This is a genomic window from Acinetobacter sp. Lyrl_1, assembly GCF_051948795.1.
Classification (GTDB): Bacteria; Pseudomonadota; Gammaproteobacteria; order Pseudomonadales; family Moraxellaceae; genus Acinetobacter; species Acinetobacter towneri.
In genome coordinates this window covers 1-45,964 of sequence record NZ_JAYJLK010000018.1, presented here as the reverse complement: position 1 = coordinate 45,964, position 45,964 = coordinate 1, and the positions used below count along the sequence as shown (strand labels likewise).

The following is a 45,964-nucleotide window of genomic DNA, read 5'->3' as shown; positions in this document are numbered from 1 at the left end:
GACTATTGCCAAGTTTCATAACGCAATCTGAGAAAGTTTTAGCCACAGCCTTTCAGGACAAGCATATTTTTTGCTGCTATTGCGTTATGAGTCAGTCATTTAGAATGACTAATTTCCTGCCTCATGCTTTATATCGGCTAAAAAACGTTGCGAGATATATCTCTCATGTCGCAAACATAGAAGAATTATCAACAGCCTCTAGCCTAAGCACTTGAATGTAGAAATTGCAAAAAGCTATTCCTTCGTCAAACAAGTTTAGGCACAATAGCGGCATTGTTTCACTCAAATGACTTGAATATTAAATACAGGAAATATCCATGAAAAAACTACTTGCTGTATTGGCACCTATCGCTTTGGTTTTATCTGCATGTACCACCACTACAGGTACTACTACAGGAACGACAACTGCACCGACAGCAACTCAACAATTGGGTATGGCGGCGATTAAAATTGCAATTAATGCCAAGTGTGTGACTGAATTAAACAACATTCCTGCATGGCACACTGCGACACGTGTTATGACACCAACGCAAAAGCAAAATGTTCAAGCGGAAATTTGTGGTTGTGTCAGTGAAAAAGCACCACAAAACGTAACTGCAGTAGATTTAGCCACCGCAGCAATTGACCCTGCTGCACGTGCAACCATTGTGAGCAATGCGGTATCTCGAACCATTAATGCATGTGTGGCAGAAGCAGTAAGATAAGTTTACTGATTCTGTAAAAGTAAAGATCATGCGTGGTGACTCGCATCGTGAGATAGGCTGAAGATTTCAGCCTATTTTTCTGGAAAAAGATGATGAAAATTGCAGGTGTAGATGAAGCAGGGCGTGGGCCTTTAGTGGGTTCTGTTGTCGCTGCGGCAGTTATTTTAGATCCGAATAACCCGATTGAAGGTTTAAATGATTCTAAAAAACTGACAGAAAAAAAGCGTGAAAAGTTATTTGTTGAAATTCAGGAAAAGGCTTTGGCTTGGGCAATTGCAGAAGCATCTGCAGCCGAAATTGATGAACTGAATATTTTGCAAGCGTCGTTATTGGCGATGCGTCGTGCGGTGGAAGCCTTATCTATTCAACCTGAGCATGTCTTGGTCGATGGCAATAAAATTCCACAAGGTTTAGCAATGTCTTGTGACGCAGTTGTTGGGGGAGATGCATTGCATGCAGAAATTTCAGCAGCTAGTATTTTAGCTAAAGTGGCGCGTGACCGTGAAATGGTATTGCTTGATCAAGCATTTCCACAATTTGGTTTTGCTCAACACAAAGGTTATCCAACCAAAGCACATTTTGAAGCCATTGCACAGCATGGTGTAATTGCGGCACATCGACGTAGTTTTGCACCTGTGCGTAAGGCTTTAGAGTTAATGGAAAACTCACAGTAATTTTCATGCAAAACTTGTGCTGAGTTGCCTGTAAAATAGTCTTTACATGCTTCGAATCAGCGAGCAACTCTGAAATGATGCGAGTTTTTAAAAAGCATTCAGCAGAAAAATTTAAAGCGGCAAATGAGCCGCTTTATATTCAATTACCTTAATCGTTTAACGATTAAAGTCATTTTGCGAGTAGTTATCTTCTTCAAATGAAGGTTGATAATCTTGATCTAAATGTTGCAAATGCTCATGCATGGCACGCTCGTGTTGAATACGTTGATAGATTTCTTCACGATGAACCGATACTTCTTTCGGGGCATTTACACCAATACGAACTTGGTTACCTTTGACACCAAGCACAGTCACGCTGACTTGGTCCCCAATCATTAATGTTTCTCCGACACGTCGGGTCAGAATCAGCATGTTTATCTCCTTGCAAAATGCTAAACCTGCATTGATTTTTAAAGCAATTTAAAAGTCACAACCAAATAAAAACCAGTAAATTTTAACGGAACGTATCATTATTTATTTTATAAGATACAGCGCTGCCAAAATTTATGAAAGCATGTTGCTCAATATAACAGAGCCACTATAAAAAAAACTATAGTGGCTCTATTTTTTTGTACTTTTTCGCAAAATTTGTCAGACAATTACATTTTCTGACAGGGGCGTATTAAGCGCGTGCGCTAGACTCACCGCTTTCACGATCTAGACCAAATACAGTGTGTAAAGTACGTACTGCAAGCTCTAAATAGTTTTCTTCAATAATGACTGAAATTTTAATTTCAGAAGTAGAAATCATGAGAATGTTAATGCCTTCATCTGCAAGGGCAGTAAACATTTTGCTTGCAACACCTGCATGTGAACGCATACCTACACCAACGATAGATACTTTCACGATGTCGCCACGTGTAGCCACTTCACGCGCACCAATTTCTTTAGCTGTTGCTTCAAGGATTGATTTTGCTTTGGCAAGTTCGCCACGGTTTACAGTAAAGGTAAAGTCAGTTGTACCATCTTCTTCTACGTTTTGGATGATCATGTCGACTTCAACATTGGCAGCGCCAATAGGTGACAAGATTTTAGATGCAATACCTGGCTCGTCAGGCACACCTAAAATAGTTAATTTTGCTTCGTCACGGTTAAACGCGATACCTGAGATGATAGGTTGTTCCATGTTGTCTTCCAATTCAGTAGTAATGAGTGTGCCGACATTTTGTTTAAAATCTTCGTCGAATGCGCCATCATTGTCATTATCAAAACTTGATAATACACGTAAAGGTACTTGGTATTTACCTGCAAATTCAACCGCACGAATTTGCAATACTTTAGAACCTAAAGAAGCCATTTCTAGCATTTCTTCAAAAGAAATACGATCTACTTTTTTGGCTTTTGGTGCAACGCGTGGGTCTGTGGTGTAAACGCCATCTACGTCAGTGTAAATTTGACATTCATCGGCTTTCAATGCAGCAGCAAGTGCAACGCCAGAAGTATCAGAACCGCCACGACCTAAAGTCGTGGTGTTACCTTCAGCATCAAACCCTTGGAAACCAGCAACCACAATCACACGGCCTGCGTCTAGGTTTTCAGTTAACACGTCAGTATTAATCGCTTCAATACGTGCTTTGGTAAATGCGCTGTCAGTTTGAATACCAACTTGGCGACCAGTTAGTGATTTTGCTGCAACGCCAATAGAATTCAGCGCCATCGCTAACATCGAAATCGTCACCTGTTCGCCTGTAGACACCATTTGGTCTAATTCACGCGGATCAGGGGTTTCGGTAATGGCTTTCGCGAGAGCGAGTAGGCGATTGGTTTCGCCACTCATGGCAGAAACGACAACCACTACTTTGTGGCCATGATCATGCCAGCGCTTCACACGACGAGCAACATTTAAAATGCGCTCGGGAGTACCCATTGAGGTACCGCCATATTTTTGAACGATTAGTGCCATAGTTGTTCCATATAAGCCATGACCCCGAATTTACCTGCTCAGGGTCAGTTACACAAAAAGTGAGATTATTTTGCCGCAAGCCAAGCAGTTAAACCTGCCATCACCGTTGCAAAGTTCTCGTTAAGTGGCGCGCCACCTTGTGCCAAATCAGGTTTACCACCACCTTTACCACCTAGTTCTGTAGCCAAGTGTTTGATGATGTCTCCTGCTTTAATCGTAGCAGTAAAGTCTGGTGCAACAGAAGCGATTAAGCTGACTTTATCGCCTTCTACAGCTGCAAGTACAATCACTGCTTGGTCGAGTTTGGATTTTACACCGTCGTGCAAATTACGCAGTGATTTTGCATCCATATTTTGTACAATGGTAATGAGCGTGGTACGTCCAGCAAGTTCTTGTACTTGACTTAAAAGTTCAGCTGCTTGGAAGTGCGCTAATTTTTGATTGAGCTGTTCAATCTGCTTTTGAAGGCTAGATGCTGTATCGACCAATGTATTCACTTTTTCTAAAGTTTGGTCTTTTTGTGCTTTCAACAAAGCATTGATGCTGTTGATATCGCGTTCAGTTTTTTGAACGGCTTCAACGGCTTTGCTGCCTGTAATTGCTTCAATACGACGTACACCAGCTGCAACACCACCTTCAGAGATGATTTTGAACAGACCAATATCACCTGTACGTTTCACGTGAATACCGCCACAAAGTTCAATGGAGAAGTTTTTATCTTCAATGATTGAACCCATAGAAAGTACGCGAACTTCATCGCCATACTTTTCACCAAATAGCATCATTGCGCCTTTGGCTTTGGCTGCTTCAATATCCAGTAATTCAGTAGAAACTGCGGTATTGGCAATGACTTCTGCATTTACCAAACGCTCAATTTCTTGCAATTGTTCAAATGACACAGGTTGGTCATTGGCAAAGTCAAAACGTAAAATATCAGAAGCAACCAACGAACCTTTTTGCTGTACGTGTGCACCTAAAACTTGACGTAGGGCAGCGTGCAATAAGTGTGTTGCAGAGTGGTTGCGTGCAGTAGCTTCGCGGATGTCTGCTTTTACAATCGCTTCCACCGCTTGCGCAGCTTTTAAACTGCCCATGGTAACAATACCTTGATGAACAAAAGCACCGCCAGATTTTTTGGTGTCTTGAACTTCAAAAATACCTGTTTCGTTTTTGAATAGACCTGTATCACCAATCTGACCACCGCTTTCTGCATAGAACGGGGTTTGATTGAGTACGATTAAAGCTTCATCGCCTTCAACTACTTCATCGACTTGTTCGCCATCTTTATAAATAGCCACAATTTGACCCTGACCAGTCGTTGCGTCATAGCCATCAAATTGAGTTTCACCTTCAACTTTTACAATTGAGTTGTAGTCAACTGCAAATTTACCTGCATCGCGTGCACGTTGACGTTGCGCTGCCATTTCAACTTCAAAGCCTGCTTCGTCAATGGTCAAGTCGCGTTCACGTGCAATATCTGCCGTTAAATCTGTTGGGAAGCCGTAAGTGTCATATAGTTTAAATACCACTTCACCAGGAATGACCGAGCCTTTAAGCTGTGCCAATTCACCCTCAAGCAATTTCAAACCTTGCTCAAGCGTTTTGGCAAATTGTTCTTCTTCTTTTAGAAGTTGCGCTTCAATACGCGCTTGATTTGCTGCAAGTTCAGGATAAGCTTGACCCATTACTTCAATTAAAGGCTGAAGCATTTTGTGGAAGAATGAACCTGTTGCGCCAAGCTTGTTGCCGTGACGTACTGCACGACGAATAATACGACGCAATACATAACCACGACCTTCATTCGATGGATTCACGCCATCGGCAATTAGGAAGCAGCAAGAACGAGCGTGGTCAGCAACTACTTTGAGTGAAGCAGGGTAGTCTACAGGCTTGCCAGTTTGCTGTGCAGTTACTTCAAGAGCAGTCGTGTCTAAACCAATAATCTGTGCTGCATTTTTGAGTAAGTGCTGGAACAGATCAATTTCGTAGTTAGAGTTGACGTGTTGCAATACTGCAGAAATACGCTCCAAGCCCATGCCTGTATCTACAGACGGTGCTGGAAGTGGGTGCAATACGCCATCTGCAGTACGGTTAAACTGCATGAATACGTTGTTCCAGATTTCAATGAAACGGTCGCCATCTTCTTCTAGTGTGCCTGGTAAACCGCCCCAAATATGATCGCCATGATCATAGAAAATTTCAGAACAAGGGCCGCAAGGACCTGTATCACCCATTGCCCAGAAGTTGTCTGAAGCATATTGGCCACCTTTGTTATCGCCAATACGGATAATACGAGAAGCATCTAAACCAATTTCTTTGTTCCAGATGTCAAATGCTTCATCATCGGTGTGGTAAACCGTGGCATATAAACGGTCTTTTGGTAGCGCTAACCATTGTTCGCTGGTTAAAAATTCCCAAGCAAATTTAATTGCATCACGTTTGAAATAATCACCAAACGAGAAGTTACCCAACATTTCAAAGAAAGTATGGTGACGTGCGGTATAACCCACATTGTCTAAATCGTTATGTTTACCGCCTGCACGCACACATTTTTGTGACGATACAGCACGTACATAATCACGTTTTTCCAGCCCAAGAAAACAGTCTTTAAACTGGTTCATACCTGCATTGGTAAATAACAGGGTTGGGTCATTGGCGGGTACTAGAGAACTCGATGCGACACGTGTATGCCCTTGCGATTCAAAGTAACGCAAAAATGCTTCACGAATTTCAGCTGATGTCATAAAACGAGTACTCACAACCAAGTCACTCCATAAATTCCGATTTGGCTAAACGCAAGACAGTCTGACAAAAAATAATTCTTTGCTGTCATGCAGGCTTAAAATTTTAAAAACGCCAAATTATAACGGAAAAAGCCACTATCACCAATCATTTTAGCGTGAATTGATGACAATTCTGAATCAATCTCTGTTGCTGTGCGCAGAATAAATCTTTTGAATAGAGGATGATGGAAAATTGCTGACGAAAGTGGGGCATGATGAGCTGTTGTTGAATGTTTGTGCGTAGGCGAGAGTGTCAAACTAATCAACCACAAGCTGAAATTGTTAGATGGGTATTTTGAGTTTGCCGAATTAATCAGCAAATTAAGTGAAAAATCCCAGAATTGATCTGATTTTTTTCAGTAAGGCCTCAAAATCTATTAACATAGTCTGTGCTTAAATTTTGATTTCATTATGAAAGGATCAGTCATGCAACGAGTGGCAATCAATGGCTTTGGTAGAATCGGGCGCAATGTGCTGCGGGCTTGGTTTGAAAATCCCAAAGACTTTCATTTTGAAATCGTCGCCATAAATGACATTGCCGATGTAGAAACCTTGGTTCATTTATTTAAATATGACAGTACCCATGGTCGTTTTAAAGGACAGGTGGAAATTAGCCTCGAAAATGAACAGATTTTTTTGAATATTTCTGCAGGTTTGGCGCAATTAAAAGTTCAGGTGTTGAATCAGGCTCAACCTGCGCAATTACCGTGGCAAGCCTTAAATGTTGATGTGGTATTGGAATGTACAGGGTTGTTCCGTTCCCGCGAGGCGGCAACGCAGCATATTACTGCGGGCGCCAAACGTGTAATTATTGGTGCTGCACCATTCGATACTGTAGATGCTGCGATTGTTTATGGTGTGAATCATCATGAAGTCAAAAGTACCGACCAAATTATTTCCAGCGTATCTTGTACCACGCAGGCTTTAGTACCATTAGTTAAAATCATTGATGATGCTTTCGGAATTGATACCGCATTAATGACTGAAATTCATGCAGTCACAGCCGATCAAACTGTATTGGATCAAGCACACCGTGATTTACGTCGTGCGCGTGCATCAGGGCAAAATATTATTCCTACAACTTCATCTGCCTTGGGTGCATTAAAACAAGTCATGCCAAAAATGGCAGATCGGATTGATGGTTACTCGATTCGTGTACCGACCATTAATGTTGCAGCTATTGATTTAACTTTTATTTCTCAGTCACCAATTACGGTGCACAAATTGAATCAGGTGTTGTGTGCTTCGGCAGCGCATGATTATGCCGAAATTATGCAAGTGACCGATGAGCCTTTGGTATCGAGCGACTTTAACCATTCACCTTATTCTTTAATTGTCGATTTAAGTCAAACCATGGTCGTGGGTCATCAAGCCAAAGTTTTTGCGTGGTATGACAACGAGTGGGGTTATGCCAACCGTTTACTAGATTTGTGTGAATCTTTTAGTCAGCGGGCGGTGTAAGCGGCTACTTTTTAAGACATATACAAAGTGTGAAAAGCGTGTAATAGTGATGACAGATTTTACACTTCGTATTCACGGTTAATTCACTGATTGATATAACAAAGTTTGCATAGAAAATTTGAATAGAGTAGTGGCATGATGATTATTTTATTGTGGGGATTTATTTTTTTGCTGGCACTTGCTGTCATTTTTCTGATTTGGTTGCAATTTAAAAATCAGGCAGACAGCAGCAGCGACGTGCAACATCAACAGCAAGTCGAGCAAAAAGTATTACATTTAGAAGAGCATCTAAAAAAGACGTTGGAGATCATGCAGGATTTGGCTAAAAAGATGCAGGTTCAGCAAGATGCACTCGATAAAACTGTGCAAAAAACCGCACAGCTTGAAATGCAAAATGCTGAGTTGGTCAGTTTATTGGCAAAGGCGGTCAAATCAAATCAGGACTTTTAAATGACGGCTTTGAAAGATGTGGTGTATTCATATTTTTTACCGCATATTTCAGAAAAAGTCAGGTGCATGAGCAAAAGTATCATGCTAAACTAGGAGAAATCGGGTGTGCTCCCGATTTTTTTATGCGGATTCGTTCCGCGCAAACAAGAATTTAGGTTTACAACATGCCCATTTCAGAGACATGGTTATTACCTGATGGTGTAGCTGATGTATTACCAGAACAAGCGCAAGTGATTGAAAGCTTGCGTCGTAAGTCACTGGATTTCCTCGCATCTCGAGGTTATCAGTTGGTGTACACGCCATTCATAGAATACATTGAATCTCTATCTTCTCTTTCAGAATCGAATCAAGATTTAGACCTTGCCACATTTAAAGTCATCGACCAGCTTTCAGGTCGTTTGCTGGGTGTGCGTGCCGATATGACACCCCAAGTGGCGCGTATTGATGCGCATGTACATCCTGTAGATGGCATTGCACGTTACTGCTATGCAGGTACGGTTTTACATACCAAACCACAAGGTTTTAATACCACACGTGCACCATTGCAATTGGGTGCAGAGTTATTTGGTTCAGACAGCATTGATGCCGATGTAGAAATGGTTGATCTGATGCTCAGCTTGCTAAAAGAAGCAGGTTTGGCAGAAGGTGTGCATTTAGACTTGGGTCATGTCGGCTTGTTCCGTAGCTTGGTTAAACAAGCAGAATTAAGCAAAGCCACTGAACGTCAATTGTCAGATTTATATCAGCGTAAAGCATTGCCTGAATTGGCAGAATTTACCCAAGATTTAAATTTCGGTTCAGATTTTTATGCTTTAGGTCGCTATGCCAGTGATTTAACTGCTTTGCAGGCTCATTTAAGTGCTGATGTGTTGGAAAATACCGAATTTAAGCAAGCGTTTGAAGCCGTGAAAGCAACACAAGCTGAAATTCAGGCACGTTGGCCAAACTTGCATATTGGTATTGATGTGGTTGAGCTGCGTTCTTATCACTATCACACAGGTTTAATGTATGCAGTGTATGCGCCAAATCGTGCTGCACCATTGGCACAAGGCGGTCGTTATGATGGCATTGGTCAGCATTTCGGACGTGCGCGCCCTGCAACAGGTTTCTCTTGTGACTTGTTTGTATTAAGTGCAGGTCGTTTTGAATCATCGTCTGTTGTTGTTGCGCCTAAAGGCTCACAACCTGATTTAATCGCGGCTATCCAAAACACACGTGCGCAAGGCTTTAGTGTAATTCAATTGTTGGGTAATGATGATTTAAACTCGGTTCCATACGCAACGCACCAATTGGTTCTTGCAAATGGTGAGTGGACAGTCGAAAAAATTTAATCGCCAAGGCATGTTTCATGTTACAGGTCTTGGTTTTCAATTTTAACAGCATGATGTAATGAGGCTATTATGGGCAAGAATGTTGTGGTACTTGGTACCCAATGGGGCGACGAAGGTAAAGGTAAGATCGTCGACCTGCTCACAGATCAGGCGGCGGCAGTCGTTCGTTATCAAGGCGGACACAACGCAGGCCATACTCTCGTGGTTGGTGGTAAGAAAACTGTATTACACCTCATTCCATCAGGTATTTTACGTGAAAACGTACTGTGCTTAATTGGTAATGGTGTAGTACTTTCTCCTGAAGCACTCATTAAAGAAATGGGTATTTTGGAGCAAGAAGGCGTGCCAGTGAAAGAGCGTTTACGTATTTCACCAAACTGTCCGCTTATTTTGCCGAACCACATTGCACTTGACCAAGCACGTGAGAAAAAACGTGGTAATGCCAAAATTGGTACAACAGGTCGTGGTATTGGCCCAGCTTATGAAGACAAGGTTGCACGTCGTGCGATTCGTGTTGCTGACTTGGTTCGTGGCGGTGAAGCATTACGCGCTCAATTGGCTGAATTATTGGATTATCACAACTTCCAATTGACACAATACTACGGTGTTGAAGCAGTTCAGTTAGATGAAGTTTTAGCGCTATGTGACCAATGGCGTGAAGTGATTGCACCATTAGTGGTTGATGTAACGACTGAAATTCATAATTACCGTAAAAACGGTGACAACATTATGTTTGAAGGTGCGCAAGGTTCATTGCTTGATGTTGACCACGGTACTTATCCGTATGTGACTTCATCGAATACAACTGCGGGCGGTGTAAGCTCTGGTTCAGGCTTAGGTCCATTACATTTAGACTACGTTTTAGGGATTACCAAAGCTTATACCACACGTGTAGGTGCAGGCCCATTCCCAACTGAGTTGGTGTATGACGCAGCAAATGACGTAGGTGATGCGATTGGTAAACACTTAGGTACTGTGGGTCACGAGTTCGGTGCTTCTACAGGTCGTCAACGTCGTTGTGGTTGGTTTGATGCCGAAATTTTACGTCGTTCAGTCGATGTAAACTCACTGTCTGGTATCTGCTTGACCAAGTTAGACGTATTGGACGGTTTAGAAGAAATCAAAATCTGCGTAGGTTATGAAAATACCGATTCAGGTTGTGTAGGTTCTTCTGATGCGCTTGCATACGAAAACTTAAAGCCAATTTACGAAACAATGCCGGGTTGGTCTGAGTCGACTGTGGGTGCGACCAGTGTAGAACAATTGCCTGAAAATGCAGTGAACTACATCAAACGTCTTGAGCAGTTAATTGAATGCCCAATCGACATTATTTCTACAGGCCCAGACCGCGCAGAAACTATTGTATTACGTCATCCATTTGATGCTTAAGTTGTTGTGCTTTGACATAACACTCAAGTTCAGATGATGTACTCAGCCCTGTCTAAATGATGGGGCTTTTTATTGCTGTTGTTTCAGTTTCAATAGCGACTCATTTTGGGAATCATTGTAGATGATGCTGAGTGAGTTGTTTTTCAAGACTAAAGTTGCAGATGACTGGCGCTGTGCAGAGCAGGGTGGCTTGTTACAATGGCTTTAGAAAATTAAATTTAATTAAGGTTATGCAGGATGCATAAAAATATTACCAGTACGATTTTTTATTCTTTATTGTTTGCGATGGGCGGCGCACCGACCATTGCCATGATGCTGATTTTATCGCAAAAGCATGATCCGAATATTATGTATCAGGCGTTTATTGGTTTGAGCGTTATTTTTGCCTGTATTTTGGTGCCACTGATTCTGATTCAAAATGCTTACCTACTCTACAAACGCAAAAATCCAGAAATGGAAGAAAAAGTAGAAGTGGTGTCTAAAATTTACTTGGGTTTAAATATTTTCTGTTTAGTATTTTGGTTGTGTTATCAATTTCTTTACTAGGGTAGTGATTGATCGCTCAAACATACAATCTGTACACAGCTTAGGCGTTGTTTACATAAATGATATGTTTATGAAGTGATTATAGATTTAAAGCCTTGAATTGATTTCATATAATTGATTGGTATGAAGATAGCTCGCAAGGCGGAGATTATTATAATGAACAAAAAACTGATGTTAAGTTTATGTGCCGCAGGCGCAATCACAGTTTCAGGGTGTACGACTGTTGCAGACATGGCGGGTGCAGATACTGCGACCTTAAATGCAACTGCTACCAAAAGCTATAATGAAATGGTGCAAGACGCACGCAATAAAAATCAGTTAGACACAAGCTCCACCACGTATAAACGTATCAATACTGTGTTTCAGCGTTTGATCCCACATGCCAATCAAATGAACCAAACAGGTCAGCCTTTCCAGTGGCAATTGGCGGTACTTAAGTCTGATCAAGTCAATGCTTTTGTCGCACCTGGTGGTAAAGTGGTGTTCTACACTGGTATTGTGAATAAACTGAATTTAACTGATGCTGAAATTGCCGCAATTATGGGGCATGAAATGGTGCATGCTTTAGAAGAACACGCGAAAAGTAAAATTGGTGCACAGGCTTTAACCAATATTGCCTTGAACGTAGGTTTAAGTGCGGCAGGCAATAACGTTGGTCAATTGGGTGCAGCAGCAGCGCAATTGGGTACCCAAATTGGGATTGGCTTGCCATATTCACGTAATTTGGAAAGTCGTGCCGATCAGGGTGGTTTAATGCTGATGGCGCGTGCAGGTTATAACCCACAAGCTGCAATTACCCTTTGGGAAAAAATGAACAAGCTTGAAGGTGGCGGCGGTGCGTCCTTCTTATCGACTCACCCATCGAACAGTCAGCGTATTGAAGCAATGCGTAAAAACTTGCCAGCAGCACAAGCGCTATATAACCAAAGTCGTCGTTAAGATGACCTCAGCCAGTTCAACTGGTTAAGATAAAACACAAAAAAGATGCGCATGGTTTTATGCGCATCTTTTTTTATGAAGACTTTTTGACTTTAAACAGCATAAAAATGATGAGTTATTGCTGAGTTCATATTTTTAATTTCATTTTAAAGCAGTGCTTAAAATAAAATTAGGGCGCTGGATTGGGTTGTTGACGATGAATGGCTTCAATGCCTTGTAAAATTTCATCTGATAAGGTGATGTCAAAGGCATCAATATTTTCTTTGAGTTGCGCCATATTCGTCGCGCCAATAATGGTACTTGTCACAAAAAATTGCTGCTTGATAAATGCCAGCGCCAGTTGCGTCAAACTCAAGCCGTGTTGTTCTGCAAGTTGGGCGTATTGCTCGGTTGCCCATTCGCTTTGTGGATTACTGTAACGGCTAAAACGTGAATATAGCGTGACACGTGCATTGGCAGGGCGTGCGCCATGACGGAATTTACCAGTTAAATAACCAAAAGCCAAAGGTGAGTAGGCGAGTAGTCCAACACCTTCATAATGGGCGATTTCAGACATGCCAATTTCATAAGTACGATTCAGCAGGTTATATGGATTTTGTACGCTGACAAATTTACTTAATCCTAATTGTTCTGCCAAGTGTAAAAACTTCATGGTGCCCCAAGGGGTTTCATTCGACAGACCTATATAGCGAATCCGTCCTTTTTGAATTTCTTGTTGCAACGCGGTTAAGGTTTCAGCAAGGTCGGTTACTTCTTGCGTATTTTGTGCTTCTTGGTTGCCATAACCAAGTTTGCCAAAAAAGTTGGTTGGGCGTTGTGGCCAGTGCAGTTGGTATAAGTCGATATAGTCGGTTTGCAGGCGTTTTAAATTGCCATCCAGTGCAGAATGAATATCCTCTGCGTTAAAGCGGGTTTTGCCGTCTCGAATATGACTGCCGCCTTGCGAAGGGCCTGCAATTTTAGAGGCTAAAAATAATTTGTCACGTCCGCCACGTTGCTGTAACCAATTGCCAATGATGGTTTCGGTTGCACCTTGAGTTTCTACTTTTGGTGGTACGGGATACATTTCTGCGGTATCCTAAAAATATAAGTCTCGTTCTAGCGCATAATCGAGTTGTTGAAAGGCTTCTTGCTGGGTATTTTGTTCACCAAATGTCATGGTGCCTAAACAGATTTCTGGAACTAGAATGCCTGTTTTTGCCAATGGTTTAAATTGCATATTGTCTCTCGCTCAAGATTATATGTATATATTGATGTTACAAGAGCTGAAACCATTTTGCGCCACTTGTGGCTGCGAAAATTGCTACTTCATTGTAGTGACAGCAATAATGGTATTTTGATAATTGAAAATGGTAAAAAGTTAACAGCTGGTAATAAAAAAGCAAATCCGAAGATTTGCTTTTTTAATGAGCATATAGATGGTTTACTCGTCATCAAAGTTGCCATCAGTGGATTCATTTTGCTCCAAAGAAGCATCAAAAATCAGAATGGCTTTACCATCAGTTTCAATCATGCCTTGTTCTTCAAGTGTTTTTAGAACACGCCCGACCATTTCACGTGAACAGCCGACAATACGACCAATTTCTTGGCGTGTAATACGAATTTGACGACCGTTTGGCAAAATCATGGCTTCTGGTTGCGCAGAAAGATCAATCAAGCAACGTGCAATACGACCAGACACATCTATAAAGGCAAGGTCAGTTACCTTACGTGTAGTATTTTTTAAACGACGTACCAGCTGTGCAAAAACGGCATAGCTTAAGTCAGGATATTGTTTGCTGAGTTCGTGGAAGTTTTCATAAGTAATTTCTGCAATTTCACAGACATCACGAGTACGAACTTCTGCAGTACGTTGTGGATTCGATTCAAACAGACCCATTTCCCCAAAAAAGTCGCCTGGATTCAAATATGCCACAACAATTTCGCGATCATCATCTTCGCGAAGAATAATTGATACTGAACCTTTTAAAATCAAATATAACGATTTAGATTCAGTCCCCGCATCAACAATAGTTGTCCGTTTTGGATAACGGTTGATGTATGCACGTTTTAATAATGCTTTGACTGAGTCAGGCAGTTGTCCAGGGGACAATGCATCAGTGCTCAGCTGTGAAAAGTTTGAAGTCATGCTAACGGTTCCGAAAATGGATAAATAATAGATCGCACAAGACCTAGTCTGAACTTGTCACACAGTAGAGATGAAATTCCTTATCAACTCAAGTTATGTTAGTGTACAAATACCCGTGTCAATTTATAGTTTTTTTTAGGTAGTTGCAATGCAAACAAGTGTTCAGTGGTTAGAGAACGTTGCTTTTGAAGCCAAATCAGAAAGTGGTCATTCTGTAGTGATGGATGGATCCGCAGAATATGGTGGTGAAAACCGTGGTCCACGTCCTATGGAGTTAATCTTAATGGGACTTGGTGGTTGTGCTTCATTCGATATTGTGACTATTTTAAAAAAATCACGCCAAGAAGTGACGCATGTTGAATGTCAGTTAACAGCAGAACGTGCCGATAGCATCCCTGCAGTGTTCACCAAAATTCATTTGCATTTTGTGGTCAAAGGCAAGGCTGTTAAGGAAAAGCAGGTCGCGAAGGCGGTTGAACTTTCAGCAGAAAAATACTGTTCTGCCAGTAAAATGCTATCTGATGGTGGTGTTGAAATTAGCCATGATTTTGAAATTATTGAACAAGATTAAGCTTTGACTGATAGGTCATACAATGGTTGGTATATTTTGCCAATCATTGTAACTAAATATTTCAAATGGCATAAATAACAATCAAAAGCCTTTAATTGATTGATATGCAAGTGTATGTCAATGACTCAACTAAAATAAAAAATTACCAGACTAAACTTGAAATTTACTTTAATCAGTCCAATATTATTACTGAAATCTATCTGTTAATTTTAATTAAGATTTTGAAAAATATATAAAAAATTTAATTGAAATTTACGCCTGCGTTCCCATATATCCATCAAGTACACAATTTGTTGTGAGGAATAACAAGAATGCGTTTTGAAAAGTTTACCAACCGACTACAGCAAGCTTTATCCGATGCCCAATCTCTTGCAATAGGGAAAGATCATACTGCCATTGAAGGCATTCACTTATTGGCGACTTTGCTCGAAGAAGCTTCCAATGTCAGTTTATTACAACAAGCAGGCGCCAACCTACGTGATTTGCAAAGCAAATTACAGCAAGCGATTGCTGATGCACCGACTTTGGCCAATCCAACAGGCGATATCAACTTAAGTCCAGATGCGGTTAAAGCCTTGAATTTGGCTGACAGTTTTGCCCAAAAAGCAGGTGATGAGTTCTTGTCAACCGATTGGTTGATGCTGGGTTTGACCGAAGTGGGCGCGACCAAAACACTACTGAACAGTGTAGGCGTGACCTCAGATAGTTTGCGTAGCGTGATTGACAAAATTAGAGGGGATGAAAAAGTCATGAGCAATAATCACGAAGATCAACGTGACTCACTCAATAAATATACCATCGATTTAACCGAACGTGCGTTGGCGGGCAAGCTAGACCCTGTAATTGGTCGTGATGATGAAATTCGCCGTACCGTTCAGGTGTTGTCACGCCGTACCAAAAACAACCCAGTACTCATTGGTGAACCTGGTGTGGGTAAAACTGCGATTGTTGAAGGTTTGGCTCAGCGTATTGTGAATGGTGAAGTGCCTGAAAGTTTAAAAGGTAAACGTGTTTTATCTTTAGATTTGGGCTCATTGTTGGCAGGTGCGAAATATCGCGGTGAGTTTGAAGAACGCCTAAAAGCGGTCTTAAAAGACTTGGCGAAACAAGAAGGTGAAGTCATCTTATTTATTGATGAATTACACACACTTGTGGGTGCAGGTAAAGGCGATGGTGCCATGGATGCAGGCAATATGTTGAAACCTGCATTGGCACGTGGCGAATTGCGCTGCGTCGGTGCCACTACTTTAGATGAGTATCGTCAATATATTGAAAAAGATGCAGCTTTAGAGCGTCGTTTCCAAAAAGTATTGGTTGATGAGCCAAGTGTAGAAGACACCATTGCAATTTTACGAGGTCTGAAAGAACGCTACGAAGTGCACCACGGGGTTAAAATTTTAGATTCGGCGATTATTGCCGCCGCTAAAATGTCGCACCGTTATATCACTGACCGTCAACTTCCCGACAAGGCAATTGATTTGGTGGATGAGGCAGCGTCACGGATTAAAATGGAGCTAGATTCTAAGCCTGAAGCCTTAGATAAATTAGAGCGCCGTTTAATTCAATTAAAACTGCAACTTGAAGCCGTGAAGAAAGATGAAGATGCAGGCAGCCGTGCTGAAGTTGCACATCTGGAAAAACAAATTATTGAAGTTCAAAATGAATACAATGATTTGGAAGAAGTTTGGAAAGCGGAAAAAACCTTGGTTGAAGGCACTAAGCAAATTCAGACTCAGCTTGATCAGGCACGTATGGCATTGCAAAAAGCGCAGCGTGAAAATGACTTGGCGGAAATGTCACGTTTACAATACGGTGTGATTCCTGAGTTGGAAAAACAACTGGCACAAGATGAGTTGGTTGAAGAGAAAGAAGAACCAAAATTATTGCGTAACAAAGTTACGGACAATGAAATTGCTGAAGTCGTGAGTGCTGCAACGGGCATTCCTGTATCGAAAATGCTGCAGGGTGAACGTGAAAAATTGCTACACATGGAAGATTTCTTGCATAACCGTGTGGTGGGGCAAGATGAAGCTGTGGTGGCGGTGTCGAATGCGGTACGTCGTTCACGCGCAGGTTTGTCTGATCCTAACCGTCCAAGTGGTTCGTTCCTGTTCCTTGGCCCAACAGGGGTAGGTAAAACAGAATTGACCAAAGCGTTAGCGAACTTCTTGTTTGACAGCGATGACGCCATGATTCGGATTGATATGTCTGAATTTATGGAAAAACACTCGGTCAGCCGTTTGGTCGGTGCGCCTCCAGGCTATGTCGGTTATGAAGAAGGTGGTGTATTAACCGAAGCAGTACGTCGTAAACCGTACAGTGTGGTGCTGTTTGATGAGGTGGAAAAAGCCCATCCAGACGTATTTAACATCTTGTTGCAGGTGTTGGATGATGGACGCCTAACCGACTCGCAAGGTCGCGTGGTGGACTTTAAGAACACTGTAATTGTGATGACTTCTAACTTGGGTTCACACGAAGTACGTGAATTGGGTGACAATCCAACACGTGAAGAAGTGCGTACCGTGGTCATGGCCGCAGTTTCACAACATTTCCGCCCTGAGTTTATTAACCGTATTGATGAGTTGGTGGTGTTCCATTCACTAGAAAAAGCACAAATTCGTGGCATTGCCGATATTCAATTGGATCGTTTACGTGCGCGTTTAAGCGAACGCGACTTGAGCTTGTCGATAGACGATACTGCATTTGATCAATTGATTGAAGCAGGTTTTGACCCAGTCTACGGTGCGCGTCCATTGAAACGTGCAATTCAGCAACAAGTGGAAAACACATTGGCGCAAAAAATCCTCGCAGGTGACTTTGTTGCAGGTGATACGATTTTAATTAAAGCTGAAAATGGTCATTTGCTGTTTGAAAAAATGAAACTCAGCTAATTGGCTATGTGTAAGCAACTTTTAAGAAACCCAGCTTCGGCTGGGTTTTTTATGACTGACAATTTAGGTCACATAAGTAAAATTTTTGGTAAAAAATGACAGCTATTTTTAATATTTTGTGATGAATATTATATTTAAGTGATTTATTTGCAAAACAATTATCTTTTTTAAAGAAGATTAATTATAATTTATTGTTCAATAAGAATAGATAAATTCTGAGCAGAATCTATGTCAAAAATAGTATGGGGTGGAATGGGGGTTGCAGTGTTGGCAGGAGCTGTCACTGCAGGAAATTTATATGCAGATAAGAGCCTGCGTGAGCATTATCAACAAAATTTAAATCCTGTACCCAATGTGAGCGTCCAATATACGGACTACGACATGGGGACTTTAACAGGTACTGCCAAATGGAAAATGACCATTATTGCAGACCCATGTAATGCTAAAGAAAAACTGGTGTTTCACGGACAAGATCAAATTCAGCGGACATGGAAAGGTTACCAAATTGATTCTAAAATGAATCTGGAACAAGGGCAGGGACAATTTTCCGAGTTCTTTCAGCAGCCTCTAAATAATGTGACAACGCAAGTGAATTGGTTGGGTGTATCGACCACGAAATTGAGCATACCTGCTATAGAGAAAAAAGAAGCAGGACTTGAAGCTAAATTTTCTCCTATGCAGATTGAGTTTCAGGCGAAACAAAGTCAGGGGCAGCAGAAAATTGTAAATATGAGTTTTGATGTGCCTCAATTGACGGTGCTGGATCAATTTGGACATCTTCAAGTAAAAGGCATGCAGTTTAAAACCAATCAGGCTTTGAATGTGCAGTCTTTAGAGCCGGGCTATTTCCAATTCAGTATTGCAGAAATGCAGCGTCAAGACCCAAAAGCAGTGGGTTCAGGCAAAATGAAAGACTTCAGTTGGCGTATGGATACTCAACTGCATGAGCGCACGGTAGATATTCAATCGAAATTTAAAATTGCCGAGTTAGGTTTAAATAATGTGCCTGCCATGCAAGACCTGCAAGTGAATTGGGATGTTAAAAACTTGCAGCGCAGTAAAATGCAGACGTTTCTTGATATTGTGCAAAAACAAAACAACTCATGCCTAGAAGCGGAAAACTTTGAGAAAGAAGTTCAACAAGCCTTGTTGGCTGTGATTAATGAGGGCTTTCAGTTCGAATCCAAGAAGAATCAGTTGAAATTAGGCACAGGCAGTATTCGGGCAGATTTGGTTGGTAAAGTGATGCCAGGGCATCAAACCACTGTAGAAGGCTTAGCGAAAATGTTCCCAAGTTTATTGGAAATGCAAACCGATGTGAGTTTTAACAAGCAAGTGGTCAAAACCATTATGAATAATTATATGAATGCTGCAGGTAAAAGCATGTCTGATCAAGAGTTGGAACAGATACTCAGTGCGATGCAAAGCAATCAGCAAATTCAACGTGATGGTGATGAATTTAAACTGTCGATGCATTATCAATATGGTGAAAAGAAGTTTTTAACTGGTCAATAATCTAGATACTGATCTACGATAAAACAAAGCCTGTTCAAATGAACAGGCTTTGTTGTATTGCCATATCGTTTATTTAAACAGGCGGGTGCTGAATTTTCCAAGCACGGTGGATTTTGGTGTTGCGTTTGAAATCTTGCCCAATGGTTTCATGGCTAATTTCCTGCACATCAAACATGGCTTCAATTTCTTCATCCATTTCAAAACCACGGTAGTTGTTGGAGAAGTACAGCGTTCCGCCTGTGGTTAAGCGGTTCATGGCACGCTTAATTAAAGAAACGTGGTCGCGTTGTACGTCAAATGTTCCGTAGAACTTTTTAGAGTTTGAGAAAGTTGGTGGGTCAATAAAGATCAGATCATATTGTTCATGACCTTCTTTGAGCCATTCAAAACAATCACTGGCAAAGAATTGATGTTGTTCATCGGCATGGTCTACCGTTAAACCATTCAATACAAAGTTTTCTTTAGACCAATTCAAATAAGTATTGGATAAATCGACGCTGGTGGTACTTGCTGCACCGCCAAGCGCGGCATGTAAACTTGCAGTTGAGGTATAACTGTATAAATTCAGGAAGTGCTTGCCACGTGCTTCTTTGGCAATACGTAAACGCATTTGACGATGGTCAAGGAACAAGCCTGTATCTAGGTAGTCGGTGAGGTTAACCAAAATTTTAGCCTGACCTTCTTGCACAATAAAACGCTTCGAGGCGGTACTTTGTTTGGTGTACTGGTTTTTACCTTCCTGACGGGCACGGGTTTTAATAAATACCGCATCGCGCCCTAAACCTGTGACAGCGCGAATGGCTTGTAAGGCAAGGTTAAAACGCTTTTTGGCTTTTTCAGGATCAATTTTTTTCGGCGGCGCATATTCCTGCACGTGCAAACGGTCGCCGTATAAATCGACTGCGACATTAAAGTCAGGTAAGTCTGCATCGTATAAACGCAGGCAATGCACATTTTCTTTCACCGCCCATTTTTTCAGGCTCTGCATGTTTTTTTGCAAACGGTTGGTGAAATCTTCTGCGCCTTCAATGGGTTCAAACTGTTGCGGTTGCCAATCTGCTAAGAATGGGCGTGCGAATGTTGCAGGTTTGATCGTACCAAAACGGACATAAATTGGCAGTTTACCGTTCATCAAACGTAAAATTTGCGGGTCATTGAAAGCCAACACATCGGCTTGTTCAACTTGGGCTGCAATGACGGCTGCTTTTTGATTTGGGAAATGCTTTTGCAAGAGGGCAGACAGACCCAAATATAAGGCACGGTTCGAGGCTTTATCGCCCAAACGCTCACCATAAGGTGGGTTGGTTACAATAAAGGCCTTTTTACCTTCGGCTTGAAAGTCGGGCCAGTCAGCCAAAGTACGTTCTTCAATTTGAATCTGATCGAGCAGACTTTCAAAACCTGCTGCAATAATATTTTGCTTGGTGGCTTTGACTGCTTCCCAGTCGGCATCGAAAGCATAAAATTTTGGCAATGGTTGTTGTAATGCAGTTTGATGGCGTTCAGCCGCTTCTGCTTTAATGCTCATCCATAATTCATGGTCGTGACCTTGCCAACCGTTAAAACCGAAACGACGTACCAAACCCGGTGCACGGTCAGTCAGCATCATCAATGCTTCAATAATAAACGTACCCGAACCACACATTGGGTCTAAAATAATGTCGGGTTGAATTTGTTGTAATTGACCTTTTTGCAGAATCGCTGCGGCAAGGTTTTCTTTAATTGGGGCATCGGTCATAAAACGACGATAGCCGCGTTTATGCAGTGAATCGCCAGATAAATCTAGGCAGTATGTATGTTCTTTTTTACCTGCCAACACGTATAAGGTAATTTCAGGCTGTTTGATGTCAATGCTTGGACGTTTGCCCACTGCATCCATAAATGAATCGACCACACCATCTTTAACGCGCAAGGTCGCAAATTGGCTGTTCACTTTAATGTCACGCTCTATATGCAAACGCACTGCAAAAGTACTTTGTGGCGCAAAAATCAGTGACCAGTCAAAGCTCAGCGCACCTTCATAAAGCTCTTCGGCTACATCGCGCGCGTCGTGACTAAATTCAATTTCGTGTGTGTGAATTGGTGTAAGGACACGTGAGGCTAAACGTGACCACATGCAGACACGATAGGCATTTTCGAGTGTGCCTTTGAAAATTAAACGACCCGGTAAACGTTCGATATTTTGAATACCTAAACCTTGCATTTCTTCTTGCAATAAGGTTTCAAGTCCATCTGCACAGGTGACCCAATATGTAGAAAGACGGGGTTTCGAATTCATGAAAATTTCCAAAAGCAATTCAGCAATCGGCTATTTTACCGTATTTTGTGCTAGAAAACTTAGTGATTTAGCGTGAATCGTGCAGAATTTTAAAGGTCTAGGTTTGAAGAGCTTCAGGGCATTTTTTACTGTTTTTTTCTAAAAAGGCAATGAGGATGTAATGACATCTCTAAAAAATTTTGAGTGATTGTATTGCGGAAAAATAAAAACCTGAATATTCACATGATTGGTATGTATTTTGCTCATACATTGTTGTGATGGTGAACATTTTGCAGATGAGCATCAAACACTGCAAAACAACAATGAAGCGATAAGGGGAATATTTAAATGACCACGGCTACTTTAAACACGGCACAGGCTTTAATAGCAAATAACGAGATTTTTTCAGTTGCCACTTTAATTTATACGCGATTAAGACGGGTCAGTGGACGTGTGATTGATGTCATGTATCTGGTTGAAAATTCAGACTATGCACGTGCTGTGCTGCAATTGGCGCTCGCTACACACGATGAGGAATTGTGCCGTTATGCGCTGCGCTTAAACAGTATATTGGCTAACTTAATGGATGCTGATGCAGAAATAACGTCGCCACAGACTGAAGCGCAGCAATTAGATGCAGTAGAAAATATAGAAAATATAGATGACTTGACTGAACCTACAGCTGAAGAAATTTATCGGGCGCAGGTGTCCCATCATTATATAGGGGCATTGCGTTAAACGGTGAATTGTACAGACTATGCCTACATAGCCTGAAGGTTGCGTAGGCAGTTGTAGGCGAAGATTGACCCACCAGATGTTCATCAAGCTCATATCAAGATGATTGGCTAGCAGAGCAGTTAAATATAAATGCCATCCTTTCACATCGCTTTGTAGAGTATTAAGCATGAAAGAAAGTGTAGATGAGTCTGCATGACTTAATTTTTAAAATCATAAGTTTCTTTTGACTAAATCACGCCAAGTTACACTGCTTTGCCAAATCAATTTCTGTATAATGCGTTAACTTAACGTATAAGGAATCTCTCATGCATTTGGCGGCATTGCATACTCCGAGCCAGATTCAATTGAATAAAGATGGGCATTTAAAACACTTTTTAACCATCGAAGGTCTTTCCAAAGAAACCCTCACCCAAATTCTGGACACAGCACAGTCCTTTTTCAATGAACAAAACCAACTGATCACCAATAATTTGCTCGAAGGGCGCACGGTGATGAATTTGTTCTTCGAAAACTCTACTCGTACCCGCACCACATTTGAAGCCGCAGCCAAGCGTCTTTCTGCCAATGTACTCAATATTGATATTGCCCGTTCAAGTACCTCTAAAGGTGAAACTTTGCGTGACACTTTGTGGAACTTAGAGGCGATGGCTGCTGACATTTTTGTGGTGCGTCATTCATCTTCAGGTGCAGCACATTTTATTGCTAAAACGGTTTGCCCAAAGGTTGCCATTATTAATGCGGGTGATGGCCGTCATGCACATCCAACGCAAGCGATGTTGGATATGCTGACCATTCGCCGTGAAACCCAACGACCTTATGAAGAATTAAGTGTTGCGATTATTGGTGATATCAAACATTCACGCGTGGCGCGTTCCGATGTGGCTGCCTTGCAAACACTGGGCTGTAAAGACATTCGCGTGATTGCACCGAACACCTTGTTGCCCTACGGTTTTGATGAATATGGCGCAGGCGTGCGTTTATTTAACAAAATGGAAGAAGGCATTAAAGATTGCGACGTGATTATCACCCTGCGTATTCAAAATGAACGTATTGATTCGCCAGCACTTGCCTCACAAGCCGAATTCTACAAAATGTACGGTTTAAACAAAGAGCGTTTGGCGCTTGCAAAACCAAACTGTATTGTGATGCATCCTGGTCCAATGAACCGTGGTGTCGAAATTGATTCAAGCATTGCCGATGGGCCTCAATCGGTGATTTTAAATCAAGTAACCAACGGTATTGCGGTACGTATGGCGGTATTGGCCTTGGCGATGCAAGGTCAATTGCAAGAACAAGGTTTGATTGACGCGATTGCGGTATAAGGAAAAAGTCATGGCGATTGTAAAAATTGAAAATGTACGTGTGCTTGACCCAATCCAGCAAATTGACCGCGTACAAACGGTATATCTTGAAAATGGCAAGTTGGTTGCAGAAAGTGCAGATATTAGCGAAAGCATAGATGCCCAAGGTCAATGGCTCATGCCAACTATGGTCGATTTATGCGCACGTTTACGTGAACCTGGTCAGCAACAACATGGCACGCTCAAATCTGAAGGCAAGGCCGCACGTGAAAACGGAATTCTGCACTTATTTACGCCACCCGATTCTAAACCAATCGTGCAAGACAACGGTGCACTCATTCATGGTTTGGTCGAAAAAGCCATGTTGGATGGTGGCATTTATTTAGAAGTGATTGGTGCACAAACTCAAGGTTTAAACGGCAAGCAGCCTGCCAATATGGCGGGACTGAAAAAAGGCGGCTGTAGTGCAGTGTCCAATGCCAATGCACCTTTTGAAGATGATGATGTCGTGATTCGCACACTGGAATATGCTGCAGGTTTGGACATGACCGTGGTGTTCTATGCCGAAGAACCGCAAATTGCTAAAGATGGCTGTGTGCATGAAGGTTTTATTGCATCGCGTCAGGGCTTGCCTATGATTCCAACTTTGGCAGAAACCGTAGCGATTGCCAAATATTTGCTGATGATTGAAGCCACAGGTGTACGTGCGCATTTTGGCTTATTGTCTTGTGGTGCATCAGTTGAATTGATTCAACAAGCTAAAGCCAAAGGTTTACCTGTCACTTGTGATGTTGCGATGCATCAACTGCATTTAACCGATCAAATTATTGATGGTTTTAACTCGTTAGCGCATGTACGTCCGCCACTGCGCTCAGAGCAAGACAAAGCATTACTGCGTCAAGGTGTAAAAGATGGTGTGATTGATGCGATTTGTACTCATCATGAGCCGTTAAATAGCTCTGCAAAAATGGCACCATTTGCAGATACTTTGTCAGGTTTTACTGCATTTGATACTTATATTCCATTTGGGATTCAACTGATTCAGGAAGGTCTGTTCAGTCCATTGGAATGGGTAGAAAAAGTGACACTTGCACCTGCGCGTGTGGCAAAAATGCAAAGTCGTTGGGAACAGGAAGCGGGTTGGGTCTTGGTTGATCCAGAAGTGGAATGGACACTGAACAAAGAAACGATTGTGTCACAAGGCAAAAATACGCCTTTGATTAATCAAGTTGTAAAAGGCAAAGCAGTACGCGTCTTTACTGCTTAATATGCTCTGATTGATATTTTATTTTCAAGTTTAAATAAGAGTCAGCTTCGGCTGGCTTTTTTATTGAATTTTAACAATCCCCAAATAGAAAATCGAAGAAGAGACTCTACATTTCGTTGACTCAAATTTCACAACAAAATCAAAACACCACAATTTATTACATTTGTTTAAATTTTAAGCATATATATTAAAAAACAACATGAAAACAAAGACAAAAAAAGAGGACATATGTATGCAAACAGATTTGATAGACTTGCTCAAACAAAGTGTGTCATCAATTGTATTGGAAGGGGAAACTCAGCATTTGCTTGAAAAAAATCAGGCATTGAGTAGTTTTTATCCCATTTTATTGTCTATTTTAAATTCACGTCCTGAATTAATTGATAATTTGCATCGACAGCTTAACCCTCGTGTGGGGGATGTCTTTGGTTCAAACTTGTCTTTAAAACAGCAGTTTATGGATATGGTGAGTGGCACAGCACCACAAGCCGAAATTGAAAATACACTGAATCGTTCTATTGCACCTAGTCTAAACTTTCTTGAAAATCAGGCAGGTTCATCAGACCCAGTTGCGATTCAACATTTATTGCAAAATAATTTAGATTCAATTCAGGCGGCTTTACCGCAGTGGGCAACAGCATTATTGGCTGCTTTGGGGGTAAATAATGCTGCGGGCCAAACCGTACATCAAGCACCTGAAGTCATTGTGACTGAGCCCGTAGAAGAACGCCGTTCGTGGTTATTGCCAATTTTAGCTTTAATTATTTTAATTGGTTTATTGGCATTTTTATTCCGTGCATGTAGTGACCGCAACCAAGCGCCTGCAACCACACAGACCCAAGTGGCAGCCAATCAGGCTGCAATGTTGCAAGTCAGTACAGGCAGTGATGGTAATTTGGTGACCTGTCAAATTTTGCTGAATAATCCAAGCTATATGGAAATTCTGCAGAATGAAGTGAAGCAAATTTTCAATCATCCAACAGGTTGTGGTGCAGAAAATTTTGCCAACTATCATTCGGAATTTATTGATCAGGACGTGATTCCAAGCGTTTTAAAAATGCTGAAAGGTGTACCGAATGTCAATTTAAACTGGGTGGGTAATCAACTGTCTATTCAAGCCGCGAACCCTGCCGATGCAGAGCGTTTAGCCAGTCAAATTCGTCCATTGGCTAAAAACATGACTGTAGTGACTCAGCAACCTGCAGAAACTACAGTAACCGATGTTAATCAGGCTGTAACCAGCAGTATTAGCAATGCCGAGCAGGCTTTGGCTGCAATTAATCCTGACAATATTCAAGCTTTGGATATTGCGACGGCACTCAATATGCAAATCATTAATTTTGATTCTGCATCGACTGAAATTCCAGCAGCCAATAAGTCTATTTTAGATCAGGCTGCGGTATTGATGCAGCGCGCGCCACAAGTGCAATTAACCGTGAAAGGGCATACCGATGCCGTAGGTGATGCCAATGCCAACAAAACTTTGTCACAACAACGTGCGCAAGCAGTGGTCGATTATTTAGTATCACGTGGTGTAAATCCGGGTCAATTGCAAGCCATTGGTTTCGGTTCAGAGCAGCCGATTACAGCAAATGCAACCCCAGAGGGTCAGTTTAAAAACCGCCGGATTGAGTTTGAAGTCTTGAATGTAGATACAGGCACAGTGCGTAGTGTGGAAGATGCAGGCGTGGTAGAGCAAAAGACGCCTCAATCTTAAACAGGTTTATTTTCTTGTAAGATTAAACTTGTATTGAGCCTTCACTTTGCAAAGTGAAGGCTTTTTTTATTGCAGATCAGTGCCGAAGTATCGTGCAAATATCGAAATTGAAAGTAATTTTTGGATGCTCTTTGGTTTGAGGAATAGTTTTATAAATTAGTGATTTGTTGAGTAGATTGAATAAGTTGAGTGGGAAAGTATGAAAGTCAAAACAAACCCTCTCCCTTGTATTAGGTTTTAAAGCAGTGTATCAAAACTTGCAAAGGAGAGGGGGAGTTAACTTGAGATAAATTCATCAAGCTGCGACTTTTTGCAAGGCAACGCCTGTAACTTTTTGAATTTCATCAAAACTGACATCAGGTGCAAGTTCAATCAACTTTACGCCTTGTGGGGTAATATCAAGTACGCCTAAGTCGGTAATGATACGATGCACCACTGCTTTACCCGTAAGTGGTAAACTGCACTGCGATACAATTTTAGGTGTACCATCTTTGGCACAATGTTCCATCAACACCACAACTTTTTGTACGCCTGCGACCAAATCCATTGCACCGCCCATGCCTTTAACTTTCTTGCCGGGAATCATCCAATTGGCAAGATCGCCTTGTTCAGAAACTTCCATTGCCCCTAAAATGGCGATATTGACATGCCCGCCACGAATCATGGCAAAGGAATCTGCGCTGGAGAAAAATGCCGCACCTTTACGTGCAGTCACAGTTTGTTTGCCTGCATTGATCAGGTCGGCATCTACAGTGTCGGCAGTCGGAAATTCACCAATGCCAAGTAAGCCATTTTCAGACTGCAACCAAACATTGATATGTTCAGGAATATAATTGGCGACCAGTGTGGGTAAGCCAATGCCTAGATTGACATAAAAACCATCTTCTAATTCTTGTGCAGCGCGCTGCGCCATTTGATTACGCGTCCAAGCCATATCTTAAGCCTCCGCCTTTAAAGTCATTTGTTCAATACGTTTTTCTGGGTTTGCATTGAGGACAATGCGGTTCACATAAATACCGGGTAAGTGGATTTCGTCTGGGTCTAAATCGCCAATTTCAACAATCTGTTCAACTTCGGCAATGGTGATTTTGCCTGCCATGGCACAGACAGGATTAAAGTTTTGTGCTGTTTTACGGAAAACAAGATTGCCCGCTTTATCTGCTTTGTAGGCTTTGACCAAAGCGACATCTGCGGTCAAAGATTCTTCTAAAATATAATCTTTGCCATTAAATTCACGGACTTCTTTTCCTTCGGCAATAACAGTGCCTACACCTGTTGGGGTGAAAAATGCAGGAATACCCGCACCGCCTGCGCGTAATTTTTCTGCCAGTGTGCCTTGCGGGGTAAGTTCAACTTCCAGTTCACCGCTTAAAAACTGGCGTTCAAATTCTTTATTTTCGCCGACATAAGATGAAATCATTTTTTTAATTTGTTTGGTTTCAAGCAATAAGCCTAAACCAAAACCATCGACCCCTGCGTTGTTGGAAATACAAGTCAGCTGTTTCACACCTGTATCTTTTAACGCAGCAATCAAGGCTTCAGGAATACCGCATAAACCAAAACCACCCACCGCCAAGGTATGCCCATCTTGAACCACGCCATTTAATGCAGCTTGTGCGCTGTCATATACTTTATTGGACATTTGTCACCTCTTTATTCTCTGCACGGCATTCACTTGCCATGTTGTGTTGTTGCCATCCTTATTGCTTATGTTCCAATGCTATTGAGGATGAAATAGGTTTTAAGCACAAACCTTTTGCCAGTAGGCATTGGCATAGTGAGATGGATTATTGCGCTGTAAGACATTGCTGATGTTACGACTAGCTGTCATCAGCGGTTCTAACCGCACACCTGTTTCAAAACCCATCTTGGACAGTAAATAGTACAAGTCTTCGGTAGACACATTGCCCGATGCACCTTTGGCATACGGACAGCCACCCAAACCAGCAATAGATGAATCAAATACACGAATGCCTTGCAAGAGCGACTGATAAATATTGGCAATCGCCATGCCGTAAGTATTGTGAAAATGACCTGCTAAAACTTTGGCATCGACCTCTGCCAAACATGCATCCCAGACTTTTTGCACACGGTCAGGGGTTGCTGTACCAATGGTTTCACCCAAAGACACTTCATAGCAGCCCATGTCCAATAATTGCTGTGTGACTTTTGCGACTTGTTTCGGGTCAATTGCGCCTTCATAAGGACAGTCCACCATACAAGATACATAACCACGCACGCGAATGTTGTGCGCTTTGGCTTGACGCATGACATCGCTAAATTTTTCCAAACTTTCTTCAATTGAACAGTTGATATTTTTTCGGGTAAAGCTTTCAGAAGCGGCGGTAAACACGGCAACTTCTTTGCAACCCACCGCCAAAGCCGACTCAAAACCTTTTGAGTTTGGGGTCAGTAAACTGAATTGAATGTTTGGGTTTTGTGGCAGGCTGGCAAACAGCACATCGCTGTCTGCCATTTGCGGTACCCATTTGGCCGATACGCAAGAACCGACCTCAATGCTGCTTAAACCTGTTTGCATTAAATCCAAAATCAGGTTTTTACGGTCTGCCAAAGTGAGTGGCGTTTTCTCATTTTGCAGACCATCTCGTGGGCCAACCTCTACAATTTTGACAAATTCAGTCATGCAACTTCCTCCGTCAAGGCTTCAAATTCAACCAGTTCATCGCCTGCTTTGACCTGATCGCCCGCTTGGAAGTACGAACTTGCCACAATGCCATCGAAAGGCGCACGAATTGAATATTCAATTTTCATGGCTTCCAGTGTCATCAGTACATCATCTTTTTTCACACGGGCATTGGCTGCCACCAAAACTTGGGTGATTACACCCGGCATTGGTGCAGTCAGATTGTTGGCATTGTCTTGTTGATCATCGCTGTTAAAGTTTGCTTGTACATAGCTAAACACATGACGCTGACCGTTTTGGAACAGGGTGATGCCTTGCGCATGTTGGTTAAATGCTATTTTTTGTTGCTGACCATTGATACAAACCTGTAGACGATGTGCATCCAAAAGCTCGCCTTGAACGCTCAGCGTTTGCCCATTGTAGTAAGCCTCAAAACCAGAAGTGCATGGTTTTAACTGGATTTTGAGTGTTTGGTCATTGCACTGTAATTGCACTGTGTGGGCGCTTTGCTGATTTAAGCGCCAGAAGTGGTCTTTTTGCCAAACCGCGTTGTTTGCCGCTTTGTTGTTTTGAATACGAGAAAGTACATCAATTAACGCAGCTGCAACGACAGTTTCTGTAGCGACTTCAGGTTTTGCGTTAAGTAAAAATGCTTCCTCACGTTGAATAAGCCCTGTATCCAAATTGGCATGTTTAAAGGAATCACACAGCACCAAACGATCCAAGAATGCAATGTTGTTGCCTAAACCATCGACGTGGAACTGACCTAAAGCATGGTGCATTTGCGTTAATGCTGCTTCACGGTTTTTACCCCAAACAATCAGTTTGGCAATCATTGGGTCGTAGTAGGTGCTGATTTCATCACCTTCGACAATCCCGCTATCGACACGTACGGCATCATTTTGCTCTGGATAATGCAGATAGCTGATTTGACCAATGGCAGGAATAAAGCCTTTTTCTGGTTCTTCGGCATACACACGCGCTTCAAGGGCATGACCATGAATTTGCAATTCATGTTGCTGTTTTGGCAATGGCTCACCAAAAGCAACTCGCAATTGCCACTCAACCAAGTCTTGCCCTGTAATCATTTCTGTGACGGGGTGTTCGACCTGCAAGCGGGTATTCATTTCCATGAAATAAGCAGTACCGTCTTGCTCGACAATAAACTCTACCGTACCTGCGCCCACGTAATTTACAGCACGTGCGGCATCAATTGCGGCTTGGCGCATAGTTTCGAGTTTATCTTCTGGCATTTTTGGTGCAGGTGCTTCTTCAAGCACTTTTTGGTGGCGACGTTGTACCGAGCAATCACGTTCAAACAAATGCACGTAGTTGCCGTGAGTATCGCCAAAAACCTGTACTTCAATATGACGTGGTTGAATCACATAGCGTTCAATCAGCACATCTTCATTACCAAAGCTAGAACGTGCTTCACTTTTACATGAAGCGAGTGAGCTGAGAAAGTCTTCACTGCGTTCTACTAAACGCATGCCTTTACCGCCACCGCCTGCACTGGCTTTAATGAGCACAGGATAACCAATGCTGTCGGCTTGTTGCTTTAAAAATGCCGCATCTTGATTGCTGCCGTGGTAGCCCGGAGTTAGTGGCACACCTGCTTTTTCCATCAAGGCTTTAGAGGTTGCTTTTAGACCCATCGCCAAAATGGCTTCAACTGGCGGGCCAATAAAAACAATATTGTTGTCTTTACAGGCAAGTGCGAATTGGTCATTTTCAGATAAGAAACCATAACCCGGGTGAATCGCTTGTGCACCTGTGCTTTTGGCTGCCTGAATAATACGTTCAACTTGCAAATAACTTTGTGCCGCAGGCGATTCACCAATATAAATGGCTTCGTCTGCCAGTTTAACGTGTTGTGATTGCGCATCGGCATCTGAATACACCGCGACAGTCGCAATCCCAAGTTTTTTTGCGGTACGAATTACACGGCAGGCAATTTCACCACGGTTGGCAATTAAAATCTTTTCAAACATCGTGCGATCCTTCTTTTATTCTGCCGTGGTCTTGATCCAAGCCGGGCTTTGTTTATTTAAAAAAGCATTTAAGCCATTTTTCGCCTCAGTTCCTTGGCGAACATGTGCAATATGCTGTGCAGTTTGTTGGAGTAAATCTTCGGTCAAAACTTGATGATTAACCATCTGAATCAGTTGTTTAGAAGCATGTTGCGCTTCTGGGCCACCAAGCAATAAGGCTTGCACAATTTCATCAATTTTGCTGTCTAAGTCTTCGGCTGAAGTGACTTCATGCGCTAAACCAATTTGCTGTGCCTGTTCTGCAGAAATACGCTCTGCCGTTAAAAAGTAACGTGATGCCTGACGTGCGCCAATCGCACGAATGACGTAAGGGCTAATGGTAGATGGTGCTAAACCTAAACGTACTTCAGAGGTCGCAAACTTGGCATCGGTGCTGGCAACGCAAATATCACAGGCAGCTGCCAAACCCATACCACCACCAAAGGCAATACCATGCACACGGGCAATAGTCGGTTGTTTTAACGTCGCTAAACTTTGCAGCATTTTTGCCAGTTTTAGGGCATCGGCTTGATTTTCTGCTGTAGAAGCTTGACCTGCCTGTTTCATCCAGTTCAAATCTGCACCTGCAGAAAAGCTTTTGCCGCGTCCTGCCAAAATCACCACTCGAATATCATCACGGCTATTCAGTGCCTGAAAGCAGGCGTGTAATTCTTCAATCACCTCTGTATTGAAAGCGTTATGCAATTCCGCACGATTAATCCAAACCGTAGCCACTTGGTTGTTCTGTTCGAGCTGTAAAAACTGATAATCCATTTTGTCACCTCTTACATGCGGAACACGCCAAATTTGGTCGGTTGGATGGATGCATTGAGGGCAGCGGCTAAACTTAATGCCAAAACTTCACGCGACTGTGCTGGATCAATCACACCATCATCCCATAAGCGTGCAGACGCATAATATGGATGACCCTGACGTTCGTATTGTTCACGAATTGGCTGTTTGAACTGATCTTCTTCTTCTGCAGACCAGCTACCACCTTTGGCTTCAATCTGATCACGCTTTAAGGTAGACAATACGCTCGATGCTTGTTCGCCACCCATCACTGAAATACGTGAGTTTGGCCATGTCCACATAAAACGTGGTGAATAAGCACGACCACACATCCCGTAGTTACCTGCACCAAAAGAACCGCCAATCACCAAAGTCAGTTTAGGCACATTGGCTGTGGCAACCGCCATCACCAGTTTGGCACCATTTTTGGCAATGCCTTCATTTTCATATTGGCGTCCAACCATGAAGCCTGTGATATTTTGAATAAATAACAGGGGAATGTTGCGTTGGGTGCATAGTTCAATAAAGTGTGCGCCTTTTTGTGCCGACTCGGAAAATAAAATACCGTTGTTGGCAATAATCCCGACAGACATACCATATAGTTTGGCAAAACCTGTAATTAATGTGGTGCCAAAGCGCGCTTTAAATTCATCAAAACGTGAACCATCGACAATACGGGCAATCACTTCACGTACATCAAACGGTTTACGCGCGTCAGTCGGAACAATGCCATACAGTTCAGAGGCATCGAATAATGGTGCTTCTATATGCTCAGGCTGCGGGTTTGGCTTTTTATTTAAATTGGCAACGATGTTGCGGGCAATTGCCAAGGCATGTTCATCATTTTCTGCCAAATGATCGGCTACACCTGAAAGGCGAGTGTGTACATCGCCACCACCCAAGTCTTCGCTGCTAACCACTTCACCTGTTGCGGCTTTAACCAGCGGTGGGCCGCCCAAGAAAATTGTCCCCTGATTACGCACAATGATGGTTTCATCTGACATGGCAGGGACATACGCACCGCCTGCGGTACAACTTCCCATCACAACGGCAATTTGGGCAATGCCCATGCTCGACATACGCGCTTGGTTATAGAAAATGCGTCCGAAATGATCACGGTCTGGAAAGACTTCATCTTGTAGCGGCAAATATGCACCGCCAGAATCGACCAAATAAATACAAGTCAGGTGATTCTGTTCGGCAATTTCCTGTGCGCGTAAATGCTTTTTCACAGTCAGTGGATAGTACGTTCCACCTTTTACTGTGGCATCGTTGGCAATGATCATGCAGGTCACGCCATTCACTTGACCGACACCCGCCACTACACCCGCAGCAGGGACATCATCCTGATAGACCTGATAAGCGGCCAACTGACCAATTTCAATAAATGCAGTACCCGGATCGATCAGGTGGTCAATCCGTTCACGTGGCAGTAATTTGCCACGGTCTAAATGTTTTTGGCGTGCAGTTTCGCCACCACCCAAAGCAATTTTTTGGACTTTTTCTCTGAGGTCATCGACTAGGCTTTGCATCGCAGCTTGGTTGTTTTTAAACTCGTCGCTGCGAATATTAATTTTGCTCTGTAATTGATTCATGCCAACATCCTTGTCTATTCTTGTGATTTATTTTTAGGCAGTTTCGTTAAACAATTCACGGCCAATCAACATACGGCGAATTTCTGAAGTACCCGCACCAATTTCATAGAGTTTGGCATCACGCCATAAACGTCCTGCAGAGAACTCATTGATATAGCCATTACCGCCCAAGGTTTGAATGGTTTCACCTGCCATCCATGTGGCTTTTTCGGCAGCGTATAAAATGGCACTGGCTGCATCTTTACGTAAACTACGGCTGTGTTCAGCTTTGTCACATTCTGCGCCAACGGCATAGACCAGTGCTTTACATGCCAACCAAGTCGAATACATATCGGCAATTTTGCCTTGCATAAGCTGGAATTCACCCAATGCCTGACCAAACTGTTTACGCTCATGAATATAAGGAATCACGGTATCCATGCAGGCATCCATAATGCCTAGCGGCCCTGCACTTAAAACTGCACGTTCATAGTCCAGTCCACTCATTAGTACTTTTGTACCATTGCCCACACCGCCCAAGACGTTTTCTTTTGGTACTTCAACATTGTCAAAGAACAATGGATAGGTATTTGAGCCGCGCATCCCGAGTTTGTCTAAATGGCTGCCGTGGCTAAAACCTGACATGGTTTTTTCAATTAAGAAAGCAGTCATACCTTTGGCGCCTGCCTGTAAGTCAGTTTTGGCATACACCACCAAAACATCGGCATCACCGCCATTGGTAATCCACATTTTTGAGCCGTTGAGCAAGTAATGATCGCCTTTATCTTCAGCTTTCAGTTTCATGCTAACCACGTCTGAGCCTGCATTTGGTTCAGACATTGCCAAAGCGCCGACGTAATCGCCTGAAATCAGTTTTGGTAAATAGCGTTGCTTCTGTTCTTCTGTCCCATTTCGCTTAATTTGGTTCACACATAGGTTAGAATGAGCACCGTAAGACAAACCAATGGATGCTGATGCACGAGAAATTTCTTGCATGGCAATGATGTGAGCTAAATAGCCTAAGTTAGTGCCGCCGTATTCTTCACTCACGGTTAAGCCAAGTAAGCCCATATCGCCAAATTTTTTCCAAAGCTGGGCAGGGAATTCGTTATCACGATCAACCTGTTGAGCAATGGGTGCAATTTCCTTTGCACAAAAAGCAGCGATTGAATCGCGCAGGGCGATTAAGGTTTCATCTAAGCCGAAGTCTAAGCTTTGTAAAATCATGTGTTCATCCATCCTGTGGTTATATTTGTTGTTCCTAAAACAAGCATTGTTGTTGTGCTTAGGTTCTAACATACATCGAAAATTTAAAAAAGTGAACTAAAATTCACAAAATGATTTACAATTCATTTTATCTGGTTGAGAATAAGATATGAGTTATAAAAGATCATCATTGATGCAGGAACGTATGGAACAAAATCGCATGGCGATTTTAGATTCTGCTCGTGAACTTATTGCTCATGGGGGCTTTAAAGAAGCGTCTATCCAAGCCATTGCAGAACGCGCAGGCGTATCTACAGGTTTGGTGTATCGCTACTTTGAAAATAAAAGTCAGATTTTGATTGAAGTTTTATCGGATGCGATTCGTCGTGAGGTCGAAATTTTGGACCACATTGCGAAGTCAGATTTAAGTGCAAAACAAAAATTGCAAAAATCTGTCACCACTTTTGTGAAGCGTGCGATGAACAGCCCTCAATTGGCGTATTCGTTAATGTTCGAGCCTGTAGACCCAGAAATGGAACATGAGCGTTTTCGCAGTAAACAACTGATCAAACAGAGCATCAAGGAAATTTTGGCTGAAGGAAAAGTCAATGGTGAGTTTGATTTTGAAGATTTGAACACTGCTGCTTTAGGTGTGGTTGGCTCCATGACCTTTGTAGTGATTGAACCTTTAAACCCGTCTCGCAATGTGATGTTTGATCAAAATTATAAAGATTACTTTGTCAAACAAATTGCCGACTTTTGTGTAAATGCAGTGCGAAAACAGCAGGGAGGGTAGTAAAAACAACGCACAAAACAGGCAAAAAGTAATCGTCGTCATAATGGAAAACAGAATTACAAAGAATCAAGGAGATCGATTCAATGACACAAGTACGGTTAAGTTATGCCTATGGCACCAGTAATCAGCCTTTGTTAGGCATGACCATTGGTGAAAAGTTTGATCAGGCTTGCCAGCAATATGCAGATCAGGATGCTTTGGTAAGCGTGCATCAAAATGTGCGTCTGACCTATAAGCAACTACAGCAACAGGTCAATGCCTTTGCCTGTAGTTTGTTAAAACTCGGTTTTAAAAAAGGTGACCGCCTTGCCATTTGGTCTCCGAATTGTGTGGAATGGACGATCACTCAATTCGCAGCCTTTAAGGCAGGGGTGATTTTGGTGAATTTAAACCCAGCCTATAAAAGCAATGAACTGGAATTTGTGCTCAACAAAGTGTCCTGTAAAGGTTTGGTGATTGCATCGCAATTTAAAAGCACCAACTATCAGGACATCTTAACGAAAATTGCCCCAGAGCTGTGTCAGGCAGACAATAAAGTCCTCAACGCCAAGTGTTTACCGCATTTAAAGCATGTGATTAAAATTGATGATCAAGCACATACAGGAATGCATCGTTTTCAGGATTTATTGACTGCTCCAACCACCCACATGCTGAAAAAACTACAACACATTGCCAGTGAGTTGCAGTTCGATGAAACCATTAACATTCAATTTACCTCAGGCACGACGGGCAATCCGAAAGGCACTATGCTGACCCACAACAACATTTTAAATAATGGTTACTTTGTAGGAGAAGCAATTCATTTAAGTCCACAAGACCGTGTTTGTATTTCCGTACCGCTGTTTCACTGCTTTGGTATGGTGATGGGCAATTTAGCGTGTATCACACATGGTTCAACCATGGTCTATCCATCGGCAGTGTTTAACCCGCTCGATACCTTAAAAGCCATTCAGCAAGAAAAATGTACAGCTGCTTACGGCGTACCGACCATGTTTATTGCCATTTTAGAGCATGAACAGTTTGATGAATTTAATTTATCTAGCTTGCGCACAGGCATTATGGCAGGCAGTCCGTGTCCGCAGGAAATTATGCAACGCGTCATCGACCGTATGCACATGGCGCAAATCACCATTTGTTATGGCATGACCGAAACAGCACCTGTGAGCGCACAAAGTTCGACTGAAGATTCTGTGGAGCGTCGTGTCAGTACGGTGGGGCGTGTACATCCACATCTGGAAGTAAAAATTGTCGATGAAGAAGGCAAAGTCGTGCCGCGCGGACAGTTAGGAGAATTGTGTGTGCGTGGTTATTCAGTCATGCTGGGTTACTGGGATGAACATGACAAAACCCAAGAAGTCATTGATGTTGCACGTTGGATGCACACAGGCGACATTGCAGAAATGGATGATGAAGGCTTTGTAAAAATCAAAGGTCGCATTAAAGATGTGGTGATTCGTGGCGGTGAAAACCTGTTCCCGAAAGAAATTGAAGATTTCTTATATACTCACGATGCGGTCTGCGATGTGCAAGTAATTGGCGTGCCAGATCATCGTTATGGTGAAGAACTATGTGCCTGTATTATTTTGCATGAACACCATGAATGTACCGAAGAGGCAATTCGCCAATACTGTGCAGAACACATTTCACACAATAAAGTCCCACGTTATGTGCGCTTCTTTAGTGAATTTCCAATGACCGCTTCAGGCAAGGCACAGAAATTTAAATTACGTGAATTTATGCGTGAAGAATTAAATTTAAAGGAAATTGCTTAAGGCATTATTTCAGCTATTTATTGCTGCAAGATCGACCTTTTAATTTTGTCAGCACACACCCTTTATTTCTCACGCAGAGATAAAGGGATACTCTAATAATTACACTAAAAATATATCGCATACTCAGCTTAGTAAAAGATGACACCTAGTATAAGTGTGATGCGTGATAATCAAGGATGAAAATAATGACCTTACGCAATGATTGGACTCGAGAAGAAATTCAGCAGTTATATGAACAGCCTTTTTTGGATTTAGTCTTTGAAGCACAGCGCGTGCATCGCCAACATTTTGCTGCCAATACCGTACAAGTCAGTACCTTATTGTCTATTAAAACAGGCAAATGCCCTGAAGACTGTAAATATTGCTCGCAGTCTGCGCATTATGATTCACAGCTTGAAGCTGAAAAACGTATTGCAGTGGATAAAGTCATTCAGGAAGCCAAAGAAGCTTTAGCCTCAGGTTCTTCACGTTTTTGTATGGGCGCTGCTTGGCGTAATCCGCATGAACGTGATATGCCGTATGTTTTAGAAATGGTGCGTGAAGTCAAAGCTCTAGGCTTAGAAACTTGCATGACTTTAGGGATGTTGAATCAATCTCAGGCAGAACGCTTAAAAGATGCAGGTTTGGATTATTACAACCACAACCTAGACACATCGCGTGAATATTATCCGAATGTCATTAGTACTCGTAGCTTTGATGACCGCTTAAATACTTTGGATATTGTGCGTCAAACAGGTATGAAAGTGTGTAGTGGCGGTATTGTCGGTTTAGGTGAAGACACCCAAGACCGTATTGGTTTATTACATGAATTAGCGACTTTACCGTTACATCCTGAATCTGTGCCGATCAATATGTTAGTTCCGATTGAAGGTACACCATTGGCTGAAGTAGAAAAACTGGATGTGATTGAGTGGATTCGTACCACTGCAGTTGCACGTATTATCATGCCAAACAGCTATATTCGTTTATCTGCAGGGCGTGAATCATTATCTGATTCAGATCAGGCGTTGGCATTTATGGCAGGTGCGAACTCGTTATTCTCAGGTGAAAAGCTTTTGACCACACCAAACGCAGGCGAAGGCAAAGACAAACAATTGTTCCAAAAATTAGGCTTAGTGCCTGAACGTGCCAAGCCAACCGTTTCGGAATTGTCGGTAGATGCAATGGCTGTGGCTTAAGCAGATCTTGAAAAAGACTCAGATATTTAATGTCAGTAAATTAAAGAAGAATCATGTGATATGGCAAAAGATTTTCACAGTGCAACTGTGGTTGAAGGCTATGACAGTCATATTCGGAAACTCATTCCCGGATATGAATTGGTACATCAACACATCAATGCAATTTTAAGTAGTCATTTGCCCGAAACAGCACAAGTTTTAGTGGTGGGGTGTGGCACAGGCTATGAGTTGCAGTATTTACTGCAGCAACATCCACAGTGGCAATTTACGGCCATCGACCCATCTTTAAGCATGTTACAGCAGGCAGAAAAAAACATTCAGTCTGTGGCAGGGCATGAGCGAGTACGTTTTATACAGGCAGATACCCACCAATTTGCCCAACAAGCGCAGGTTGAAAATTTGCAGTTTGATGCGGCATTGGCGATTTTGGTGGCGCATTTTGTGCCAGTCGCAGAAAAAACATTATTTTTTCAAGATATTTACCAAACATTAAAACCTACAGCGATTTTATTAAGCTATGATCTGATGCAGCAGACTGAAAATATAGAACTGCGCTGGATGCAGAATTTGGCTTTGGATTGTGGTTTAACTACGACTCAAGCGGAAAAAATGCTTGCACGACTGGCCGATGATTTTCATTTAATTATGGCAGATGCGCAGGCAGCATTGCTTACTCAAGTGGGTTTTCGTCAGTGTAAAACATATTGTCAACTTATGAATTATTATGGTTTTTTTGCAGAGAAATAGTTGATAAATAACATTATTTAGTCAGTAATCTTTGTAGTAAAAGTATCCGCACAAGAAAAGTTAGATCAGGGAAAGAGAAAAAATGTCAGCATATTACACTTTACTCAAACGTGAACAACATGCCGATGGTGGCTGTACTGCGCACTATCGTTGCAACATTCATGCACAAGGCGCGTGGAATCCGCATGAACAACACATGGCACCTGCAACGGGTATTTTGTGTGCAGAACTTGAGCAATTTATGCCGCGTGATGATATGCGAATTGGTCGGGTCGGTTTAGATATTTTTGGCTTAATTGCCTTTGGTGAATTTAGTATCACCACCCGTATGATTCGACCGGGTAAAACCATTGAGCTGATTGAAGCGGAAATGTGTGCTGAAGGAAAAACCTGTATTGTGGCGCGTGCATGGAAAATGAAAACCTCAGATACACGCGCAATTGCAGGATTGGAAGATTTACCGATAGAAAACCCCGAATATTTGCCCGATTGGGATGGCATGCGTTGTTGGCCGGGCGGCTATATTCAAAGCATTGAAACCCGTGCGCATTTAGATCGTCGTGCAGGTAAGGGCATCGTTTGGTTAAGAAACCAATTGGATATGGTTGAAAATCAAAGCACATCTAGTTTTGTGCGTTTATTGGGGATGGTGGATACCGCCAATGGCGTAGTGCCACGTTTAGACCCGAATGCGGGTTGGGGTTTTCCAAATTTAGATTTGCAAATGCATTTACACCGTTTACCGCAAGGCGAATGGCTAGGCTTGGAAGTAACACAACAATATGGTGAAGATGGTATTGGCTTAACGAGTGCAGTTTTGCATGATACTCAAGGGCCATTTGGACGTAGTGAGCAGATTTTAACTTTGCGTCAATTCTAAATCTATTCGATATCAAACAAAAAACATCAGGACGAATTGCTTCGTCCTTTTTTTATTGGCATGCTGTGTGCAGATTATTTCATCTTATTTTATCTGAAAATATTATGCGAATTAGTTTGATTGGTGCAGGGCGCGTTGCACATCATTTGGCTCATGTTTTAAACGCACAGCATCAAATTGTGCAAATTTATAGCCGTAGTCTGGACAAGGCGCAGCATTTGGCTGCGCAGGTTGGCGCAGAAGCGATTGCTGAAGTAGAAAAACTTCATTCAGATCTAGATTTAGTGATTATTGCAGTGAGTGATCAGGGCATTGCACAGGTGATTCAGGAAGTTCATCGTGATTTAAATCATGTGTTGATTGTGCATACCTCAGGCAGTACTAAATTAGATGTATTGCAACAGCATCATGTACGTTCAGGGGTATTTTATCCCTTGCAAACCTTTAGTTTAGAGCGTGAAATTGATTGGTCAGAAACGCCTTTATTTATAGAAGCTGCATTTGCTGAAGATCAGCAGCTTTTAATGACTTTGGCAAATAGCCTAAGCAAAAGGGTTTATGCCTATACTTCAGCACAGCGTTTGAGTTTGCATTTGGCTGCGGTATTTGCCTGTAATTTTAGTAATTATTGTTATGACATGGCCAAGCAAGTGGTCGATGCTCAGAAAGTAGATTTCAGTCTGCTGTATCCTCTTATTTTGGAAACTGCGCATAAAGCGACCCAGAATGATCCGCGTCAAATGCAAACAGGGCCTGCTATGCGGGGTGATCACAATATTTTAAAAATGCATCAGGACTTATTGGTAGCAGGGCAGCAACATGCACTTGCCGAAGTTTATGCGCTAATGAGCCAACAGATTTTAACGCGGCATCAATCTTAGTCATTTGATACGATAACACGAGTTCAAATAAAAAATGCTTCCTTGTGGAAGCATTTTTTCTAGCAGAAATTAGTTAATTTTCTTGAAGATAAAATCATTAATCTTATGACCTGCTTCAATTCCGCGGCGTTCAAACTTGGTTTGTGGACGCCATTCAGGGCGAGGGTAGCTATTGCCTTTACCCGCCAAGTTTTCTAAACGTGGACGGTTGTCCAATACATCCAGCATCCATTCTGCATACGGTTCCCAGTCGGTTGCTGCATGGAACGTACCACCTAACACTAATTTTTGCTCTACCAATTCCATGCGTTCATGAGCAACAAAACGGCGTTTGAAGTGACGTTTTTTCTGCCATGGGTCTGGGAAATATAACTGCACCGTATCAATGCTATTGTCTGGCATTTCACGCAGTACTTGAATCGCATCGGCATCTAAGACACGTAAGTTGCTTAAACCTGCTGTACCTGCTTCATAAACGCACTGTGCAATGCCTGGAATATGGACTTCAATCCCGACAAAGTTACGTTCAGGGTTAGCCTGCGCCATCAGTACCAAAGAACGCCCCATCCCAAAACCAATTTCTACTGTAAGCGGGCGTCCAGGGTGTTCAAAATGCTGACGTAAATCGCCAACAGGATATTCCAAAATTAAGTCGCCGTATTGTTCCAAGGCGCTACGTTGTGACGTATTCAATGGTGAAGAACGGCGCATGAACGTTACAATTTCACGATGCTCGTTGAGGTTGTCCAGCTCGACAACGTGCTGGTCTAATTGATCGTTCGACATAATTTTGGCAAATCTAATGAATTCGAATGCGGTATTTTAAGTCCTGAGCCATTGAAGTCAAATTTTTTCGCTGTTTTTCGTAGCATCGCGCAAGATTGCGATACATCTGCATCTTTTGAGTATAAAAAATGCAGAATCATCAAGATTCAGCATTTAACATCATCAACGGTATTTTAATACAGTAATTACGAATGGGCACTGTATTGATCAATTAAGGTATGACTGGCTTCATTCAATCCAATAATATGCACTTTAATCTGTTGCGCTTTAAATTTGTTCACTACGCTATTCAGCATATTTACAGAGGTAATATCCCAAATATGCGCATGCGTTAAGTCGATGGTGACATTGCTAATGTCTTCTGAAAAATCAAAAAACTGATAAAACTTTTCCGAGCTGCTAAAGAAAATTTGTCCTGAAATTACATATTGGCGGGTATATTCGCCCAATAAAAACGAACTGACTTTAACTTCACTTTCCAGTTTATTAACCAAAAATAGAGCAGAAAGCAGTACGCCAACAAAGACACCCAAAGCAAGGTTGTGGGTAACTAACACCACAATCACCACAGCTAACATAACAATATTGCTTTGTTTGGGATGCTTTTTAAAGTTACGGATGGAATCCCAGTTAAAAGTCGTGAATGACACCATAATCATAATTGCGACCAATGCTGCCATAGGAATATATGCCAACCAATCTTTGAGAAATACCACCAAGCACAGTAAAAACACGCCTGCCGTAAGTGTAGAGAGACGTGTACGTGCCCCAGAACTGACGTTGATAATGGATTGCCCAATCATGGCACAGCCTGCCATACCACCCATAAAGCCACTAACAATATTGGCATAACCCTGACCACGACATTCCTGATGCCGATCTGCTTCAGTGCCTGTGGCTTCATTGACAATCGTAGTAGTCATCATAGTTTCGAGTAAACCGACTGTGGCTAAGGTCATGGCATAAGGAAAAATAATCGATAAAGTTTCAAAATTTAGCGGGATGTCAGGTACTAGAAAAATAGGCAGTGTATCGGGAAATTGTCCCAAATCGCTTACGGTACGCATATCTGCACCAAGTAATAAGGCAACCATACTCAGCATAATAATGCAGACCAAAGGCGAGGGAATGCTTTTACCAATTTTAGGAATGTATGGAAACAGATAGACCACCGCCAAACCTAATCCTACAAATAAATAGCCTAAGCTATCCATTTGCGATAATTCAGGCAGTTGCGCCACAAAAATTAAAATCGCCAAAGCATTTACAAAGCCATAAACCACCGATTGCGAAACAAAACGCATCAGTTTGGCAACTTTAAAATAACCTGCCACAACCTGAATCAGCCCTGTGAGTACTGTTGCAGCCAATAAATATTGCAAACCATGTTCTTTGACGAGGGTAATCATCAGTAATGCCATAGCGCCTGTCGCGGCAGAAATCATGGCAGTACGCCCACCAAAAAAAGCAATCGTGACCGCAATACAGAACGATGCATATAAGCCGACTTGCGGATCGACGCCTGCTATAGCCGAAAAGGCAATTGATTCAGGAATTAATGCCAAACCTACCACTAAACCTGCCAAAACATCGGTGCGGATATTGGAAAACCATTCTTCTTTTTTCAGGCTAATCACAATCTCAATTTCATGAAACTTTAAAGGGCTGTATGTTAAAACATCTAGAGATAAAAAAGCAGGCAAAACAGACTTGAAAAAGCCTGTCTTTTGCAGGATAGTCAAAGCGTAAGGGCTTTTTAAGACATTTTCGCTTTTTTGCAATTTATAGGTTCAATCACTTGCAAGTTTGTGACAAGCGATTTACAACAGAGATAGTTATATAACAAGGATCAAATATGAAGCTTTATTATTCACCTGGCGCATGCTCTTTGGCAGCACATATTATTTTAAATGAAGTGAATGTCGATTTTGATATTGAGCGTGTAGATTTAAAAACCCATAAAACAGAAAAGGGTGCCGATTATTATGAAATTAACCCTAAAGGTTATGTACCTGCTTTAGAAATTAACCCAGGTTTAATTTTGACGGAAAACGTAGCGCTATTGCCATTTTTAGCGCAGCAAGACCCTAAACAGGATTTAATTCCGCCATCTGGTTTAGGTCGTGCTAAAGTTTTGGAATGGTTGGGTTATTTAAACTCTGAATTACATGACGCTTACGCAGTATTTTTTGGCGCGCCTTTAGATGCAGAAGCCAAAGAAAAAGCCTATGCAGAAATTGATCGTTTGTTGACTTATATTGATCAAGCGATTGCATCATCAGACCATGAATATTTGGTGGATGATAACTTTGGTCCAGCCGATGCGTATTTGTTTGTTATCACTAATTGGTCAAACTATATTGAGCATGATTTAACTCCGTATAGCCATGTGGTTGAAATCCGTAATAAAGTTGCTGCGCGTCAGTCGGTACAAATTGCTATGCGTGATGAAGGCTTGATTCCTTAATCGGCTTTTATTTGCCCAAATCGCATAATAAAAAAAGACGTTGAGTTAACACTTAACGTCTTTTTATTTGAGTTGTCGGACTTGGAACAGACTCTAATGATTATTTAAAGAAATAACCCGTTTCAGGTGAGCTGGCATTCGCCATACGCTTACGTGGCATACGTCCTGCCAAATAAGCTTCACGTCCTGCTTCTACTGCTTTACGCATCGCAGATGCCATTAGCACTGGGTTTTGTGCTGCTGCAATGGCAGTATTCATCAGCACACCATCGCAACCCAATTCCATTGCAATCGCAGCATCACTGGCGGTACCTACACCTGCATCTACCAATACAGGCACTTTGGCATTTTCTTTAATAATTGAAATGGTATGCGGGTTAAGAATACCTAAGCCTGAACCAATTAAACTACCTAATGGCATAATTGCCACGCAGCCCATACTTTCCAATTCTTGCGCCACAATCGGGTCATCGGAAGTGTAGACCATGATCTCAAAACCATCGTCAATTAGCGTGCGTGCAGCTTTTAAAGTTTCGGTGATATTTGGGTAAAGGGTTTTTTCATCGCCCAAAACTTCCAGTTTGACAAGGTTGTGACCATCTAGCAATTCACGCGCCAGCATGCAGGTGCGCACGGCACTGTTGGCATCAAAACATCCTGCTGTATTTGGCAAAATGGTGTATTTTTCTGGTGGAATTACGGAAAGTAAGTTTGGCTGATCTGGATGTTGCCCAATGTTTACACGACGAATGGCAACCGTGACAATTTCTGCGCCACTGGCTTGAATCGCCAAATCTGTTTCGGTTAAATCTTTATATTTGCCCGTACCCACCAATAAACGTGAATTAAAGGTACGTGAACCAATTTTAAAGGTATCTTGCATGGGTGCTCCGAGTTTAGCCGCCACCAACGGCATGAATAATTTCAATGCGGTCTTGATCGCAAATAGGGGTTTCGGCAAGTTTACTTTTGGCAATAATTTTTTCGTTTTGCTCCACAGCAAAACGTTTGCCTTCTAAATCTAATGCCTGAATCAGTTGTAACAGGGTCGTGTGAGAGGTCTGTTGTGTTTCGCCATTCAGATAAATTTGCATGACCGTGAATCCATCTTCAAAATTACAAAATACAATTGAGCTTTATTTAGCATATTTCATGGCTTGCCATGCTAAGGTCAGCCAGCCCGCAATCATGAGCACACCACCAATTGGGGTAATCATGCCCAAGCCGCGTACAATGTCCAATGCCATGATATAAAGTGAACCGCAGAAAAATAAAATACCCAGTTGGATTAGAATAAAACTGGCTTTAATGGGAAGTTGTGGAATCACTTTAGCTAAGATGCCTAATGCCAAAAGTCCAAGAGCATGATAGAAAAAATAATCTGTTGCAGTTTGCCACCAATCCAATTGAACCTCAGTTGCACGGGCTTTTAAACCATGTGCACCAAATGCACCAAGTAATACCGCAACCGCTAAATTCAAGGCAGAAATTGCAATCCACATACGCAAATTGACCTATTTAATTTTGCGCTTAACCTTAGCACATTTTTAAGCTTGGGAAAATCTGAGATTTGCTTGCCTGTATGTAGCTGTACCAATTAAAGACAA

At 42.1% G+C, this 45,964-nt stretch carries 39 protein-coding genes and 1 pseudogene; 22 read left to right on the top strand and 18 right to left on the bottom strand.

Translation table 11 applies throughout. From position 1 onward, the window contains the following. Positions 1-317: 317 nt before the first annotated feature. Both VF675_RS07640 and rnhB read left to right on the top strand, forming a co-directional pair. Positions 318-704: a hypothetical protein gene (locus VF675_RS07640; protein WP_004971594.1), complete on the top strand. Its 387-nt coding sequence runs from the start codon at positions 318-320 to the stop codon at positions 702-704. A gap of 89 nt (positions 705-793) precedes the next feature. Beyond that, positions 794-1,378, top strand: a complete 585-nt coding sequence (rnhB, locus tag VF675_RS07635; protein WP_286380757.1) for a ribonuclease HII — start codon at positions 794-796, stop codon at positions 1,376-1,378. Between the two features lie 156 nt (positions 1,379-1,534). Here the strand turns inward: rnhB and csrA are convergent, their stop codons facing one another. The 3 genes from csrA to alaS form a co-directional block, all read right to left on the bottom strand. Further along, positions 1,535-1,789: a carbon storage regulator CsrA gene (csrA, locus tag VF675_RS07630; RefSeq protein ID WP_004971589.1), complete on the bottom strand. Its 255-nt coding sequence runs from the start codon at positions 1,787-1,789 to the stop codon at positions 1,535-1,537. 250 nt (positions 1,790-2,039) lie between these two features. Next, a complete protein-coding gene (locus VF675_RS07625; protein ID WP_004971586.1) occupies positions 2,040-3,320 on the bottom strand; it encodes an aspartate kinase in 1,281 nt (426 codons plus the stop codon). A gap of 65 nt (positions 3,321-3,385) precedes the next feature. Next, positions 3,386-6,079, bottom strand: a complete 2,694-nt coding sequence (gene alaS / locus VF675_RS07620; RefSeq protein WP_440205021.1) for an alanine--tRNA ligase — start codon at positions 6,077-6,079, stop codon at positions 3,386-3,388. Positions 6,080-6,529: 450 nt separating this feature from the next. Between alaS and VF675_RS07615 the strand changes: the two genes are divergently transcribed. The 6 genes from VF675_RS07615 to VF675_RS07590 all read left to right on the top strand — a co-directional run bounded on the left by VF675_RS07615 (position 6,530) and on the right by VF675_RS07590 (position 12,219). Next, positions 6,530-7,564 (top strand): type I glyceraldehyde-3-phosphate dehydrogenase, encoded by a 1,035-nt coding sequence (locus VF675_RS07615; RefSeq protein ID WP_096901062.1) that lies wholly within the window; start codon positions 6,530-6,532, stop codon positions 7,562-7,564. Between the two features lie 135 nt (positions 7,565-7,699). Beyond that, a complete protein-coding gene (locus VF675_RS07610; protein WP_004971580.1) occupies positions 7,700-8,014 on the top strand; it encodes a hypothetical protein in 315 nt (104 codons plus the stop codon). A 164-nt stretch (positions 8,015-8,178) separates the two neighbouring features. After that, positions 8,179-9,345, top strand: a complete 1,167-nt coding sequence (locus VF675_RS07605) for an ATP phosphoribosyltransferase regulatory subunit (RefSeq protein ID WP_096901061.1) — start codon at positions 8,179-8,181, stop codon at positions 9,343-9,345. A gap of 69 nt (positions 9,346-9,414) precedes the next feature. After that, a complete protein-coding gene (locus tag VF675_RS07600; protein WP_178318488.1) occupies positions 9,415-10,734 on the top strand; it encodes an adenylosuccinate synthase in 1,320 nt (439 codons plus the stop codon). Between the two features lie 237 nt (positions 10,735-10,971). After that, on the top strand, positions 10,972-11,280 hold the full coding sequence (locus VF675_RS07595; RefSeq protein ID WP_168542510.1) for a hypothetical protein: 309 nt from the start codon (positions 10,972-10,974) through the stop codon (positions 11,278-11,280). A gap of 156 nt (positions 11,281-11,436) precedes the next feature. Further along, positions 11,437-12,219, top strand: coding sequence for a M48 family metallopeptidase (locus VF675_RS07590; RefSeq protein WP_004971571.1), 783 nt, complete (start codon positions 11,437-11,439; stop codon positions 12,217-12,219). A gap of 169 nt (positions 12,220-12,388) precedes the next feature. On the opposite strand, the pseudogene VF675_RS07585 reads toward VF675_RS07590, so the two are convergent. After that, positions 12,389-13,438 (bottom strand): annotated as a pseudogene (locus VF675_RS07585) (NADP(H)-dependent aldo-keto reductase). Positions 13,439-13,642: 204 nt separating this feature from the next. Then, positions 13,643-14,347, bottom strand: coding sequence for a cAMP-activated global transcriptional regulator CRP (gene crp / locus VF675_RS07580; RefSeq protein WP_004971566.1), 705 nt, complete (start codon positions 14,345-14,347; stop codon positions 13,643-13,645). Positions 14,348-14,495: 148 nt separating this feature from the next. Here crp and VF675_RS07575 point away from each other — a divergent pair, with 148 nt between their 5' ends. The 3 genes from VF675_RS07575 (at position 14,496) to VF675_RS07565 (ending at position 19,324) form a co-directional block, all read left to right on the top strand. Next, complete coding sequence (locus tag VF675_RS07575; RefSeq protein ID WP_070156041.1) at positions 14,496-14,918, top strand: OsmC family protein; 423 nt, start codon at positions 14,496-14,498, stop codon at positions 14,916-14,918. A gap of 311 nt (positions 14,919-15,229) precedes the next feature. Continuing rightward, positions 15,230-17,809, top strand: coding sequence for an ATP-dependent chaperone ClpB (gene clpB / locus VF675_RS07570; protein ID WP_004971561.1), 2,580 nt, complete (start codon positions 15,230-15,232; stop codon positions 17,807-17,809). Positions 17,810-18,037: 228 nt separating this feature from the next. Next, positions 18,038-19,324 carry a DUF945 family protein gene (locus VF675_RS07565; RefSeq protein ID WP_440205020.1) on the top strand — a complete coding sequence of 429 codons (1,287 nt, stop codon included), beginning with the start codon at positions 18,038-18,040 and terminating at the stop codon, positions 19,322-19,324. Positions 19,325-19,397: 73 nt separating this feature from the next. Here the strand turns inward: VF675_RS07565 and rlmKL are convergent, their stop codons facing one another. Beyond that, entirely contained in the window at positions 19,398-21,602 is a 2,205-nt protein-coding gene (rlmKL, locus tag VF675_RS07560) for a bifunctional 23S rRNA (guanine(2069)-N(7))-methyltransferase RlmK/23S rRNA (guanine(2445)-N(2))-methyltransferase RlmL (RefSeq protein ID WP_004971555.1), read from the bottom strand. A 327-nt stretch (positions 21,603-21,929) separates the two neighbouring features. On the opposite strand from rlmKL, the gene VF675_RS07555 reads away from it, so the two are divergent. The 4 genes from VF675_RS07555 to VF675_RS07540 all read left to right on the top strand — a co-directional run bounded on the left by VF675_RS07555 (position 21,930) and on the right by VF675_RS07540 (position 26,604). Continuing rightward, a complete protein-coding gene (locus tag VF675_RS07555) occupies positions 21,930-22,319 on the top strand; it encodes a hypothetical protein (RefSeq protein WP_278519399.1) in 390 nt (129 codons plus the stop codon). 305 nt (positions 22,320-22,624) lie between these two features. Beyond that, on the top strand, positions 22,625-23,641 hold the full coding sequence (locus VF675_RS07550; RefSeq protein ID WP_004971550.1) for an aspartate carbamoyltransferase catalytic subunit: 1,017 nt from the start codon (positions 22,625-22,627) through the stop codon (positions 23,639-23,641). A gap of 10 nt (positions 23,642-23,651) precedes the next feature. Next, positions 23,652-24,887: a dihydroorotase gene (locus tag VF675_RS07545; protein ID WP_004971548.1), complete on the top strand. Its 1,236-nt coding sequence runs from the start codon at positions 23,652-23,654 to the stop codon at positions 24,885-24,887. Positions 24,888-25,119: 232 nt separating this feature from the next. Beyond that, complete coding sequence (locus VF675_RS07540; protein WP_440205019.1) at positions 25,120-26,604, top strand: OmpA family protein; 1,485 nt, start codon at positions 25,120-25,122, stop codon at positions 26,602-26,604. A 295-nt stretch (positions 26,605-26,899) separates the two neighbouring features. On the opposite strand, the gene VF675_RS07535 is transcribed toward VF675_RS07540, so the two are convergent. The 7 genes from VF675_RS07535 to VF675_RS07505 all read right to left on the bottom strand — a co-directional run bounded on the left by VF675_RS07535 (position 26,900) and on the right by VF675_RS07505 (position 34,871). Continuing rightward, on the bottom strand, positions 26,900-27,538 hold the full coding sequence (locus VF675_RS07535; protein WP_178318495.1) for a CoA transferase subunit B: 639 nt from the start codon (positions 27,536-27,538) through the stop codon (positions 26,900-26,902). A gap of 3 nt (positions 27,539-27,541) precedes the next feature. Continuing rightward, positions 27,542-28,246, bottom strand: coding sequence for a CoA transferase subunit A (locus VF675_RS07530; RefSeq protein WP_179989329.1), 705 nt, complete (start codon positions 28,244-28,246; stop codon positions 27,542-27,544). A 99-nt stretch (positions 28,247-28,345) separates the two neighbouring features. Next, the gene (locus VF675_RS07525; protein WP_178318497.1) at positions 28,346-29,248 is read right to left on the bottom strand and encodes a hydroxymethylglutaryl-CoA lyase; all 903 of its coding nucleotides are present in this window, start codon (positions 29,246-29,248) and stop codon (positions 28,346-28,348) included. Further along, positions 29,245-31,239, bottom strand: a complete 1,995-nt coding sequence (locus VF675_RS07520; protein WP_440205018.1) for an acetyl/propionyl/methylcrotonyl-CoA carboxylase subunit alpha — start codon at positions 31,237-31,239, stop codon at positions 29,245-29,247. Before VF675_RS07520 ends, VF675_RS07525 begins: the two co-directional genes overlap by 4 nt. A 15-nt stretch (positions 31,240-31,254) precedes the next feature. Beyond that, positions 31,255-32,052, bottom strand: coding sequence for an enoyl-CoA hydratase/isomerase family protein (locus VF675_RS07515; RefSeq protein ID WP_004971533.1), 798 nt, complete (start codon positions 32,050-32,052; stop codon positions 31,255-31,257). An 11-nt stretch (positions 32,053-32,063) separates the two neighbouring features. Next, positions 32,064-33,665, bottom strand: a complete 1,602-nt coding sequence (locus VF675_RS07510; protein WP_440205017.1) for a carboxyl transferase domain-containing protein — start codon at positions 33,663-33,665, stop codon at positions 32,064-32,066. Positions 33,666-33,698: 33 nt separating this feature from the next. Then, complete coding sequence (locus tag VF675_RS07505; protein ID WP_004971528.1) at positions 33,699-34,871, bottom strand: isovaleryl-CoA dehydrogenase; 1,173 nt, start codon at positions 34,869-34,871, stop codon at positions 33,699-33,701. 148 nt (positions 34,872-35,019) lie between these two features. Between VF675_RS07505 and VF675_RS07500 the strand changes: the two genes are divergently transcribed. The 6 genes from VF675_RS07500 to VF675_RS07475 all read left to right on the top strand — a co-directional run bounded on the left by VF675_RS07500 (position 35,020) and on the right by VF675_RS07475 (position 41,104). After that, positions 35,020-35,646 carry a TetR/AcrR family transcriptional regulator gene (locus VF675_RS07500; protein WP_004971526.1) on the top strand — a complete coding sequence of 209 codons (627 nt, stop codon included), beginning with the start codon at positions 35,020-35,022 and terminating at the stop codon, positions 35,644-35,646. Between the two features lie 83 nt (positions 35,647-35,729). Further along, positions 35,730-37,418 carry an AMP-binding protein gene (locus VF675_RS07495; RefSeq protein ID WP_253106115.1) on the top strand — a complete coding sequence of 563 codons (1,689 nt, stop codon included), beginning with the start codon at positions 35,730-35,732 and terminating at the stop codon, positions 37,416-37,418. Positions 37,419-37,603: 185 nt separating this feature from the next. After that, positions 37,604-38,596 carry a biotin synthase BioB gene (gene bioB / locus VF675_RS07490; protein WP_440205016.1) on the top strand — a complete coding sequence of 331 codons (993 nt, stop codon included), beginning with the start codon at positions 37,604-37,606 and terminating at the stop codon, positions 38,594-38,596. Between the two features lie 60 nt (positions 38,597-38,656). Further along, positions 38,657-39,343 carry a class I SAM-dependent methyltransferase gene (locus VF675_RS07485; protein ID WP_440205015.1) on the top strand — a complete coding sequence of 229 codons (687 nt, stop codon included), beginning with the start codon at positions 38,657-38,659 and terminating at the stop codon, positions 39,341-39,343. Positions 39,344-39,425: 82 nt separating this feature from the next. Next, complete coding sequence (locus VF675_RS07480; RefSeq protein ID WP_104851802.1) at positions 39,426-40,223, top strand: thioesterase family protein; 798 nt, start codon at positions 39,426-39,428, stop codon at positions 40,221-40,223. A gap of 104 nt (positions 40,224-40,327) precedes the next feature. Continuing rightward, a complete protein-coding gene (locus VF675_RS07475; protein ID WP_096902536.1) occupies positions 40,328-41,104 on the top strand; it encodes a Rossmann-like and DUF2520 domain-containing protein in 777 nt (258 codons plus the stop codon). A gap of 69 nt (positions 41,105-41,173) precedes the next feature. On the opposite strand, the gene trmB is transcribed toward VF675_RS07475, so the two are convergent. Beyond that, positions 41,174-41,890 carry a tRNA (guanosine(46)-N7)-methyltransferase TrmB gene (gene trmB / locus VF675_RS07470; protein WP_167845932.1) on the bottom strand — a complete coding sequence of 239 codons (717 nt, stop codon included), beginning with the start codon at positions 41,888-41,890 and terminating at the stop codon, positions 41,174-41,176. A gap of 185 nt (positions 41,891-42,075) precedes the next feature. Further along, the gene (locus VF675_RS07465) at positions 42,076-43,527 is read right to left on the bottom strand and encodes a SulP family inorganic anion transporter (RefSeq protein WP_440205014.1); all 1,452 of its coding nucleotides are present in this window, start codon (positions 43,525-43,527) and stop codon (positions 42,076-42,078) included. Between the two features lie 218 nt (positions 43,528-43,745). On the opposite strand from VF675_RS07465, the gene VF675_RS07460 reads away from it, so the two are divergent. After that, positions 43,746-44,357 (top strand): glutathione binding-like protein, encoded by a 612-nt coding sequence (locus tag VF675_RS07460; RefSeq protein WP_096902535.1) that lies wholly within the window; start codon positions 43,746-43,748, stop codon positions 44,355-44,357. 100 nt (positions 44,358-44,457) lie between these two features. On the opposite strand, the gene VF675_RS07455 is transcribed toward VF675_RS07460, so the two are convergent. Genes VF675_RS07455 through VF675_RS07445 form a run of 3 tightly spaced genes read right to left on the bottom strand, consistent with a single transcriptional unit; the run spans position 44,458 to position 45,859 of the window. Beyond that, positions 44,458-45,240: a thiazole synthase gene (locus VF675_RS07455; protein ID WP_004971502.1), complete on the bottom strand. Its 783-nt coding sequence runs from the start codon at positions 45,238-45,240 to the stop codon at positions 44,458-44,460. A 13-nt stretch (positions 45,241-45,253) separates the two neighbouring features. After that, complete coding sequence (thiS, locus tag VF675_RS07450; RefSeq protein ID WP_104851805.1) at positions 45,254-45,451, bottom strand: sulfur carrier protein ThiS; 198 nt, start codon at positions 45,449-45,451, stop codon at positions 45,254-45,256. 42 nt (positions 45,452-45,493) lie between these two features. Next, complete coding sequence (locus tag VF675_RS07445; protein ID WP_178318505.1) at positions 45,494-45,859, bottom strand: DUF423 domain-containing protein; 366 nt, start codon at positions 45,857-45,859, stop codon at positions 45,494-45,496. Between the last annotated feature and the right edge of the window lie 105 nt (positions 45,860-45,964).

Excerpts from the sequence above, each read along its gene's own strand:
- VF675_RS07515 (WP_004971533.1), bottom strand. The coding sequence starts at position 32,052 with ATGGATTATCAGTTTTTACAGCTCGAACAGAACAACCAAGTGGCTACG.
- VF675_RS07615 (WP_096901062.1), top strand. The coding sequence starts at position 6,530 with ATGCAACGAGTGGCAATCAATGGCTTTGGTAGAATCGGGCGCAATGTG.
- VF675_RS07460 (WP_096902535.1), top strand. The coding sequence starts at position 43,746 with ATGAAGCTTTATTATTCACCTGGCGCATGCTCTTTGGCAGCACATATT.
- VF675_RS07485 (WP_440205015.1), top strand. The coding sequence starts at position 38,657 with ATGGCAAAAGATTTTCACAGTGCAACTGTGGTTGAAGGCTATGACAGT.
- VF675_RS07565 (WP_440205020.1), top strand. The coding sequence starts at position 18,038 with ATGTCAAAAATAGTATGGGGTGGAATGGGGGTTGCAGTGTTGGCAGGA.
- VF675_RS07550 (WP_004971550.1), top strand. The coding sequence starts at position 22,625 with ATGCATTTGGCGGCATTGCATACTCCGAGCCAGATTCAATTGAATAAA.
- VF675_RS07480 (WP_104851802.1), top strand. The coding sequence starts at position 39,426 with ATGTCAGCATATTACACTTTACTCAAACGTGAACAACATGCCGATGGT.
- VF675_RS07610 (WP_004971580.1), top strand. The coding sequence starts at position 7,700 with ATGATGATTATTTTATTGTGGGGATTTATTTTTTTGCTGGCACTTGCT.
- csrA (WP_004971589.1), bottom strand. The coding sequence starts at position 1,789 with ATGCTGATTCTGACCCGACGTGTCGGAGAAACATTAATGATTGGGGAC.
- bioB (WP_440205016.1), top strand. The coding sequence starts at position 37,604 with ATGACCTTACGCAATGATTGGACTCGAGAAGAAATTCAGCAGTTATAT.
- rlmKL (WP_004971555.1), bottom strand. The coding sequence starts at position 21,602 with ATGAATTCGAAACCCCGTCTTTCTACATATTGGGTCACCTGTGCAGAT.
- VF675_RS07495 (WP_253106115.1), top strand. The coding sequence starts at position 35,730 with ATGACACAAGTACGGTTAAGTTATGCCTATGGCACCAGTAATCAGCCT.
- VF675_RS07625 (WP_004971586.1), bottom strand. The coding sequence starts at position 3,320 with ATGGCACTAATCGTTCAAAAATATGGCGGTACCTCAATGGGTACTCCC.
- VF675_RS07445 (WP_178318505.1), bottom strand. The coding sequence starts at position 45,859 with ATGTGGATTGCAATTTCTGCCTTGAATTTAGCGGTTGCGGTATTACTT.
- clpB (WP_004971561.1), top strand. The coding sequence starts at position 15,230 with ATGCGTTTTGAAAAGTTTACCAACCGACTACAGCAAGCTTTATCCGAT.
- VF675_RS07640 (WP_004971594.1), top strand. The coding sequence starts at position 318 with ATGAAAAAACTACTTGCTGTATTGGCACCTATCGCTTTGGTTTTATCT.
- VF675_RS07540 (WP_440205019.1), top strand. The coding sequence starts at position 25,120 with ATGCAAACAGATTTGATAGACTTGCTCAAACAAAGTGTGTCATCAATT.
- thiS (WP_104851805.1), bottom strand. The coding sequence starts at position 45,451 with ATGCAAATTTATCTGAATGGCGAAACACAACAGACCTCTCACACGACC.
- VF675_RS07455 (WP_004971502.1), bottom strand. The coding sequence starts at position 45,240 with ATGCAAGATACCTTTAAAATTGGTTCACGTACCTTTAATTCACGTTTA.
- rnhB (WP_286380757.1), top strand. The coding sequence starts at position 794 with ATGATGAAAATTGCAGGTGTAGATGAAGCAGGGCGTGGGCCTTTAGTG.
- VF675_RS07500 (WP_004971526.1), top strand. The coding sequence starts at position 35,020 with ATGAGTTATAAAAGATCATCATTGATGCAGGAACGTATGGAACAAAAT.
- VF675_RS07525 (WP_178318497.1), bottom strand. The coding sequence starts at position 29,248 with ATGACTGAATTTGTCAAAATTGTAGAGGTTGGCCCACGAGATGGTCTG.
- VF675_RS07590 (WP_004971571.1), top strand. The coding sequence starts at position 11,437 with ATGAACAAAAAACTGATGTTAAGTTTATGTGCCGCAGGCGCAATCACA.
- VF675_RS07575 (WP_070156041.1), top strand. The coding sequence starts at position 14,496 with ATGCAAACAAGTGTTCAGTGGTTAGAGAACGTTGCTTTTGAAGCCAAA.
- VF675_RS07530 (WP_179989329.1), bottom strand. The coding sequence starts at position 28,246 with ATGTCCAATAAAGTATATGACAGCGCACAAGCTGCATTAAATGGCGTG.
- VF675_RS07535 (WP_178318495.1), bottom strand. The coding sequence starts at position 27,538 with ATGGCTTGGACGCGTAATCAAATGGCGCAGCGCGCTGCACAAGAATTA.
- VF675_RS07555 (WP_278519399.1), top strand. The coding sequence starts at position 21,930 with ATGACCACGGCTACTTTAAACACGGCACAGGCTTTAATAGCAAATAAC.
- VF675_RS07510 (WP_440205017.1), bottom strand. The coding sequence starts at position 33,665 with ATGAATCAATTACAGAGCAAAATTAATATTCGCAGCGACGAGTTTAAA.
- VF675_RS07600 (WP_178318488.1), top strand. The coding sequence starts at position 9,415 with ATGGGCAAGAATGTTGTGGTACTTGGTACCCAATGGGGCGACGAAGGT.
- VF675_RS07475 (WP_096902536.1), top strand. The coding sequence starts at position 40,328 with ATGCGAATTAGTTTGATTGGTGCAGGGCGCGTTGCACATCATTTGGCT.
- VF675_RS07545 (WP_004971548.1), top strand. The coding sequence starts at position 23,652 with ATGGCGATTGTAAAAATTGAAAATGTACGTGTGCTTGACCCAATCCAG.
- trmB (WP_167845932.1), bottom strand. The coding sequence starts at position 41,890 with ATGTCGAACGATCAATTAGACCAGCACGTTGTCGAGCTGGACAACCTC.
- VF675_RS07595 (WP_168542510.1), top strand. The coding sequence starts at position 10,972 with ATGCATAAAAATATTACCAGTACGATTTTTTATTCTTTATTGTTTGCG.
- VF675_RS07505 (WP_004971528.1), bottom strand. The coding sequence starts at position 34,871 with ATGATTTTACAAAGCTTAGACTTCGGCTTAGATGAAACCTTAATCGCC.
- crp (WP_004971566.1), bottom strand. The coding sequence starts at position 14,347 with ATGACTTCAAACTTTTCACAGCTGAGCACTGATGCATTGTCCCCTGGA.
- VF675_RS07605 (WP_096901061.1), top strand. The coding sequence starts at position 8,179 with ATGCCCATTTCAGAGACATGGTTATTACCTGATGGTGTAGCTGATGTA.
- VF675_RS07520 (WP_440205018.1), bottom strand. The coding sequence starts at position 31,239 with ATGTTTGAAAAGATTTTAATTGCCAACCGTGGTGAAATTGCCTGCCGT.